Source organism: Bradyrhizobium sp. Ash2021, assembly GCF_031202265.1.
Taxonomy (GTDB): domain Bacteria; phylum Pseudomonadota; class Alphaproteobacteria; order Rhizobiales; family Xanthobacteraceae; genus Bradyrhizobium.
The window spans coordinates 6,538,029-6,595,699 of record NZ_CP100604.1 but is presented as its reverse complement, the minus strand read 5'-3'; the positions used below and the strand labels follow the sequence as shown (position 1 = coordinate 6,595,699).

The 57,671-nt window shown below is 59.7% G+C and carries 49 protein-coding genes and 3 pseudogenes (2 of these 52 cut by a window edge); 38 read left to right on the top strand and 14 right to left on the bottom strand.

Annotated features, from left to right (window positions below):
- Window positions 1–832, top strand: the 3' portion of a protein-coding gene (locus NL528_RS31890) for an IS701 family transposase (RefSeq protein ID WP_309176838.1). Its footprint begins 401 nt before the window's first position; 832 of the gene's 1,233 nt are visible here — the last part of the coding sequence; its start codon lies off the left edge, out of view; it ends in the stop codon at window positions 830–832.
- 115 nt (window positions 833–947) lie between these two features.
- Here NL528_RS31890 and NL528_RS31885 read toward each other — a convergent pair whose 3' ends face one another.
- Window positions 948–4,232 carry an autotransporter domain-containing protein gene (locus NL528_RS31885; RefSeq protein ID WP_309178346.1) on the bottom strand — a complete coding sequence of 1,095 codons (3,285 nt, stop codon included), beginning with the start codon at window positions 4,230–4,232 and terminating at the stop codon, window positions 948–950.
- Window positions 4,233–4,588: 356 nt separating this feature from the next.
- Here NL528_RS31885 and NL528_RS31880 point away from each other — a divergent pair, with 356 nt between their 5' ends.
- Complete coding sequence (locus NL528_RS31880) at window positions 4,589–5,284, top strand: hypothetical protein (protein WP_309178345.1); 696 nt, start codon at window positions 4,589–4,591, stop codon at window positions 5,282–5,284.
- Window positions 5,285–5,316: 32 nt separating this feature from the next.
- Here the strand turns inward: NL528_RS31880 and NL528_RS31875 are convergent, their stop codons facing one another.
- Both NL528_RS31875 and NL528_RS31870 read right to left on the bottom strand, forming a co-directional pair.
- Window positions 5,317–5,532, bottom strand: coding sequence for a DegT/DnrJ/EryC1/StrS family aminotransferase (locus NL528_RS31875; RefSeq protein ID WP_309185094.1), 216 nt, complete (start codon window positions 5,530–5,532; stop codon window positions 5,317–5,319).
- Between the two features lie 204 nt (window positions 5,533–5,736).
- Window positions 5,737–5,946 carry a hypothetical protein gene (locus NL528_RS31870; protein WP_309178344.1) on the bottom strand — a complete coding sequence of 70 codons (210 nt, stop codon included), beginning with the start codon at window positions 5,944–5,946 and terminating at the stop codon, window positions 5,737–5,739.
- A 163-nt stretch (window positions 5,947–6,109) separates the two neighbouring features.
- Between NL528_RS31870 and NL528_RS31865 the strand changes: the two genes are divergently transcribed.
- The 5 genes from NL528_RS31865 (at window position 6,110) to NL528_RS31845 (ending at window position 11,789) form a co-directional block, all read left to right on the top strand.
- Window positions 6,110–7,048: a right-handed parallel beta-helix repeat-containing protein gene (locus NL528_RS31865; protein WP_309178343.1), complete on the top strand. Its 939-nt coding sequence runs from the start codon at window positions 6,110–6,112 to the stop codon at window positions 7,046–7,048.
- 671 nt (window positions 7,049–7,719) lie between these two features.
- Window positions 7,720–10,101: an NF038122 family metalloprotease gene (locus tag NL528_RS31860; RefSeq protein ID WP_309178342.1), complete on the top strand. Its 2,382-nt coding sequence runs from the start codon at window positions 7,720–7,722 to the stop codon at window positions 10,099–10,101.
- Window positions 10,102–10,405: 304 nt separating this feature from the next.
- The gene (locus tag NL528_RS31855) at window positions 10,406–11,155 is read left to right on the top strand and encodes a glycosyltransferase family 2 protein (RefSeq protein WP_309185093.1); all 750 of its coding nucleotides are present in this window, start codon (window positions 10,406–10,408) and stop codon (window positions 11,153–11,155) included.
- The gene (locus NL528_RS31850) at window positions 11,152–11,430 is read left to right on the top strand and encodes a hypothetical protein (RefSeq protein WP_309178341.1); all 279 of its coding nucleotides are present in this window, start codon (window positions 11,152–11,154) and stop codon (window positions 11,428–11,430) included. The genes NL528_RS31855 and NL528_RS31850 overlap by 4 nt, the downstream gene beginning before the upstream one ends.
- The gene (locus NL528_RS31845; RefSeq protein WP_309178340.1) at window positions 11,427–11,789 is read left to right on the top strand and encodes a class I SAM-dependent methyltransferase; all 363 of its coding nucleotides are present in this window, start codon (window positions 11,427–11,429) and stop codon (window positions 11,787–11,789) included. Before NL528_RS31850 ends, NL528_RS31845 begins: the two co-directional genes overlap by 4 nt.
- Before the next feature lie 595 nt (window positions 11,790–12,384).
- On the opposite strand, the pseudogene NL528_RS31840 reads toward NL528_RS31845, so the two are convergent.
- Both NL528_RS31840 and NL528_RS31835 read right to left on the bottom strand, forming a co-directional pair.
- Window positions 12,385–12,607: pseudogene (locus NL528_RS31840) on the bottom strand (IS3 family transposase); the annotation flags it as partial.
- 111 nt (window positions 12,608–12,718) lie between these two features.
- Window positions 12,719–12,847 (bottom strand): annotated as a pseudogene (locus tag NL528_RS31835) (IS3 family transposase); the annotation flags it as partial.
- Window positions 12,848–13,441: 594 nt separating this feature from the next.
- On the opposite strand from NL528_RS31835, the gene NL528_RS31830 reads away from it, so the two are divergent.
- From NL528_RS31830 to NL528_RS31800, 7 genes are all read left to right on the top strand, one after another.
- Entirely contained in the window at window positions 13,442–15,004 is a 1,563-nt protein-coding gene (locus NL528_RS31830) for an oligosaccharide flippase family protein (RefSeq protein ID WP_309178339.1), read from the top strand.
- A gap of 2 nt (window positions 15,005–15,006) precedes the next feature.
- Window positions 15,007–16,845 (top strand): asparagine synthase (glutamine-hydrolyzing), encoded by a 1,839-nt coding sequence (gene asnB / locus NL528_RS31825; protein WP_309178338.1) that lies wholly within the window; start codon window positions 15,007–15,009, stop codon window positions 16,843–16,845.
- Between the two features lie 3 nt (window positions 16,846–16,848).
- On the top strand, window positions 16,849–17,937 hold the full coding sequence (locus NL528_RS31820) for a glycosyltransferase (protein WP_309178337.1): 1,089 nt from the start codon (window positions 16,849–16,851) through the stop codon (window positions 17,935–17,937).
- Window positions 17,938–18,074: 137 nt separating this feature from the next.
- On the top strand, window positions 18,075–18,629 hold the full coding sequence (locus NL528_RS31815; RefSeq protein WP_309178336.1) for a DapH/DapD/GlmU-related protein: 555 nt from the start codon (window positions 18,075–18,077) through the stop codon (window positions 18,627–18,629).
- Window positions 18,619–19,476: a methyltransferase domain-containing protein gene (locus tag NL528_RS31810; protein WP_309178335.1), complete on the top strand. Its 858-nt coding sequence runs from the start codon at window positions 18,619–18,621 to the stop codon at window positions 19,474–19,476. The genes NL528_RS31815 and NL528_RS31810 overlap by 11 nt, the downstream gene beginning before the upstream one ends.
- Before the next feature lie 50 nt (window positions 19,477–19,526).
- Window positions 19,527–20,402 (top strand): SDR family oxidoreductase, encoded by an 876-nt coding sequence (locus NL528_RS31805; RefSeq protein WP_309178334.1) that lies wholly within the window; start codon window positions 19,527–19,529, stop codon window positions 20,400–20,402.
- A complete protein-coding gene (locus NL528_RS31800; protein WP_309178332.1) occupies window positions 20,399–21,562 on the top strand; it encodes a glycosyltransferase family 1 protein in 1,164 nt (387 codons plus the stop codon). The genes NL528_RS31805 and NL528_RS31800 overlap by 4 nt, the downstream gene beginning before the upstream one ends.
- Window positions 21,563–21,595: 33 nt before the next feature.
- Here the strand turns inward: NL528_RS31800 and NL528_RS31795 are convergent, their stop codons facing one another.
- Window positions 21,596–22,918, bottom strand: coding sequence for a hypothetical protein (locus tag NL528_RS31795; protein ID WP_309178331.1), 1,323 nt, complete (start codon window positions 22,916–22,918; stop codon window positions 21,596–21,598).
- A gap of 1,001 nt (window positions 22,919–23,919) precedes the next feature.
- Between NL528_RS31795 and NL528_RS31790 the strand changes: the two genes are divergently transcribed.
- From NL528_RS31790 to NL528_RS31755, 8 genes are all read left to right on the top strand, one after another.
- Window positions 23,920–24,981 carry a Gfo/Idh/MocA family oxidoreductase gene (locus tag NL528_RS31790; RefSeq protein ID WP_309178330.1) on the top strand — a complete coding sequence of 354 codons (1,062 nt, stop codon included), beginning with the start codon at window positions 23,920–23,922 and terminating at the stop codon, window positions 24,979–24,981.
- Window positions 24,978–25,445 carry an acyltransferase gene (locus tag NL528_RS31785; RefSeq protein WP_309178329.1) on the top strand — a complete coding sequence of 156 codons (468 nt, stop codon included), beginning with the start codon at window positions 24,978–24,980 and terminating at the stop codon, window positions 25,443–25,445. Before NL528_RS31790 ends, NL528_RS31785 begins: the two co-directional genes overlap by 4 nt.
- Window positions 25,446–25,457: 12 nt before the next feature.
- Window positions 25,458–26,555: a DegT/DnrJ/EryC1/StrS family aminotransferase gene (locus NL528_RS31780; RefSeq protein WP_309178328.1), complete on the top strand. Its 1,098-nt coding sequence runs from the start codon at window positions 25,458–25,460 to the stop codon at window positions 26,553–26,555.
- Between the two features lie 208 nt (window positions 26,556–26,763).
- Window positions 26,764–27,762, top strand: coding sequence for an NAD-dependent 4,6-dehydratase LegB (locus NL528_RS31775; RefSeq protein ID WP_309178327.1), 999 nt, complete (start codon window positions 26,764–26,766; stop codon window positions 27,760–27,762).
- A gap of 5 nt (window positions 27,763–27,767) precedes the next feature.
- A complete protein-coding gene (locus NL528_RS31770) occupies window positions 27,768–28,994 on the top strand; it encodes a LegC family aminotransferase (protein ID WP_309178326.1) in 1,227 nt (408 codons plus the stop codon).
- Window positions 28,994–30,382, top strand: coding sequence for a hypothetical protein (locus NL528_RS31765; RefSeq protein WP_309178325.1), 1,389 nt, complete (start codon window positions 28,994–28,996; stop codon window positions 30,380–30,382). Before NL528_RS31770 ends, NL528_RS31765 begins: the two co-directional genes overlap by 1 nt.
- A gap of 63 nt (window positions 30,383–30,445) precedes the next feature.
- The gene (locus NL528_RS31760; protein ID WP_309178324.1) at window positions 30,446–31,771 is read left to right on the top strand and encodes an oligosaccharide flippase family protein; all 1,326 of its coding nucleotides are present in this window, start codon (window positions 30,446–30,448) and stop codon (window positions 31,769–31,771) included.
- Window positions 31,772–31,885: 114 nt separating this feature from the next.
- Window positions 31,886–33,430, top strand: a complete 1,545-nt coding sequence (locus NL528_RS31755; protein WP_309178323.1) for a hypothetical protein — start codon at window positions 31,886–31,888, stop codon at window positions 33,428–33,430.
- A 101-nt stretch (window positions 33,431–33,531) separates the two neighbouring features.
- Here NL528_RS31755 and NL528_RS31750 read toward each other — a convergent pair whose 3' ends face one another.
- A complete protein-coding gene (locus tag NL528_RS31750; protein ID WP_309178322.1) occupies window positions 33,532–34,491 on the bottom strand; it encodes an NAD(P)-dependent oxidoreductase in 960 nt (319 codons plus the stop codon).
- A gap of 153 nt (window positions 34,492–34,644) precedes the next feature.
- On the opposite strand from NL528_RS31750, the gene NL528_RS31745 reads away from it, so the two are divergent.
- Both NL528_RS31745 and NL528_RS31740 read left to right on the top strand, forming a co-directional pair.
- Window positions 34,645–35,445 carry an FkbM family methyltransferase gene (locus NL528_RS31745; RefSeq protein WP_309178321.1) on the top strand — a complete coding sequence of 267 codons (801 nt, stop codon included), beginning with the start codon at window positions 34,645–34,647 and terminating at the stop codon, window positions 35,443–35,445.
- A gap of 101 nt (window positions 35,446–35,546) precedes the next feature.
- Window positions 35,547–36,490: pseudogene (locus NL528_RS31740) on the top strand (IS630 family transposase).
- Window positions 36,491–36,553: 63 nt separating this feature from the next.
- Here the strand turns inward: NL528_RS31740 and NL528_RS31735 are convergent.
- From NL528_RS31735 to NL528_RS31725, 3 genes are all read right to left on the bottom strand, one after another.
- Window positions 36,554–37,708, bottom strand: a complete 1,155-nt coding sequence (locus NL528_RS31735) for a hypothetical protein (RefSeq protein ID WP_309178320.1) — start codon at window positions 37,706–37,708, stop codon at window positions 36,554–36,556.
- A gap of 103 nt (window positions 37,709–37,811) precedes the next feature.
- Complete coding sequence (gene neuC / locus NL528_RS31730) at window positions 37,812–38,990, bottom strand: UDP-N-acetylglucosamine 2-epimerase (protein ID WP_309178319.1); 1,179 nt, start codon at window positions 38,988–38,990, stop codon at window positions 37,812–37,814.
- On the bottom strand, window positions 38,987–39,733 hold the full coding sequence (locus tag NL528_RS31725) for an acylneuraminate cytidylyltransferase family protein (protein WP_309178318.1): 747 nt from the start codon (window positions 39,731–39,733) through the stop codon (window positions 38,987–38,989). Before NL528_RS31725 ends, neuC begins: the two co-directional genes overlap by 4 nt.
- Before the next feature lie 137 nt (window positions 39,734–39,870).
- Here NL528_RS31725 and neuB point away from each other — a divergent pair, with 137 nt between their 5' ends.
- The 8 genes from neuB to NL528_RS31685 are packed head-to-tail and all read left to right on the top strand — an operon-like array spanning window position 39,871 to window position 46,789.
- Entirely contained in the window at window positions 39,871–40,953 is a 1,083-nt protein-coding gene (neuB, locus tag NL528_RS31720) for an N-acetylneuraminate synthase (RefSeq protein ID WP_309178317.1), read from the top strand.
- Window positions 40,950–41,582: an acetyltransferase gene (locus NL528_RS31715; protein WP_309178315.1), complete on the top strand. Its 633-nt coding sequence runs from the start codon at window positions 40,950–40,952 to the stop codon at window positions 41,580–41,582. Before neuB ends, NL528_RS31715 begins: the two co-directional genes overlap by 4 nt.
- Before the next feature lie 6 nt (window positions 41,583–41,588).
- On the top strand, window positions 41,589–42,629 hold the full coding sequence (locus tag NL528_RS31710) for a nucleotidyltransferase family protein (RefSeq protein ID WP_309178314.1): 1,041 nt from the start codon (window positions 41,589–41,591) through the stop codon (window positions 42,627–42,629).
- Window positions 42,626–43,438 carry an SDR family oxidoreductase gene (locus NL528_RS31705; protein WP_309178313.1) on the top strand — a complete coding sequence of 271 codons (813 nt, stop codon included), beginning with the start codon at window positions 42,626–42,628 and terminating at the stop codon, window positions 43,436–43,438. The genes NL528_RS31710 and NL528_RS31705 overlap by 4 nt, the downstream gene beginning before the upstream one ends.
- A 36-nt stretch (window positions 43,439–43,474) precedes the next feature.
- Window positions 43,475–44,653 (top strand): N-acetyl sugar amidotransferase, encoded by a 1,179-nt coding sequence (locus tag NL528_RS31700; RefSeq protein ID WP_309178312.1) that lies wholly within the window; start codon window positions 43,475–43,477, stop codon window positions 44,651–44,653.
- Between the two features lie 48 nt (window positions 44,654–44,701).
- Window positions 44,702–45,340, top strand: a complete 639-nt coding sequence (gene hisH, locus NL528_RS31695) for an imidazole glycerol phosphate synthase subunit HisH (RefSeq protein WP_309178311.1) — start codon at window positions 44,702–44,704, stop codon at window positions 45,338–45,340.
- 8 nt (window positions 45,341–45,348) lie between these two features.
- Entirely contained in the window at window positions 45,349–46,125 is a 777-nt protein-coding gene (locus NL528_RS31690) for an imidazole glycerol phosphate synthase cyclase subunit (protein ID WP_309178310.1), read from the top strand.
- A 4-nt stretch (window positions 46,126–46,129) separates the two neighbouring features.
- Window positions 46,130–46,789: a hypothetical protein gene (locus tag NL528_RS31685; protein ID WP_309178309.1), complete on the top strand. Its 660-nt coding sequence runs from the start codon at window positions 46,130–46,132 to the stop codon at window positions 46,787–46,789.
- A gap of 3 nt (window positions 46,790–46,792) precedes the next feature.
- On the opposite strand, the gene NL528_RS31680 is transcribed toward NL528_RS31685, so the two are convergent.
- Both NL528_RS31680 and NL528_RS31675 read right to left on the bottom strand, forming a co-directional pair.
- The gene (locus NL528_RS31680; RefSeq protein WP_309178308.1) at window positions 46,793–48,106 is read right to left on the bottom strand and encodes an aminotransferase class III-fold pyridoxal phosphate-dependent enzyme; all 1,314 of its coding nucleotides are present in this window, start codon (window positions 48,104–48,106) and stop codon (window positions 46,793–46,795) included.
- A 31-nt stretch (window positions 48,107–48,137) separates the two neighbouring features.
- Window positions 48,138–48,458, bottom strand: a complete 321-nt coding sequence (locus NL528_RS31675) for a hypothetical protein (RefSeq protein WP_309185338.1) — start codon at window positions 48,456–48,458, stop codon at window positions 48,138–48,140.
- On the opposite strand from NL528_RS31675, the gene NL528_RS31670 reads away from it, so the two are divergent.
- The 4 genes from NL528_RS31670 to NL528_RS31655 all read left to right on the top strand — a co-directional run bounded on the left by NL528_RS31670 (window position 48,357) and on the right by NL528_RS31655 (window position 52,795).
- Window positions 48,357–49,625 (top strand): class I SAM-dependent methyltransferase, encoded by a 1,269-nt coding sequence (locus NL528_RS31670; protein WP_309178307.1) that lies wholly within the window; start codon window positions 48,357–48,359, stop codon window positions 49,623–49,625. The two genes, NL528_RS31675 and NL528_RS31670, sit on opposite strands and share 102 nt — an antisense overlap.
- 62 nt (window positions 49,626–49,687) lie before the next feature.
- The gene (rfbF, locus tag NL528_RS31665) at window positions 49,688–50,458 is read left to right on the top strand and encodes a glucose-1-phosphate cytidylyltransferase (protein WP_309178306.1); all 771 of its coding nucleotides are present in this window, start codon (window positions 49,688–49,690) and stop codon (window positions 50,456–50,458) included.
- Window positions 50,443–51,546: a CDP-glucose 4,6-dehydratase gene (rfbG, locus tag NL528_RS31660; protein ID WP_309178305.1), complete on the top strand. Its 1,104-nt coding sequence runs from the start codon at window positions 50,443–50,445 to the stop codon at window positions 51,544–51,546. The genes rfbF and rfbG overlap by 16 nt, the downstream gene beginning before the upstream one ends.
- Window positions 51,488–52,795 (top strand): Gfo/Idh/MocA family oxidoreductase, encoded by a 1,308-nt coding sequence (locus NL528_RS31655; RefSeq protein ID WP_309178304.1) that lies wholly within the window; start codon window positions 51,488–51,490, stop codon window positions 52,793–52,795. The genes rfbG and NL528_RS31655 overlap by 59 nt, the downstream gene beginning before the upstream one ends.
- Before the next feature lie 81 nt (window positions 52,796–52,876).
- Here the strand turns inward: NL528_RS31655 and NL528_RS31650 are convergent, their stop codons facing one another.
- Together NL528_RS31650 and NL528_RS31645 are read right to left on the bottom strand one after the other, a co-directional pair.
- Window positions 52,877–53,572: a class I SAM-dependent methyltransferase gene (locus NL528_RS31650; RefSeq protein ID WP_309178303.1), complete on the bottom strand. Its 696-nt coding sequence runs from the start codon at window positions 53,570–53,572 to the stop codon at window positions 52,877–52,879.
- Between the two features lie 2 nt (window positions 53,573–53,574).
- Entirely contained in the window at window positions 53,575–54,618 is a 1,044-nt protein-coding gene (locus NL528_RS31645; protein ID WP_309178302.1) for a glycosyltransferase family 2 protein, read from the bottom strand.
- Between the two features lie 197 nt (window positions 54,619–54,815).
- Here NL528_RS31645 and NL528_RS31640 point away from each other — a divergent pair, with 197 nt between their 5' ends.
- Window positions 54,816–57,191 carry a hypothetical protein gene (locus tag NL528_RS31640; protein WP_309178301.1) on the top strand — a complete coding sequence of 792 codons (2,376 nt, stop codon included), beginning with the start codon at window positions 54,816–54,818 and terminating at the stop codon, window positions 57,189–57,191.
- A protein-coding gene (locus NL528_RS31635) for a hypothetical protein (RefSeq protein WP_309178300.1) crosses the window boundary here: on the top strand, window positions 57,188–57,671 show its 5' portion. It continues 1,259 nt past the right edge of the window; only the first 484 of its 1,743 coding nucleotides appear in the window; it begins with the start codon at window positions 57,188–57,190; its stop codon lies beyond the right edge, outside the window. Before NL528_RS31640 ends, NL528_RS31635 begins: the two co-directional genes overlap by 4 nt.

Here is a 57,671-nt window from a genome sequence, read left to right as displayed (position 1 = left end):
GATCACGAACTGCCAGATCGGCGTCTTCGCGGCCTACGTTTCGTGCCACGGTCATGCTTTCATCGACCGCGCGCTGTATCTTCCGAAGGAATGGACCGACGATCCAGATCGACTGAAAGCCGCATACGTGCCCCCCGATACCGGCTTTGCGACCAAACCAAAGCTTGCGACGAGAATGATCGCACGCGCCATAGCCGCGCCTGTCCCGTTCAAGTGGGTTGCAGGCGATACGGTCTACGGTGTCGGTGACATTGAACAGCAACTGCGTCGCGCAGGCAAAGGCTATGTCCTGGGGGTCAGCAGCGCGCATGTATTTCGATCCTGGGGCAAGCGTCGATCGGTCGCCGGCACGGCTGCCGACATCGCCCTGACGCGGCGTGCGTCCGACTGGAAACGCCTGTCAGCAGGGGCCGGAACCAAAGGACCGCGGCTGCATGATTGGTGCTATCTCGAATTGGCCGACCTGGCCGGAGAACCAAACGACGAAAATCCGGGCCTTTGGACACGCGGTCTGCTGATCCGTCGTCGTATCGCCGATGGCGATCTCGCCTTCTTCACCACCTGGTGCCCAGCGGCAACATCGATCGAAACACTGGTGGGGGTCGAAGGCCATCGGTGGGCAATCGAGGACAGTTTCGAGACCGCCAAGAACGAGTTCGGGCTCGACCACAACGAGAGCAGATCCTGGCACGGCTGGCATCGCCACGTTTCCATGGCGATGCTCGCCTTCGCCATGATGGCGGTGATCCGCCATCGCGCCAATCCGCCGGCGCCAAAAAAAACCAAACGCCGAACCACGGCAAGGGTCAAACCACAGCCACGCCGTCGTTGATCCGATGGTCGATCCAGGAAGTCCGACGCATTGCCGTCAGGCTCGCGCGAAAGCGGATACAACCCGCACACATCATCGCATGGTCACTCTGGCGTAGAGCTCATCAGGCGGTCGCTCAGCGAGCCCACTTCAAAGCAAAACGGCAACTGTAATGATAGGCCGGAAGATTGAAGCTGATCACCTGGGCGGCGGCATAGGGCGTGAGGCCGACCACGGGGGTGGCAAACCGGTAGCCGCCTTCGAACCGGCCCGAGAACGTCTCGGCCCGGAAACGGCCCTGCAACTGGTCGAAGCCGGCCAGCGTCACGGTGCGGTTGGTGGTGACGTCGTGCCAGCCATAGGCCAGCGCCGCCGACAGATAGGCCGGGCCGAAATTCTGCCGGCCGAAGACACCGGCCTGCAACAGGTCCGCCGAGCCGCTGCCGAGGCTGTTGGCGAGCGAGAATCTGGTCCCGCCGCCCGCCACCGCGAATCCGATCAGGCTGTCCGGCGTGACCTTGTAGTCGGCGCCGGCGGCGATGCCCCAGACGCGGGCCGTGGTGTCCTGCGACCCGACGACGGCGTTGCCATTGATGGTCGCAGAGCCGCCATAGCCGGCGCCCCAGACGCTCCAGCGGTTGGCCGGCTGGGGAGCCAGCAGCGGCGCCTTGGTCACCATGGCGTAGGCCGCGCGCTCGCTCGGCGTCGCCAGACGTTTCTCGGCGAAGGCGGAGGCCTCGTCGTCGCCGGCATATTGCGAGGCGCTGCCGGGGGCGCTGAAGCCCGCGCCGCGGCCTGCAATGGTGGGATCGAGCAGCAGATTGAGGAAGAGGTCGTCGGCCTTGATCGAGGACTGGATCACGCCGGTGCCGAGTTCGCCGGAGGCGACTGTCAGCCCTGCGGCGTTGAGCGTCGCAAAGGCTGCGGGAATGCTGCCCGTGGTGTTGAAGAAATTGGTCAGCGCGTTGGCGACGTTCTGCTGATTGATGTTGAGCCCGGTCGGCGGAACGAATGAGAGCTTGATGTTCAGGAACGCATCGTGGGCGTCGTAGCTGAGCGTTGCCTGCAGGTTCGGGTTGTTGGAAACGACCGCCGGATTGAAGGTGGTGCCAGCGAGTCCGCCGGTCGCGGTGAGGATGGTGTACTTCTTGTCGACATAGCTGCCCGGCTGGAACACCGCGTTCACCGTGGCGCCGCCGAGGTTTGCGGTGCCCGTCACATTGGTGAGGCCGGCATTGGTCGGCGAGACCTGGATCATGTAGGTCGAGGCCGCCGTGAAGGAGAGGCTGCCCTGGACGGTGAGCGGGCCGAACGTGCTGCCGACGCTGCCGGGGGCGAGCGTGCCGCCGACAATTGCGGTGTTGCCGACCGTGCCGGAGCCGGCGAGCGTGCCGCCGGCATTCACGGTGGTCAGCACCGAGGTCGCGAGCGAGCCGCCGACCGCCAGCGTGCCGCCGTTGACGGTGGTGTTGCCGGTATAGCTGTTGATGCCGGAGAGAATCTCCATGCCGCCCGTCATCGTCACGCCGCCGATGCCTTGGATCGCACCGGAGAAGGCTCCGTTCGCGTTGCTGACCGTCAGCGTGTTGACGCCGAGATTGACCACGCCGGTGCCGGTGCCCGACAGTGACTTGATCGAGGTGCCCCCGGTGGTCAGCCCCGCAATATCGAACGCGCCATTGGTCGTCACGCCGCTGGAGGTCGCGATGCTGCCGCTGTTGCCGCCAAACGTAGTGAGGGCCAATAGGCCGCCAGCTGCGATCGTCGTCGCGCCGGTATAGGTATTCGTGCCGGTCAGGAGCTGCGCGGCGCCGATTGCGATAGTCAGATTGCCGCTGGTGCCGCCGCCAATGCCGCCGTCCTGGATCACGCCCGCGAAGATGCTGCCGGATGTGATGGTGAGGGTCCTCGATCCCAACGCGACGACGCCGACACCGGCAATGTCGAACAGGGCCTTGATCGATGCCCCCGAATTGGTCTGCGAAATATCAAAGGTTCCGACCTGGCTCGGTCCGCCGGGTGAAAATGTAACGAACGCCGAATTCGCGATCGAGCCGTTGCCCTTGAGCGCCAGCGTGGCGCCGGCATCGACCTGGGTTGCGTTGGTGTAGGTGTTGGTGCCGGACAGCGTTTGTGTCCCGGCGATGACCTCGAAGCCGCCGGTGCCCTGAATCGAACCGGCGAATTCGGTCGAGCCATTGCCGATCGCGAGTCCATTAGCGCCGAGATTCACGATGCCGCTGGCGTTTCCGGCGAGCGTCGTGACGAGGTTGAACGGAACAGTGGAGGCGGAGATGTCGAACGTGCCGTTGACGGTGACGCTGCTGGAACTGGAGATGCTGCCGGTGCCCGACAGCGCCAGCGTTCCCGCGGAGATCGTGGTAGCGCCGGTGTAGCTATTGCTGCCCGTGAGCGTCAGGGTCCCGGAGCCGACCTTGATCAGGCTGCCGCCCGTACCGGAAATCACGCCGTCCACCTGGGTGGAAAGATTGTTGCCGCCGGTCGTCAGCGTTTTTCCGCCTAGAACGTAATTACCCGCGCCCTCGATCGAACCGGCAGTCATGCCGGCCGCGCTCAGGCCCGACATGTCGAACGTGCCGCCCGCATTGGTGATGAAGCGGGCATTTCCGCCGGTGCTCGAGCCGGTGAAGCTGGTCGTGGCCCCGTTGTTCGTCGTGATCGTGGCGCTGCTGGCGGTGCTGGAACCGGTGAACTGCAGCGAATTGTTATTGATGATCGTCGCGGTGCCGGCGGACGACGACGTATTGAACGTCAGGAAACCTGTGGCGGCATTGGTGATGCTGGCGCTGCCCGCCGAGGAAGAATCCTGGAAGTTCATGACGATGTTGTTGGTAATCGCCGCGCTGCCAGCGGTACTGGTGTTGTTGAATTCCACGTCGCCGTTGTTGGTGATGATGGCTGTCCCGGCGGTGCTGCTGTTCGTGAAGGAGATTGCGCCGTTATTGTTGTAGGTGACGGCGTGGCTTCCGGCGCTGGCGCTGCTGGAATTCTGGAACACCATGCTGGAATTGACGTTGAAGGTCTGCGTATTGGTCGAATTGTTGAAGACGCCGGTGCCGTTCACCAGGAAGATGTCGTTGGTGTCGATCGTGTAAGCTTGGGCGTTGGGGAGGGGGGCGCCGGTGAACAGGACGGTGCCGATATTGACGAACCCGTTGCTCTGAACGGCGGCCGGGCCGGTGTTGGTAAACGTCGCCGTGCCATCGGGCACGCTCGGGGTCGAACTCCAGTTTGTGCCGTCGGTCCATTCGCTGCTCGATGCGCCGGCCCAGTTGCCGTCGACGGCGTGCGCCGAGACCACGCCAAGCGCTGATGTCGCGAGCAGGACTGCCAGCGAATGCCGAGTGACCGATTGCAGTGTGCGTCTGGTGTCCGGCAGAGACAATTTCAGATCGACCATGGAGTGTTTCTCAAATTCTTACGTAAATGCGTCCGAATCGCGTTGGAAATCAAAACGTTTCGACCCCGATTTTCGCCATATTCTCACGGCGTTGCGCCCGCGGGCAACGCGCCTCGAGCCGTTTTGCCCCGGCGTGGGCCAAGCCCGTTCGTATTTCCGGCGGCGTGGCTGTTTGGCAACATTCAGGGCGCGTGGCACCAGCAAGGTTCCCGGAAAACGCGCTGTCCCGCCGCACCCGGGGGGAGCCGAGGCGCTGCGGGCTCAGCTTCGATTCGCATTGCGTTGATGGGCGCCGTGGTTACAGGTAAGTTCACCGCGGATCTGGCGGCGGCGAGGCTAGCGGCGGGTTATAAGAGATGGTCGGGCGGCTCAAAATTCTGACGCTGGTGCTGCTATCGGGCGGCATGGTTGCGATCGGCCTTTCGCCGGAGCCGCGTGCGGCGACCTCTTCCACCGATATTCTGTCCGACGATCGGCCAGGGGGCGGCCCCGACAGCGTCGACGTCGGCGCCGTGAAACCGCTTGCCAAGCCGAGCCGGGAGCCCGCGAGGACGCCGACCGGAAATCCGCTGTGGTCGGTGCCGCTTTCGGCGCTGTCGGCCACCCAGGAGCGTCCGATCTTCTCCGCCTCAAGGCGGCCGCCGCAGCGTGCCGTGGTTGCGCCCGCGGCGCAGGCTGTCGCGCCGCCGCCGCCGCCGGCCGCACCGGACCGCCTGGCGCTGGCGCTGATTGGAGCCGTCGTCGGCGACGGCGACGCGATTGCGGTTTTCCTCGACCGGAGCAATCAGAAAATCTTCCGCTTGCGGCAGGGTGACAGCCATGCCGGGTGGCAGCTCAGCTCGGTCCAGGCCCGCGAGGTCACGCTCAAGAAGGCTGACCGGAGCGAAGTTCTCGCCCTGCAGCGTCAGGAAGGCGCCGCTGGCATACCCGGCATGCCGGCCGGTATACCCGGCATGCCGGTGCCGCAACCGGTTGCTGGCGCCACAGACGGGGCTTATGCGCCGTTCGCACCACGCTCAACGCCGAAGAACGGTGAGTCAGACGGCCTTTGAACCTGATCTGGGCGGGCCGACACTGTGGTCCGCTATTTTCCGAGAATCGCGCCCAATACGTCGCAGACCCGCTGCTGCTGGGCTTCCGCCAGGCCCAGCCACATCGGCAGCCTGATCAGGCGTTCCGACAGCGACGTCGTCAGCGACAGTTCGCCATGCGCCCGCCCGAAGCGCTGGCCCGCGGGCGACGAATGCAGCGGGACGTAATGAAATACCGATTGGATCGCATGGCCCTTGAGTTCGCGCAGTACCGCCTGACGATCGATATCGGGCGGCAGAATGACGTAAGAGATGTGGCCGTTGTGCTGACGGAATACGGCACGTCGGTAGGGTGGTTCGCACTTGGTATACCCGCGGTCGGAGGCTTGGCGGTCCCGCCTGCCGGTCGCCTTGATACCTCCTACGCGTCGTTTGTCCCGCGCTCGATGTCCAAGAATGGCGAGCCGGACGGGCTATGAAACGCGCTCGCTCTGGCCTCGGCATCGGCGCCGATACAGCAAAGAGCCGAGGTCGTTCAATAGCCGCGCGCCGGCCTCGGAATTGTGGCTTTTTTGATCAACGCCAATTGCTTGATCCGTCAGCATATTGTATTGGGTCACCAACTCTGACGGATTTTCGGCCACAACAACTGCCTTGCGGACGGTGGAAAAACGCAATTGCATCGAACGTTATCGATCTTGGGGAGACAAACACGATGAGGCGCCAGCGCTTGAGGGGCTAGGGGCCTTTAACTTTGGCGTGTCATCGCGTTCCTGCACTCTCGTCATCATTTAACTGTCCGGTTTTGGCCGGCCTTTTTTTTGTTGTTGAACATTGGAGGCTATCGTGAAGAAGCTGTTTGCCCTGTCGCTGGCTGTTCTCGCAACAATGCTTGCTCTATCCCTTACGGCCAATCCCGCTCAAGCGCAGGCGAGTCGCACTTGGGTGTCCGGCGTTGGTGACGACGCCAATCCGTGCAGCCGCACGGCGCCGTGCAAGACCTTCGCGGGCGCGATCTCGAAGACGGCCACGAACGGCGAGATCAACTGCCTCGATCCTGGGGGCTTCGGCGCGGTGACCATCACGAAATCGATCACCATCGACTGCCATGAGGTGTTCGCCTCGATCCTCAATGCAGGAACGAACGGCATCAATATCCCCTTCGACTCCTTTGCCGGAACGGACACGCGGAAGACGGTGAACCTACGCAACATCAACTTCCAAGGCTTTGACAGCGGCATCGTCGGCATCCAGATTCTCGGCGCGGGAGCCGGGAGTTTCGTCAATATCGAGGACTGTCTGGTCAATGGCAATTTCAGCGCCACGGCGACCGGCATCGCCGATCGGCGCACCACCGGGACGCTGAACGTCGTGAACACCACTCTGCGGGACATGGGGGGGAGCGGCATTACGGTAGCGAGCGCGGGCGCCGGCCCGATCAAGGCGACGCTCAGCAATCTCAGGGTCATCAATGCCGGCGTCGGTGTCGCGATCGGTGCCGGCGCGGCCGTTCATCTCAGCAATTCGCTCGTGTCAAGCAATACAGAGGGCATTGCGATCTCGGGCGGCGGAATCAACGTTGACGCCACCACGATTACCTTCAACGGGATCGGCATCGTGCAGGCGGGAGGATCGGTCAACCTGTCCAACAACGATGTCTCGTTCAACAATGTCGGCGTATCCGGTACCGTCAGTTCCAATACGAACAGCCGCTTCACCAACAACGGTGCAGGCGGAACGATCACGCCCATCGGCGGCGTGACCAATCCGACCGGGTTGCAATAGCCTGACGGCTTGGCGGCCCATCGGCCGCCAATCACGGAAATGCAAAAAGCCCCTCGGAAGATGGCCTACTGGGCGGCAGAGTTGAAACGGGGGAAAACTCGTCGCCGCCCTCGAAAAGGCCCGAGTTCAGTTCATCGCGGAAAATGGGGGAGGGGCGGGCGTGCGCTTGCGCAAATCGAAACGCTAGCCCTGCCAGCAATTAGAAGGCGAGTCGTCGGTGTTCATCGACAGCCGATGGATCAGGCCTGCCTGCATTAGTCGCGGATGCAAATTTGAGGTTGGCAGAACGAACTAAAACCTGGGATCAGCAGCGTTCGTCCGCAATGACCTTCCCGTCGTTCGGTAAAGACTGAGGCGCTACCGAGCCACGGTTCCCGCGAGTTTCGTAACGCTGCGAAGCGTGCGTTGACCGCTTCCCGCAGTGCCGTGTCCGGATTTGCAGCTTACGCCTTCGGCGCCGGCGGCGTCGGGCGCTCAGAGACAAAAAACTGCCTCGAACTCCGGTTAGAAACCCCAAATTAACGCGGGAGAAACATTGTATCCACAGATGTGGTTTTCGCGAACCAACCCGATCGCGCCCATCGTGCCTGCCTTCGGTGGCTATGGTACCGAAAAGGGCAATTGAGCCATTGATGTGGCCTGAATTCTCGTTGAGGATCAAAGACTAAGCGATGAAGTCGAGATTCATCACAGACCCGCAAGACCCCTCCGATAGCTTTCTCTACACGGCCGGGGCCGAGATCTATACGCGCTTCTCGTCTCCGGCCGGCCATGATGGCGGAAAACCACCCGCCAGCACCCCGGTGGAGATTCCGTCAACTCCGGCCCTTACCAGCGAAGCCGTCGAATCCCTGGGCGCCCAAAGCGGCGCCACGACCACCGTCTCCCTGACTGGCGGGGGCATTACCATCAACCTCTTGTACGACGCCGCGGCGATGGCCGCGCCCGCGAGTTTCCGGGCGGGCATCCAGCAGGCGGCGGCGATTTTGACGTCAACGATTTCCGACCAGATTACCGTCAACATCAAAATCGACTATAGCGGCACCGGCGGCGGTGCGGCTGCTGGTCCCGATAACGGCCTCTATGAAAGCTATTCGTCTGTCAGGGCCGATCTGGTCAACAACGCCACGCCGGGCGATACGACCTTCAACGCGTTACCGAGCGGGTCATCGATCCAGGGCCAATCTAACGTCGCCGTTTGGAATGCGCAGTTGAAGCTCTGGGGGTTATTGGGGGCCAATGACACCGCCACCGACGATGGCAGCGCCACCTTTGCGACCGACATCAATTCGAACTTGCTGGTTGGCGTCGCGCTGCATGAACTCACCCATGCGATGGGCCGCGTCCCCTACGGATCGCCCTACAGCACGTCACCCGATATCTTCGACCTGTTTCGCTTTACCAGCCCCGGCGTGCGGATGTTCAACGGCGCCAGCACCGCTTCGGCCGCCTATTTCTCCGTCGACGGCGGCAATACGAAACTGGCCGACTTCGGCCAGACCTCCGATCCCAGCGATTTTCTCAACAGTGGCGTGCAGGGCTACAACGATCCGTTCAATGAATTTTACAGCGGCGGTACACTCCAGAGTCTTACGGCCGCTGACAAACAACAGCTCGATGCGTTGGGCTTCCATGCGTTTTCACCCCGACAACCCGATCTCTCCGAGTATGTGAGCGTGAGCAACACCGCTGCGGCGCCGGGCGCCAGCGTCACGGTCGATGCTTATGCGATGAACGTTGGCAACGCCATATCGGGCGCGTCGACCGCCGGCATCTATCTGTCCACCGACTCCACCATCACCACATCCGACACGCTGCTCGCGACTGTAAACTCGGGGACGCTGGCGACGATCGGTCAGCCCGGCTATTACGATCATCAGACCTTGTCGGTGGCGTTGCCCGCCAATCTCGCGCCTGGTACCTATTACATCGGTGGCATCGCCGACTACAACAACCACGTCAGCGAGAGCAACGAGAGCAATAACACCTACAACGTTGTGCCGATCACGGTTGCGGCGCCGGATCTCTCCGAGTATGTGAGCGTGAGCAACACCACCGTGGCGCCGGGCGCCAGCGTGACGGTCGATGCTTATGCGATGAACGTTGGCAACGGCATATCGGGCGCGTCGACTGCCGGCATCTATCTGTCCACCGACTCCACCATCACCACATCCGACACGCTGCTCGCGACTGTAAATTCGGGGACGCTGGCGACGGTCGGTCAGCCCGGCTATTACGATCACCAGACCTTGTCGGTGGCGTTGCCCGCCAATCTTGCGCCTGGCACCTATTACATCGGTGGCATCGCCGACTACAACAACCACGTCAGCGAGAGCAACGAGATCAATAACACCTACAACGCCGTGCAGATCACGGTTGCGGCGCCGACGGTGGGACAACCGGATCTCTCCGAGTATGTGAGCGTGAGCAACACCACCGTGGCGCCGGGCGCCAGCGTCACGGTCGATGCTTATGCGATGAACCTTGGCAACGGCATATCGGGCGCGTCGACCGCCGGCATCTATCTGTCCACCGACTCCACCATCACCACATCCGACACGCTGCTCGCGACCGTAAACTCGGGGACTCTGGCGACGGTCAGCCAGCCCGGCTATTACGATCACCAGACTGTGTCGGTGGCGTTGCCCGCCAATCTCGCGCCTGGCACCTATTACATCGGTGGCATCGCCGACTACAACAACCACGTCAGCGAGAGCAACGAGATCAATAACACCTACAACGTCGTGCAGATGACGGTGTCAGCCCCGGCGGCAACAGCCCCACAGGCAATGACCAACGCGAGGACATCTGTCAACGAACTGTTCGGCGGCGGGTCGGCCAGCGATGCCTTCGTATTTGGCGACAATTTGGTCAAGGGAACGATCGCGAACAATCCGCAGGGCCTCGATCATATCCAGTTCGATCATACCGCCGTCACCACCGCCTCGGACTTGGGGCATGGCAATGCTCTCACGGGGGCAGATGTGAGTAACGCCCAGCCGCCCGCGGCTGACCTGCTGCAGCATCATCTCAACGATTTTCATATTGTATGATCAGCTCACGGCTGTGGGGTATTACACAGCGAGTTCCTCAGTTATCGCGAAGCGTTTCAAGCCTCGCGCTGAATCTCGCTAATATCCCGGCGCGGCTGGATAAATAGTTCCAGCGCCTGACCTGGTATCTTGTTTCCTGCACCGGCCAGTCATCGATTTCAGGCTTGAATTGCGGATGTGTCCGTGAGATCAAGATCCTTCTTGACTTGCGTTGAAGTCGGTGACTGTTCGCTGGCTTGGTGCCAACCCAGCGATCAGGAGTATGGGGCATTTCTGATATCTTGCCGCGGAAACAAACTTGAAAATGGAAGATACAACAGCAGCCACGCTCCGGAAAACCGTCTCGGTTGTTATTCCGGTTTTCAACGAAGAGGAGAACATCGAAGCGGCTTACCACGCAGTGTGCGAGGTTTTTGCTTCTGTTGCAGATCGTTATACTTTTGAGATCATATTCACCGACAATCATAGCGACGACAAATCCTTCGAGATCATTTCGCGTCTTGGGCAATCCGACAAACGCGTTCGTGGTATTCGCTTCACCCGGAACTTCGGCTTTCATCGCTCGGTGCTGACTGGCCTGCGCATGTCCAGCGGAGACGCGGCGATCCAGATAGACTGCGATCTGCAGGATCCTCCGGCGGTGATGCTGGAATTCCTGGATCGCTGGCGGGCTGGCCACGACCTTGTACTTGGCGTCAGGAGGACCCGAAGCGATGGGCAGGCGCACCAGATGGCCCGCCGCTATTTTTACCGGATACTGCGCGCCATTTCGCAGGATAACATACAGGTCGACAGCGGAGATTTCAGACTCCTCGATCGCTCGCTGCTTGATCAGTTACGCGAGATTCATGATGCCTCGCCCTATCTGCGAGGGCTCACTTCCCTACTCGCCACCAATCCGGGTTTGGTATTTACGATCGTAAGGAGCGGACGGCGGGGCAGAGCAAATTCCCGCTGCGGAAGCTCATTGCGCTCGCGGTCGATGCGCTGCTGGCTCATTCCATCGTGCCGCTTCGACTGGCGACCTACGCGGGTCTTATCGTCGCCTGTATGACGTTCCTGCTCAGTCTCTTCTACCTGTTCAGCCGGATCGGGTTCGGTTTGGACTGGCCCGAAGGTTTTGCCACCACGACCGTTCTCTTGTTGTTCGGTATCAGCCTGAATGCGATTTTTCTGGGAATTATTGGAGAATATGTTGGCCGTATTTATGCTCAGGTCCGGTTTCGGCCTACCACGGTTATAGAACAGAGCACTAACATCGATGCAATGGGGCAGGCGCTAAGACGGATCGAGACAATCGATCGGGGCATGAGTGGAAGAGTCCAGTGAGCGAATTCGACGAATACCGACACCGCTACGAAGATGAAATCAACAATGCCATCGCTTTCGGCGGCAAGACCCATGATTTTTACACGCAGGTGAAGGCCGACCTTCTTGTCGAATTGCTTGAAGCCAAGGTGAAAGAGCCACGCCCGCTCAATATTCTTGATATTGGCTGCGGCAACGGGGCGATCCATCCTTTCCTCAAATCGTCGGCGTTGCCGGTCAAGGTCACCGGCGTTGAGGTCGCGGCCCAGTTCCTGGACATGGCCCGACAAACAAATCCGGATGTCGACTATGATGTCTATGACGGTCACAGGCTTATGTTCGGGTCGCTGTTATCGCTCGTCGAAAAAATAAATCCGTGATGTTGCCAGTGAGAATATCGGCCCATACCGATGTCTCGAATGGAGGCGTGGTTGCTGTGACCGGGTCCGAGTGGAGTACTATCCTCGTACATTACGATAGGTGATCGGTTATTATCTTCTACGTTGTCCGCCAGTTCATCAAATTTGGGATCGGCGGAAATCACTGCGAAACCAGAGTTTGTCGGGCTGAATGGCGTGAATGGTCCCCTTAACAGCACGGCCTCCATACCTGGAGGAGGCGTCGGTGAGACGTAAGAGATTTTGAGATAATAAGCGCCGCAAAAGTATGCAACCCATGCACTCACGATGAGTGCCGATTTGATCCGGAAATTCCATTGTAAAGCCAATGAGCTACCCTTACGGACGGCGGCTGGCGCGATGGAAGCGCCGCTGGGAATCGCAAGCTCCAAGCGTCCCCATAACACAATTCGAACGAGCAAATCAACGCCACAGCCAACGCTCCCCCGGCGCGCTTCGGCTATCCCGCGATCCGTAGCAACTCCGCTTCGCCGGCCGGCGTGATCCGATATGCCAATACCCCGTGCTCTCCGCTAGAGGGGCTGATCTTCCCCCGAAAAAAATGGACAGGGTTAACTGCTTTTAGCTCCAACTCGATCGGGCTGAGATATCCAATGCCGAGTGGCGACGCGTTCGATTGTAAAAGCCCTCGATGTAAGCAAAGATATCGAGTCTGGCTTCCTCACGTGTTGCATAATGCTGGTGATGGACGAGTTCAGTTTTGAGCGTGTGGAAGAAGCTCTCCATCGGAGCGTTGTCATAGCAATCGGCCTTGGGCTCATCGAGGCCCGGAAGCCGGCGGTCGACCGGGTGACGACAATGGTGCCCGCCCACATTGATCTGAACGCCGCTTTCGAATGCTCATCGCAACCTCCTTCGTCAGGTGTTGCGACGACCACTTGAATCCGCCCGCCAGCGCCAGGCCGCTGTGTCGCAATGGCCATCGCTAAGGCCGCCAATGGAAGTTCGGCGCGCAAATGATCCGCCATCGCCCCGCCGACGATCTTGCGGCTGTAGAGGTCCATGACCGTGGCCAGATAGTGTGGGAAGGGCATTCAGAAGCTCCAATGTAGATCGATGGTAGGAACGAAAGACGATGACACCATCGCCGAAAGTTTGTTCCTTTGGGACCCCTTGGAATGGCCAGAACGCGCAAAAGGTCATCATCCTTGGGGCGTAGGCAAGCGTACATTGAAAGATTATGGATTTTCTGCGCGGCCGCGTCGTCGGTCATCCTATCTCGCCGCCTCTTCAGATTTCATGCCGTTCCAAATTTCGGCGCGGCTTTCTTCGTAAAGGTGGTGCGCATCTTGCTGGCGCTGCCGACTGACCTGATGTCTGGCTTGTACCGCGTGCGTATTATATGATCGTGTCGTATGCTACGAGTACCTTTCCGGTTAACCGTGACATTTCAATGTCTACGAAGAAAATATTGCGCGGTTTTGGTGGCTCCTATAAACAGGGGTTGGTGACGTCTGGCACTCAAGGACGACTCGCGCACTTTTCTCATTGTGTGCTTCAACCTCGCTAAGCGGCAGCGCACTGCTTTTCAGAACAAACGAGACGAAGATGTTCCTCAGGTCAGTGACGATCTGAGGAGATGCGCAATTTGACCTAGAGAGTGTGATGGCCTGATGGCTGATACGGAGTCGAGAAACAGTTCGATCGATTTGCTGGGAAATTCTGCCTGGAACGCAATCGCCTTTGCTTTGGCCGTGGCATTGAATCTGGTAATCCTTCCGTTCGTGGTCTTTCGCCTCGGCCTCGCCGCATTCGGCGTCGCGGGTCTGGTTACGGCATGTGTTGCGCCCGCGCTAGCATTCAGCAACGCGCTGGCGCTGTCGACGACACGGGAACTTGCCCAGCGATTGGCGCCGTCCGATTGTGAGGATGCGCGACGCTTCTTCGCCACGGCGGTGATGCTGGCCATAGGCACCGGCGGTTTGATCGTGATCGCTATCGGCTTGGCAGGGGCGCCGCTCGCACGTTTGGCGTTCCATCTGAGCGGCCCGTCCGCAGATGATCTCGGACTTGCCTTTTTGCTGGCTGGCGCCGGATGGCTGTGCCAGTGCCTTTCCGCCATCTTTCTGGCCCTGTTCGCGGCGCGCCAGGATTATCGACGGATCGCTTCGATCAGCATCGTCAGTACCGTGGTCGCGACGGCATCGACGCTGTTGCTGATCCCGCGCTGGCCGCAGGCCTCGACGTTTCTTGGCTGTCAGGCATTGGGCTTCGCGACGAACTTGCTTCTGGCTTTCGGCATGGCGCGTCGCGTGATCGGCGAATGGCTGGCGCGCCCCGCGCTTCATCGTGAGCCGCTCGGTGAATTGGTCAAGCTGGGTACCTGGCAACTAGCCGCGCAGGGTGGCGCGCTCATCGCGGGGCAAGCGGATCGATATTTGCTCGGGGCTTTACTGCAGCCGCAGTTCGTCGGCTTCTATACGATCGCGCAGCGGCTGGAGGAGGCGATGTATATCGGCGTCCTGAAAGTCGGCGAAATCCTGTTCCCGTTCTTCAGCACGCTGCAAAAAGAGGCCGATGATCGCAAGGCCGATCTGCTGTTTCGCTCTTCCTGGATCCTCAACGTGCTGGCTGCGAGCGCGCTTGGCGGGCTGATCCCCGTCGCCGGCCCGTTGCTTCATCTGTGGACCGGCGCGGAAGTCGCGGCCGAAGCCCAGCGGGTGTTGGTCGTGCTCTCGATCGCCGGGATGCTCGGATGCAGCGCCAATGTCTTCGCATTCTATCTTCTGGCGCACGGCCGATCCCGCTCCATTGCATTGATCTCGCTGGTGACGGCGGTTTTCACGGTGGCCACCAGCGCAATGGCGCTGCCCTATTTCGGATGGCGGGCTGCGGGCTGGAGCGCCTGCGCCGGCATGACCGCCCAAATCGTCACGACCATCCTGTTGCTGCGGCGAAGTTTCAGTGTCGACGGCATGTGGTCGCGCGTCGCCCATTTCGTATTGCTGCCGCTCGGCACCGGCATTGCGACCGCCCTTGCGTTGCGGTATGCGGTTCGCGACTCGCTATTCGACCACGCACCGCCCTGGTGGTATGTGGGGGGCCTTTATTGCCTCGCGGCCGGTATCATTTTCGTCGTCGTCGTCACCGCCTCGCGGGTTGGTCCGCACGGCACCGTCTGCTGGCGGGATTTGCGCGTCATCGCCAGTCGCTTCCTACCTATGAAGGCCACGTAACCATGTGCGGGATTGCAGGCATCGTTAATATTCGCGGCAACCCTGTCGACCCTGCGGAAATCTCGCGACTGACGAACCTGCTGGCGCATCGCGGCCCTTATGGCGAGGGAAGCTGGTTTAGCGCGAACCGAAACCTGGCTTTCGGCCACCGCAGGTTGGCGATCATCGATCCCGGCGAAGGTGGCTTTCAGCCCATGGTATCCGCCGACGGCCGCCATGTGATCGTGTTCAATGGCGAAATCTATAATTTCCTCGAGCTTCGGCGCGAGCTTGAGGCGCAAGGGGCGATCTTTCGTAGCCAGTCCGACACGGAGGTCATTCTCGCTTCATGGCGGGCGTGGCAGGAGGGGATGTTGTCCCGCTTCAACGGAATGTGGGCCCTGGCGATCTTTGATACCCAGACGGAGGATTTATTTCTTGCGCGCGACCGCTTCGGTATCAAGCCGCTGTTGTATTCGTGGTCGCCGGAGCGCTTTGTTTTTGCATCCGAGCAACGCGCGCTGGTGCGAAGCGGTCTGATCAACACCGCGCTGGATGTCGATGTCGCACGGCGGCTTTTGCTCGACGCCTTCGGAGTCGAAGCAAGCGAACGGACGCTTTGCCGGGAGGTGCGCCGCCTGCAGGGCGGCCACTGCATGTGGCTTCGTCAGGGGCGATTGGAGATCCGGCGCTGGTGGCGCACCGCGGATCATCTGCCGGAGGTGCCGGCTACCGAAGGCGCGCGCGTCGAACGCTTTGGCGAACTGTTCCAGGATGCGGTCGCACTGCGGATGCGCAGTGATGTGCCGATCGGAACATGTTTGTCAGGCGGGTTCGATTCGTCAGCTGTGATCTGCACCATGGCAGCGCACGAAAAAGCGGGGATGGGACCGCGCGACAATGCATCCTGGCGCCACGCCTTCGTTGCGACTTTTCCCGGCGCAATAAATGACGAGCGGCCGATGGCCGAGGAAGCGGCGGCCTGGGCGGACGTCGCTCCGACGTTCCTTGAAATCGGCCGGAACGACGCGCTGGCCGACATAGACCAGATCCTTGACGACAATGATGACGTCTATATCGGGCTACCAAGCGCGGCCTGGTTGATCTACCGGGAACTCAGCCGACAGAACGTGACAGTGTCGCTGGATGGCCATGGGGCGGACGAGTTGATGGGTGCGTATCTCCAGGAGGGACAATCGGCAGCGTTTCGGATACGAAATGCGCTCGCCGGAATCACTTCCGGTTCGGCATTGGCCAGGCGCGGGGTGGACCTGCTGCGGACGCTCATGATCAAGCGCCAGGGACATTATTTTTTGCGCGGTGGTCTGCGTGATGTTCCGGCTCGGTTCAGTCTGGTGGGCGACGACGACGTGCTGCCGCGGGACTGGGGGTCATTGAATCGGCGCCTCTATCAAATGTTTCACGGCACCGTTCTGCCGACGATCCTGCGAAACTTCGATCGCCTCTCGATGGCCCACGGCATCGAAGTCCGGATGCCATTCATGGACTGGCGTCTGGTGACCTATACGATGGCGTTGCCCGAAACCAGCAAGTCATCGAACGGCTATACCAAGGTCATTGCGCGGCAGGCGATGGCCAACCTGATGCCGGAATCCATTCGCATGGGGCGCAGGAAGGTCGGATTCAATTCGCCGATGCCGGAGTGGTTGAACGGGCCTCTCGCCGGCTGGACCGCCAGTCTGCTCGATCGGAAGGTGCCCGCGTTCGCAGAACTGGTGGACGAGGAAGGCTTGCGCCGGACCGTCAGCCGCCTGACTTCGTCGAAGCAATGGGACTGGGAGACGGTCGGCCGGATCTGGCCGTATCTGAATATGAAGTGGATGCTGGCAAGGTTTGCGTGAGCGATGCGCCTGTTTCAAAATAGCGGGCTTTACCCGTCCTATCTCGTGCGGCTGAACCAGCTCACGGCGGAAGCGTCGAGCTTCGAAGCACGGCGTCGCATCTTCCTGGACGACCGCTTTGGCGCGCTGCATTTTCTGAAGCCAGTGTTTGATGGAGCCCCCGAGGCGTTCTTCACCAATGGCGATGACGAAATCCTGCAGCGCCATTGGGCGCGCGAGCAGGGGATTGCGGGCAAGCCGACGCTCGAGGCCATCCTGCTTGCCCAGATCGAGCAGCACCGGACCGAAGTTTTCTACAATCTCGATCCCGTGCGCTATCCCAGTACGTTCGTTCGCAAACTGCCCGGCTGCGTCAGCAAGACGTTTTGCTGGCGTGCTGCGCCGTCAGGAAACGCCGATCTGACGGCCTATGGCGCGGTGCTCGGAAACTTTCCGTTAATCCTCGAATCCTGGCGCCGCATGGGCTGTCGTGCCGAGCTGTTCTTTCCTGCGCTGGACCCGATCATGGACGAGTATGGTCACGGCGATAGGCCGATCGACGTGCTCTTTGTTGGCGGCTATTCGCGACACCATACAGCGCGCGCGAGGGTGCTCGAACAGGTCGCAAGCCTGGCCGGCAGCCGCCGGATCGTGTATTGCCTCGACGCTTCGCGGCTGACGAAGCTTGCGGAAAGCGCAATCGGCGCCTGGCTGCCGTTGCAGAAGCATCGGCGTCCCGATGCGATCGCCAAGATCGCAAAGCCCCCGGTGTTTGGGAGACAGCTTTACGAGCTTATCGGTTCGTCAAAGATCGTGCTGAACGGGGCTATCGATATGGCCGGCACCGATCGGGGGAACATGCGCTGTTTCGAAGCCATGGGATGCGGCGCACTGCTGGTCTCCGACGCCGGCGGCTATCCCGATGGAATGCAGCCGGGCGTCACCATGGAAAGTTACGGCTCGCCGGAGCAGGCCACCGAAGTCATCTCAAATTGCCTGCAATACTGGCCGGAATCGGCCGAAATAGCCGGGCGGGGAAGGAGTCGGGTCTTTCAGGCCTATAGCAAGGCTTCTCAATGGAAGCATTTTGTCGGTCTCGTCGCGCGGATTTAGCCGTGCTAGAGCGTGGCTGGCGGTTGGATGAGGGCGTCGATGATGCGAACGGAAAATTTGGTTCCTGGGGTGAAGCGCCAGATCATCGCCACCGCTGTCGCAGCATGCCTTGAGTTGATCGCATGAACATCGATTACTTGATCAAGCGGTTGATTGGACACGCGACCTGTCGGCTCGAGCATGATGCCGTGCTCGGCTCCCGTGCAAGGATCAAGAACGCCCGTGGCGCTACCGACAAGATCGTTGTTGGCCGACACAGCCGCATCCTGGGCGAGCTTTTCACGTTCGCCCATGGTGGCGAGATCAAGATTGGCGAATGGTGCTACGTCGGCGAAGGGACCAGGATCTGGTCGGCTGCCTCCATCGTCATTGGAAATCGCGTCCTGATCTCGCACAATGCGAATATTCTTGACAGCCTTACCCATCCGCTGGGAGCGGCGGCGCGGCACCAGCAAATCAGGGAAATCTTCACCCGCGGCCATCCGCGCGAAATCTCGCTCGACGAGAGCCCGGTCACGATTGGGGACGACGCCTGGATTGGTGCCGGCGCAATGGTCTTGCGTGGGGTGACAGTGGGCGAGGGCGGCGTTGTGGCCGCCGGCGCGGTCGTCACCAAGGATGTCCCGGCCTTCTCCATCGTTGGGGGAAATCCGGCCGTGCTCATCAGGGAGATCCCACCCGATGAAAGATGAGCAAAACTTCACGACGTGGGAGGATGCAGTGATCTGGCTGCGCAACCAGTCGGACCGGCGCCAGCTGGTGCTTGACGCTTTCTATGACGACCCTCTGATCGCTGCTGCCGAGCGCTATTTTGCCAGCACTGAATGGCAGGCGGTTTCGAACATTCTGAAGAACCGCACCGGCAAGGCGCTTGATGTCGGTGCCGGGCGCGGAATTGCCAGCTACGCGCTGGCGCGGAGCGGATTTGAAGTCACCGCGCTCGAGCCTGACCCCAGTGCCGTGGTCGGTACGGCGGCAATTCGGGATCTCACCGCCGAGGCCCGTTTGCCGATCGAGGTGGTTGAGGAATTTTCCGAGCGGCTGCCGTTCGCTGACGGCACATTCGATGTCGTGTTCGCGCGGGCGGTGCTGCACCATATGCGCGATCTCGATGGCGCCTGCCGGGAAATGTTCCGCGTGCTTCGCCCCGGCGGAATGCTCATCGCCGCGCGCGAGCACGTGATCAGCAACGAGACCGACCTCAAGGCATTCCTCGATCAACATCCCCTGCATCACCTCTACGGCGGCGAGCATGCTTTTCTTCTCGATCGATATATCGGCGCGCTACGGGCTGCGGGATTTGCCGCGATCGAGGTGCTTGCGCCGCTGAAGAGTCCGATCAATCTGTTTCCCTATACGATCGAGACGTTACGAACGGCCGTCGTGGAAAGATTGACCAGCAAGATTCCGGTGAAGCCCCTCTGGCGCGCCGCGCTTGCTTCCAAGAGCGTTTTTATGTCGCTGCTTTCGATGGCAGAGCGCTTTGACCGCCGGCCCGGCCGGCTCTATTCGTTTGTCTGTCACAAGGCACGGGCATGAACATGTGGGTTACCGGCGCCAATGGCTTCATCGGCCGGCATCTCGTTAGGGTGCTGGCTGACCGGGGCAATCGCGTTCATGGCATTGGCCACGGCGCGATCGGAGACGCCGAAAAGCATCGCATCGGCCTGGAGCATTGGCTGAACGGCGAGATCGACGCGGCCAATCTCAACGCGCTTGCGGAGCTGGCGGGACTGCCGTCGACGATTTTCCATCTGGCCGGCGGCTCTTCGGTCGGATTGTCGATCGCGCAGCCGTTTGAGGACTTTTCGCGTACCGTTGCCAGCACGGCCAGATTACTCGAGTGGCTCCGCGGTTCCGCCAGAGAAAGTCGCTTGATCGTCGCGTCGAGCGCCGCGGTTTATGGCGCGGGTCACGAAGGGCCGATCGCCGCGGATGCGGCAACGCTTCCGATGTCGCCCTACGGTCAACACAAACTGATGATGGAGCAGCTGTGCCGCAGCTACGCCGTGACATTCGGCTTGCGTGGTACAGTATTGCGCTTGTTCTCGGTTTATGGGTCACTCTTGCGAAAACAGTTGGCCTGGGATATTTGCTCCCGATTGCAAGCGGGTGAGCGAAATCTGGTGCTGGGAGGGACCGGAGCGGAGGTCCGGGACTGGACGGATGTCCGCGACGTCGCGCGGCTATTGGCGGAGATCGCTGAAAAGCCTCAGCCGGAGACCTTTCGCGCGATTAATGCCGGATCTGGGCTTGGAACGACGGTAGCACGGGTTGCGGCGATGCTCTCGGAATCCTGGGGCGGAAGCATTTCCGTGACGTACTCTGGCGCCGTTCGGGCGGGTGATCCGCCGAGTCTGCTGGCAAACGATGAAACGCTGCGTGCTCTGCCCTTTGAGTGGAAGATCCCCGTTGAGCAAGGCTTTGCGGATTACGTTTCGTGGTTCAAGGAACAGGCCCGGTGATCCAACGTGTGCCGCTGCGGCTCGCATTCACGCATATCCCCCGGCAGGTTTGGGCCGGCGGCTATAATTACCAGAGCAATTTGTTTGCGGCGCTTAGCCAGTTTCGACCGGGCGAACTCACGCCGGTCTTGTTTGCTGGGAACGGTGATGACGATGCCGATCTCTCCGCACTAGCCGAGATACCAGGCGTGGAAGTTGTGCGATCGGCGGCTTTTGAAAGCCGCGCCGGTTTAGCTGCAGCCCTTGCGCTGGGATTGGACTGGAAGGCGGCGGTAGTATTCCGGGCGCAACGTATCGATGCGGTTTTCGAAACCGCACGCTTTTTTGGTTGGCGGCTGCCCTATCCGGCCGTGGCCTGGTTTCCCGATCTGCAACATCGAAAATTGCCCGAGCTCTTTCCGCGCTCCTCCCGATGGCGTCGCGAGCTCGGCTTTCGCCTCCAGATCGCCTCAAGGCGGACCATTATGCTCAGCAGCGAGAGCGCGCTTCGCGACTTCAGGAAATACTATCCTCGGGCACGGAACGACACTTCAATGGTTCGCTTCGCAACACAGCCGTCGACAGCTTATCTGAGCGCAAATCCAGCCGAGGTCATTGCGCAATACCAATTGCCCGAGCGGTATTTTTACCTGCCAAATCAGTTCTACAGGCACAAAAACCACCAAGTGGTGGTCGATGCGCTCACAATCCTGATGCAGCGTGGCTTCGATGTCGTCGTGTGCGCGTCGGGCAGCACCGAAGATAGGCGAGGCCGCGGGTACTTCGAGCATGTTATGTCACAGGTCCGCAACCGGGGTCTCGAAAAGCGCTTCCTTCATCTTGGGATGATCCCGGCGCCGCATGTGTATGCGTTGTTGCGCGCTTCCTTAGCCCTGATAAATCCATCTCGATTCGAGGGATGGAGCACCACCGTTGAAGAAGCGAAATCGTTCGGCGTGCCCATGATTTTGTCCGATCTCGATGTGCACCGCGAACAGACCGCCGGTGAAGCGCGCTATTTCGGGACCGACGATCCCTTCACATTGGCCGACCATCTCATGCGTACGTCGCGGGCGTGCGAAGTTTCAATCGTTCGTAGCCTTGTTCCACATCAGGAGCATCGCGTCGAGGCGTTTGCGACGGATTTTACCAACACCGTTCAGCGCGCCGTTCGATGCTGAAGCCGACTCATACCACTGATTTAGCGGTGTGCGTTATGGTGAAGCCATCGAAAGTGGCTTGCTTGCCTCTAGACCGAGTTCTCGCGGCGTAATGTACCAAAGAAGAAAGAGAAAGCTCGCGCCATGGGTGAGCAGCACCGTGCTTAACGGGACGTTGAGAAGCGCCTGGGCGAGAACCGCGCTCGAGATCAGGATAAATTGGGGCGGCAAACCCGCGGAGAGGCGATTTCCAAGTGCGATAACGAGCCCTGCTGCGAACGCTGTAATCGGCGCAAAGAGCACACCCACGGACGCGATGCCCTCGGTGGCAAACAGCGACGCATTGAATTGTCCGCCGATGCCGAAAGCATTGTAAATTACGTCGGCCAGCTGTTCCTGATAGGGGCAGGACACAAGCGACTTTAGTAGCCGTATCTGGCAGAAATGGGTTACGGGATGTGTGGCAAAGAAGCTATTGTAATACTCCATCGCAAGCGATGGAACTGCGATCATTCGGAAGTTCACGAGACCAAAAAAGGGAATAGTCAGCTCGTAAGGTAGAAGATTCCATTGGGACAGCATGACCAGAAAAATGCCGGCTGAAATAGGCAGCAGCAGAGTGAGGGTGACGGAAAGCTTGAAGTTCAAGAATCTGGAAAGCACAAATATCGCCGCAAGCCAAGATGGCGTGAACAAAGCCAATTTGCTAAGCGTGATGGGATAGAACAGCATGAGCAGGAACAGAACGGCTCCGGCACGCCAGATATCCCTACGCGCAACGAAGCAGGCAAACGCGAAAGGCAGCAGCGCGTTCGAGGTCACTCCTATCACGTAGTTCAGTATCGTCGGAAAGTTGAGGTCGGAGCGGTACTTATAGATGTCTTCAATGCTAATAACTCTGAAGCTATAGGTTGCGCCGATAAGGACAGTTGCAAGCCCTATCAGAAGGATCAGCGTGAGGAGAAGATTCAGCGCTGACGAAGATAGGGTGTAGACGCGACGCACTGGTGAACAGATGAATAAGGCAGGTAATGCGAAAGCTATCGCCGATGTTGTGGCGGAAAGCGCCGCTAGTCGATGATCATACACTAGTTCCGAAAAGTGATTCAGCCACAGATATCCGGCGATCATCAAATAGGAGTAGAAGCTGACGATGTAGCCGAAACTGTCGCTTGCGAATGCAAAAAACAACGACACCAAGGCAAATGATGTCAGCAGTGCGACTGCACCAAACAGGTGTGCCGGACGGAAGGATATGTAGTATTGCGAGTAAAACTGGGCAACAAAAACGAGAGAAACGCAACAAGCGGCGATGAGAAACCAATTTAGAATAATCAGCCTCTGACGTTCGCCAGACAGTCGGTTAGGTGCGATCATGTTTCTTGCTCAACGAGGTTATTCATCACTTCCTGACCCCAAGTTTGATGGTTCTGCTAGACTAGACGGTGGCAACCTGTAGAGCCGGTATACCACACAACGAATGCCGAGGCTGCTTGCTGCAAAGGTCGGAGTCGGGTTAATGACATCGAGAGTTGATTGGACCAAGGGCGAGCATGGTTTTGAAAGAAAGTTGGGACAGGCGGACCTGGCTAGTGACGGGAGTTGTCGCGACAGGCACTTATTTCCTGGTAGCGAAATGGCTGCAGTTTGCCTATCAGCCGCCTGGCGTCTCTCATGCACAACCAAGAGTCGCAGGCGAGAAGGTGCTCTTGCGAAGGCCGTTTGTAAGGTTCCTGAGCTCTGAGTTCGCGGTCATCGCACGCGACGATCGGTTTATGGATTTCGCAGACACAATCGATAATAGCGACCAGTCGCCGATCGAGGTATACGAGAACGAAAGGCGGTTAGGCCCGTCCCACAGCGTGCATGCGGATGTCGCGAGAATGGGCATGGGCCGGTATTCTCATTGGCGACTCAATGGATCCGTCTTCGTGTTTTCCTCGTCCGACAACAGCGATCCTCAGACCAATGGCCGGGCATATTGGGCGGTGAAGCCAGGTTGACCATCCCTCGAAAAATCAATTGGCTGGTCGATCGGCGGCTACGGGCCGGGCACGTTAAGCTGCCCCGACCCCTTTATCTGGTCGCTTTTGGGGCCCTCGCAGCCTTTTCGCTAGAGAGCGGGTTCATTAGCGTGCCAACATGACTAAAGGCGGGACATTGCGCGATCGGTCGCCGGGCCGATGACGACGTGTAGGTCCGGCAGCTTCCAGTTGACAAGGTCTGAAGGGCAGTGAGATTTATTGAATGCGAGCGAGTTATCCCTATCGGCAATCTCTCGTGAAAGAGCCAAATGACAGGGAAATCGTGATGCACGATGGTGTCTTGGTTGTTGTCAAGGCCGTTATGCAAGTAATTGGTCGATTTGAGGACCGACTATGATTAGATTTGGCCTGCTCGGATGCGGGCGCATCGCCAGGCGTCATTCCGACTTGCTCGGAGGCGGTCACATCGGTGGAGCAACCCTCATTGCGGTCTGCGATCCGGTGCGGGCAAGAGCCGACGCGATCGCGTCTAAATTTGGCATCCCCGCAGATTATGACTTTGGCGCATTTCTTGCTCGCAAGGACATCGATGCGGTCGCGGTTCTGACCCCGAGCGGAATGCATCCCGCCCATGTCATAGCGTGTGCGAAGGCCGGGAAGCACGCCATCGTCGAGAAGCCGATGGCGCTGCGGCTGGAGGACGCCGACGACATGATCCGCGCCTGCGACGAGGCCGGCGTCAAGCTTTTCGTCGTCAAGCAGAATCGTTTCAACGTTCCCGTGGTAAAGGCGCGCGAGGCGCTGGAGGCCGGCCGCTTCGGCCGACTCATTCTGGGAACGGTCCGCGTTCGCTGGTGCCGCGACCAGAGCTATTACGATCAGGACGCCTGGCGCGGCACCTGGGCCTATGACGGCGGCGTGCTCAGCAACCAGGCCAGCCATCACGTCGACATGCTGGAATGGTTCTTTGGCGATGTCGTCAGCGTTCATGCCCGTGCCGTCACGGCGCTCGCAAAGATCGAGGCCGAAGACACGGCCGTCGCAACGCTGAGGTTCCGCAACGGCGCGCTCGGGATCATCGAGGCGACAACGGCCGTGCGTCCAACCGACCTCGAAGGTTCGCTCTCGATCCTCGGAGAGAAGGGGACGGTCGAAATCGCAGGCTTTGCCGTCAACCAGATCCGGCACTGGCGCTTTGTCGATGAGCTTCCGTCCGACAAGGACGTGGTCGAGAAGTTTTCCGTCAACCCGCCGAACGTCTACGGCTTCGGTCATCAGGCCTATTACCAGCATGTGATCGACTGCCTGGTGAACCAGCGCTCGGCGCTGGTCGACGGTATCGAGGGACGCAAGAGTCTGGAACTGATTTCGGCGCTCTACGAATCGATAGAGACCGGCGACGAGGTGGCGCTCCATTTCGCGCCCCGGCTGGGCCGGCTTGGTGTCGTGTCGTGAATCGGCCGGATGTCCATCAGGCGGGCGTCCGCGATGTCGATTTCGGCGCCCGGGTCAGGATCGTCGAGCCGTGCAATCTCTACGGCTGCAAAATTGGCGACGACTGCTTTGTCGGGCCGTTCACCGAAATCCAGAAGGGCGTCGTGATCGGCGCCCGCACGCGGGTGCAGTCGCACGCGTTCATCTGCGAACTGGTCACGATCGGTGAGGACTGTTTCGTCGGCCATGGCGTGATGTTTGTCAATGATACCTTTTCGACCGGCGGCCCGGCTCGCGGACAAAGGGAGTTGTGGCGCGAGACCGTGGTTGGTAATCGGGTCTCGATCGGCTCCAACGCCACGATCATGCCGGTCAGGATCGCCGACGATGTGGTCATCGGTGCGGGTTCGGTGTTGACCAAGGATATTACGACGCCAGGGACATATGCAGGCAATCCGGCGCGCCGGCTGCTCACGGACAGGTAGGGAAGACGATCGATGCCGGTGCCTTTTGCCGATCTGCAGCTGCAGTATCAGACCATCAAGAGCGAGATCGACGGCGCGATATCGGCCGTCATCCGCGACAATGCCTTCATCCGCGGGTCATACGTCGACGCTTTCGAACGGGAGTTCGCGGCAGCCGTTGATGTCAAACATTGCGTCTCCTGCGCCAACGGCACCGACGCGCTGTATCTGGCTATGGCCGCGCTGAAGGTTAAGCCGGGCGACGAGGTGATCACCACGGCGCATTCGTGGATCAGCACCTCCGCGATGATTACTCGCGCCGGCGCTACCGTGGTGTTTTGCGATACCGACGGCGCTACATTCACCATCGATCCGGCCGCGATCGAGGCCGCGATCACGCCGCGCACCGTCGGCATCATTCCGGTGCATCTGTACGGACAGTCGGCGGATATGGACGCGATCATGGCGATCGCTCGCAAGCACAAGCTCTGGGTGGTGGAGGATTGCGCGCAGGCGCATCTGGCTCGCTATAAAGGCCAGCAGGTCGGGACGTTCGGCGCAGCCGCGACCTACTCGTTCTATCCGGGCAAGAATCTCGGAGCGATGGGCGACGCCGGGGCCGTCGTGACCAATGACGACGCGCTGGCCGAACACATGACCATGCTGGCGCGGCACGGCGGCCTGGTGAAGCACCAGCATCACATCGAAGGCATCAACAGCCGGCTGGACGGCATGCAGGCGGCAATCCTGTCGGCGAAACTGCCGCATCTCACCCAGTGGACAAAAGCGCGGCAGGACGCCGCCAAGGTTTACGATGCTGGCCTCAGCCAGATCGAGGACATCGTCGTGCCACAGGTCGCGCCGGACCGCAGCCACGTCTATCATCTCTACACGATCAAGCATCCGCGCCGTGATGCGCTGGCGTCGCACTTGAATGCCAACGGGGTGCAGACTGCAGTCAACTACCCGACCGCACTGCCGTTTCTCGCCGCCTATAGCCGCCTTGGCCACCGCCCGGAACAATTTCCCAACGTGCATCGCCAGCAGAGCACGATTCTGTCGCTGCCGATGTTCGCGGAGATCACGGCGGATCAGCAACGCACGGTAATCGATCTGGTTCGTAAATTCTGATCGACCCATCTTTCGGGTGCGGTAAAAATAGTAAATATTATCAATATGTTGTTAAAATTGAGAATGGCGTCGCCGCCGCGGAGGCGACCACAAAATCAGCGCAGCGTGTGTTTTTTTGCGCCATTCGATCTGGTCTCCAGCCGCAGTACTGTTTAGAAGCGGCATGCCACGCCGTGGGTGCATGGGTCTGGCAACGGGAACGGGAACCTTGCGAAAAATACTGCTGACAGGCGCGGGCGGATTCATCGGATCGCATCTTGCGGAAGAGCTGGTCCGCAGGAACTTCGAGGTGCGCGCCTTCGTGCACTACAACAGCATGAGTTCGCAGGGCTGGCTTGATACGTCGCCGCCCGAAATTCGAAAACATCTGGATGTGTTCGCCGGCGATATCCGCGATCCGAACGGCGTACGCACCGCGATGAAGGATTGCGATGCCGTCTTGCACCTCGCCGCCTTGATCGCGATCCCCTATTCGTACCATTCGCCCGATACCTACGTCGAAACCAACATCCGCGGCACGCTCAACGTGCTGCAGGCGGCGCGGGATTTCGAGGTCTCCCAGGTCCTGCATACCTCGACCAGCGAAGTGTACGGCACGGCGCAGGTCGTTCCCATTACCGAAGATCACAGGCTGCAGGGGCAGTCGCCTTATTCGGCCAGCAAGATCGGCGCCGATCAACTGGCGCTGTCGTTCGAGCGTTCGTTCGGCACGCCGGTGACGGTGGTGCGGCCGTTCAATACCTATGGCCCGCGGCAATCGGCGCGCGCGGTGATTCCGACCATCATTACGCAGATCGCGGCCGGCCAGCGCGCCATCAAGCTCGGCAGTATCCACCCGACGCGCGATTTCAATTTTGTCGCCGACACGGTCGGTGGTTTCCTTGCCGCGCTCGAGACCAAGGCCGGTATCGGCGAAGTCATCAATATCGGAAGCGGATTTGAGATTTCGATCGGCGATATCGCGCAGATGATCGCCGAACTCATGGGCGCCAAGATCGAAATCGAACAGGACGACATCAGGGTTCGCCCGGAGCGCAGCGAAGTCGACCGGCTGTGGGCCAGCAACGCCAAGGCGCAAGAACTGCTGGGCTGGTCACCGCGCTTCGCCGGCGTCGAGGGACTTCGCAAAGGGCTTGAGCAGACGATATCCTGGTTCGCCCGGAACGAGAATCTTTCGCGCTATCGCGCCAACGCCTACCAGTTGTGAGCCTGATGAGCAGTTCTTCCGCCATTGCTGACCGCCGTGCCCAGCTCGATGTCGGTGCCGTACTTGCAGCGGTCGATACCGTTCTCGGCTCCGCGTCCCGTCCGGTGGCGCTGCATGAACCCCGGCTGGGCGCGCGTGAGCGCGAATTTGTGCTCGATTGCATCGATACCAACTGGGTATCGAGCGCCGGCAAATATGTCTCCCGGTTCGAGCAGATGGTTGCCGCCGCCACCGGGGCCCGTCATGCCATCGCCATCGTCAACGGCACCGCGGCCCTTCATGCCGCGTTGCTGCTCGAGGGTGTGCAGGCGAACGATGAAGTCATTCTGCCGGCGATCACCTTCGTCGCGACCGCCAACGCCGTCAGCCATGCCGGAGCGATTCCGCACATCGTCGATTCCAGCTGGGATACGCTGGGCCTCGATCCCGCGGCGCTGGATGCGCATCTTGAGGAGATTTCGGTTCGCCGCAACGGTGACCTCTTCAACAAGCTGACCGGCCGGCGCATTCGCGCCGTCGTTCCGGTCCACATCTTCGGGCATCCCGTCGACATGACGCCGCTGCTGGCGGTCGCCGCGAAGTACGGCCTCGTGGTCGTTGAGGATGCGACGGAGTCGCTTGGCTCGACGTGGCAAGGGCAGGCGTGCGGCACGTTCGGCCATTCCGCCGTGCTCTCCTTCAACGGCAACAAGATCATCACGACCGGCGGCGGCGGCATGATCCTGACCGACGACGACGCACACGCCACACGCGCCCGCCACTTTACCACCACGGCCAAGAAGTCGCATGCCTGGTCGTTCGACCACGACGAAGTCGGCTACAATTACCGGCTCCCCAACATCAACGCGGCGCTCGGCTGCGGCCAGATGGAACGGCTGTCGGCGATGGTCGAGGCCAAGCGCGAACTGGCCGGGCGTTATCTGGCGGTGTTCGACGGTTTCGCCAATGCCAGCATCTACCGCGAGCCGAACGGCGCCCAGAGCAACTATTGGCTCAACACGCTCGTTCTCGACCGCGAATACGCCGGTGAGCGCGACCGGCTGCTATCGGCGCTCCATGCCAATGGCGTGCACGCCCGGCCGCTGTGGACGCCCATGCATGTGCTGCCGATGTATCGCAACTGTCCGCGTTCGCGGCTGCCGGTTGCGGAGGACATGTATGCGCGCTGCGTCAATCTTCCCAGCAGTCCGTTTCTGGCCGCCAGCGAGCAAACAACCACGATCAAAAATTGATGCCCCGCTTAATCTTCTTTACGATTCATAATACGACGCAATGGTGGAAGTACCTCGGTTCGCAAATCGATTTCGCGGACGTCACGGTACTGAGCGATCTGCGCGCGGACGGCGACAGGTCGCTGATCGACGACTTCTATCGCTTTATGCGGAAAGGTGATGCGGCTGAAACGGCGGTCGCGCGGTTTGGCGAGGAGGGATGTGCGGAGATTATCCTCCGCTGCCGGGTGCTGCGCAGCCTGGATCGGGGGCTTGCACTGAGGATGATCGGGGGCATGGCGCAAGCCATCGAGCGTGCTTTTGACGACCTCGACCCCGATCTCGTGGTGACATTCACTATGGATCGCTACGTCTTCGACGTGATGGAACGAATCGCGCGCGCTCGCGGTATTGATTTTCTGGAAATGACAACGTCGATCATTCCGGATGAAGTGATGCTCATGCGCCGGGGAAAACCGGTTCGGCTTCGAGAACCTTCGGAAAGCGAAGTCGAGGCCGCGGTACGCCTGCTTTGCGAGTCGGATTTTGTGCCGGCCTACGTTCGTAATGCCAGGAAATTCTCGATGTTGCGGTTCTGGCGCGTGTTCGGTTACTTTGCGCTGCGCGGTGCATACTTCAACGTGTTGCGGTTTCTCCAGAGAGACCGTTTCAACCTGCATTATTTGGACGCGTTGAAACGTTTGAAGCATAAGGTTCGGGTAAGCGACGTTGCCGCCCTCAGCCTGCTGGACCGGAAATGGGAAGCGCGGCTTGACGAGGTGCCCCGCCAGCGCCGTGCCTTCCTGGCGCTGCAGCTCTTTCCGGAAGCATCGATGGACTATTGGTTGAAGTCCCATGACATGCTTGCGCACGACGACGTGATTGTACGATACTGCGAGGTGCTCGGTGAAGCGGGCTACCGCACCTTCGTGAAGGATCATCCGCTGCAGTTCGGGTTCCGCCAGATCGAGTTGCTTGAGCGACTGGCGAAGCTGCCCTTCGTAACGTTGGTTCCGTACGAGGTGCCAGCCAACTTCATGCTCGATAAATGTGCGATCTCGATCTCGTTTACGGGAACGGTCGGCTTCCAGGCCGCTCTGTCCGGACTTTGTTCTGTCGTCACCGAGCCCTATTATGCGACAGAACGGCACTTCATCCACGTCCGCAGCTTCGACGAAATCGGAAGTCTCGTCGAGCGCCTCAAACAGTGGTGGCCGGCAGGCGAATTGGGGGAGGTACGGCGCGATATTGTCCGGCACATGGCGGCGATAAGCGTTGCAGGCAATTATTTCACCTGGCACAGATTTGATCCCGAAAAACCGGGAGCCCGCGAGGCCGCCGAATCGCTGGTGCGCTCGTTGAACCAATATTTGCCAAGGTTTCTGAAATCTCGCAAGACCGCTGCGTAGTCTCTTGGGTTGCGCTCGCAAGTTATCCCGATCCCGGGCGGTCAAGCCTACAGGAATGGTGCGATGCGAGTTCACATAGCTGGCTTCCTGAAACGACCGGCCGTCGTTGCGGCGATATCGATTTTGATCCTGCGCGGCCTCACGCTATCGAGCCGCTTTCTGTTGTCCGTGTTGCTTGCGCGAATGCTTTCGCCGGATGAAATGGGGCAGTATGGGCTGATAACCGCCGTGCTTGCCTTCGCGCTGCTCGCTCTTGGTCTGGAATTCTATTCGCATACGTTGCGTGAAATGGTGCCGGCGACGCCGGAGAAGCGAACGCAAATCATCGCGGACCAAATTACGCTCAGCGCGATAACGTTTCTGATCATCGGCGTCGCTGCATCGTTGGCCATATTCACGGGTCTTTTCCCTTCCAGGCTTGCGCCGTGGTTTCTGCTGATTCTAGCGACGGAACACCTCTCGCTTGAAGCAACGCGCATCTTGATCATCACGTCGCGCCCGGTTCGGGCCTATTTTGTGGTATTTCTCCGCGGCGGAATCTGGGTTTACGCTATCGCAACCCTCATGTTCGTCGTGCCATCGGAGCGTACGCTCGAAGCAGTTCTGATCTGGTGGGCTCTTGGAGGCGCTCTTTCGATTGCGTTTGCGGCGTTCTCCCTCTCCGACCTCCCGTGGCGCAACTTGAAGCGCTACCATCCCGACTGGGCCATGATGCTTGCGGGCCTACGCACGGCTCGTCCGTTCATTCTGACCGCGGCCGGCGCGCTCATTATTTCCTACGTCGACCGCTTTATCATCGACAAATTTATTGGGCGCGAAGCGTTGGGCATCTACACCTTTTATTCCACCATTTCGATCGGCCTGTTGTCGCTCGGCGCTTCGGCGTCCCACCAGTTCCTGCCTAAGGTCATCGCCGGTTATGCGTCCGGCCGAGACGCCTACCGGGCAAATCTTCAGTCGTTTTTCTGGTCGTTGTTCGTCATAACCTGCGGAATGACGATTGTTGCCGGCCTCACGATGTGGCCGATGCTGGCGTTGTTTGGCCTGTCGCAGTACGCCGCCAGCATCTGGGTTTTCTATTCGATGTTGCCTGGGGTTTTGCTGCGTATCCTTGCCGATGTTCCGTCATACGCTCTCTATGCGGCGCGAGCCGATGGCAGCCTGCTGCTCTGCAATGTCGGGTCTGCGATTATTTCCCTACTGCTCAATATTGTCCTCATCCCGATCCTCGGCATTTACGGGGCCGCAATAGCCAGTGGCGTTGCCAGCGGCGTTCTTCTTCTCGCCTTGACGTTTCTCACGGTGCGCAAAATGCGCGAAGTTCATGCGTCGCCCGGTGCGACGAGCCTGGCTGGTCTGCCAACGGATGCAGAGATGCTCTACCCGTAAAGCATCATCGGCGCGCAGCAGAGCGACGAGCCGCCCGTTGGTCCGGCCATTGCTAGGGGGGCCCTAGCTTGCTACATCAAGTACAACTTTTCTCCCCGATTTCGAACCTCGAAAATGCAGCAGTTTTTTAAACTAGCACGCAGCGTCTCGTCGCCCGCGATACTCGTCACCTCAATCTGGTGTGCGATCGTGATCGGCGTCGCAATCGGGCCCATTGATTATCCGCAGCAGCCGTCCGCGATCGTGCTGGCTGTGATTACGCTGGGCGTTTTGCTGTTTGTTTCGGGACACCAGGCAGGCATCTGGTGTTTCAGTGTCTGGTTGCGGCACCGGTCGAATTTTCCGGCGTCATCTGCGGGGGTTCTGCATATAGCCGTGGCCTCCGCTTCATTGGTCGGCGTGGCCGGGATCGCGCTGATAGCCGTCGATCGCGTCGCGCTGAGCGGCGTGATCAACGGCGGCTATTCGGAACTGCTGCGCTGCGCGCCTGACTTGGTTGATTCCATCGAAATCAAGCGAACGCCGCTGATCTATGTCGGGTACCTGACATTCTCCTTTGCCTATGCCGCGTTGGCGTTGTTCTTGCTGAAGGGAGAGGAGTTCCATGGCTGGGTCGCGTACGTTGCGCAGCTCTCCATCGTATCACCGGTCGGCTACGCGTTGCTCTATTCCGGACGGATGCCGATTCTCTTCATGATCATGCTGATCGTCTCGACGGGATTGGTTCGCATTCGGCAGGGACGTTCGATCCTGCCGCGAGGGCATTACCTGCTCGCCAAGATGGTCGTCTTTCTGCTGCTATTTGGCATCTACACCAACGCGATGTGGTCGAGCAGACGCAATTTCTGCATTCAGATGAGTGGGGTGATACAGGAACTGCAGCTGAAGGATCGGCAGAAGAAGTCTGAACAGATGCGTGACTACCAGCAGCATTTGGCCGAGGCCGGGAAGTCTCGCAGTGCGTTGATCGACGCCGCCGACTTGAGTTCGATGATTGAGCGCGCGAAACCGTCGCGCGACGCCATTCCGCCGACGCGGTCGGCGGCGGCGAGCGGATTGCTGAGCAGGATGGAGGAGCTATGGTACGCTAGGCCACGGGCTTATGTCCTGCAGGCGGTCGAATCCGGCCGCCTCTCGTCGGACGCTGCCATCGATATTTTGAGCACCTACTTTTATCTCACGCATGGCGTCCGCATCATCGATACTGTGTGGCATGCCCGCCAGCAATTGTCTCCGCATTGGGGGGCCTATGAAATCGGGGTTCTCTCGCCAATTCTCCGGGTCTTCGCTCCAAACAGCCAGTGGCTGACGACGATGACCATGCAGCTTAAGTCGACCCAAATTTATGGATTCTTCCCGACGGTTTGGGCGGCCGCTTTTATCGACTTCGGCGCGATCGGCTCGATCATCTATATTTTGATCTGGGGATTTGCCGCGGGCTGGAGTGACTTCCGGGCCAGGACTTCTGAGTTGGCGACGCCGCCGCTGCTGTTGACGTTTATTCTCGCGAGTATTTTTCTTAGCCCGATTCAAGGCCCTCTGGGTATCGCCAATTCTGCCTTGGTGTTGTGCTCGATGGTCGCCCTTGGAATGGCCGTCGACCTCGCGACCGTGCTCTCGCGGTCTCGCCGGCTCGAGCCCGGGATATCTAGCGCATGATTAAACTGAGTTGAAGCATCTCGTCGTCGATGTCTTGTTTGAGATTGATCTTTTCGGAAAGTCGATTGTCATTCTTCCGGATGATGCTTCAGCGGCAACGATCAGCGCGCCGGAATTCCGCGGAGCCACGCGGCGGTTTCGGCAACGCCTTGCTCCATCGTGTAGGGCAGAGGCCCGCAGACGGCTTCCGTCGGTCTGAGGTCGAATTGATATTGCGCAAGCACATTGTTGAGCCTGAACGAATTGAACGGGAACCGCTTCAGTCCGATCGCGTTCACAGCGTCGCCGCACCGCGCTAGCATTCGCGCGAGCGCAATCGGTACGTGCGGAATGGGGCGTGACTGCAGCGCGCGCTGGAAAGCGTCGCTCCAGGAGAGCAGGTCGATCGGTTCGTAGTCGGCCAGATAGAATGTTTTCCGGTGGATTAGATCCGCGGGCGCTTCAAGGAGACGCAAATACTGGAACGCAATGTTTTCGATGTAACTATAGGACTTCCTCAGCGGGCTGTTTCCGACATGAAAGTAGTGTCCGCGCTCAATCATGCGGAGAAACCGCTGGTAGTGCGGACTCATGCCGGGGCCCCAGACCGTGGTCGGGCGGACCAGGCACCATTCACGGACCGCACCGTCTTCTTCGCGAACGATCTGTTCGGTGCGGATCTTGCTGAGGCCGTATAGTGTGTCGGCCTTATAGTCGGTGTCATCGCGCGGGACGTAGCCGACGCGGCACACGAGCTGCGACGAAGTCCAGATCGCCCGCTTGATCGATGGCGTGAGGCGAATAGCGGCTATCAGGTTCTGCACGCCCTCGATATTGGTCGCGTAGCCTGCCAACTTGGCCGTTTCGTCCAGATCGGTGCGTGCCGCCAGGTGAACCAGCGCATCAGGCGCTAAACTCTGAACGATTTCGTTGAGCCGGGCCGCGTCAAGAATGTCGCACAAATATTCCGATGCCGCGCTGGATCCCTTGTCAAGACCGGCGACTTCCCATCCTGCAGCCCCAAGTCTCCGCACCAGAGCTTGACCAATGAAGCCAGAGCTGCCGGTCACAAGAACCTTCATGTTGACGTCGCTATCTCCATGGTGAACAAGGCTCGCTTGACCGGTATCGGTGGCTGATCTACCAAATCAAACTGTCAATTGCAAACTAGTGCACCAGATTTCGAGTCTAATCCTCTGAAATGTCAGTGCCTTGAGCGGTGCTTCGGGAGTTCTATGAAGAGGTTCGTCTCGACTGTGTATCGTGGCCTCAACCGCTTGATCGAACCCTTCGGGGTTAGACTTTTGCGGACCAATGCTCCGACACGTAGTTTTTCTCTATTCTTCAAGCACCTCAAAGCGCTTGGATTCGAGGCTCGCACGGTTGTCGACGTGGGGGTGGCGTTCGGAACGGCCGCTATTTACGATGCATTTCCCCGCGCACGGTATTTTCTGGTCGAACCGGTCGCCGAGTGCCGTCCGGTTCTGGAAAAGTTGAAACAACGGCTTAACGCAGAATACTTTCTCGTCGCTGCGGGTGCGGAGAATGGGGAAGTCACCTTCAACGTTCACGACGACATTTCAGGGTCTAGTCTTTTCCCGCAGGTCGAAGGCGAGGCGCTGGACGGCGAAGCTCGGCCGACGCCAATGAGAAGGCTGGATTCGCTGTTGCCGGCTACTCTGGAGCGCCCGGTGTTCCTCAAACTCGACACGCAGGGCGCCGAGATCGAAGCCCTTGAGGGTTTGGGCGACCGGATCGCGGAAATTGACCTGCTGATCGTTGAGACCACGATGATGCCGATGCGTCATGGTATACCGCAATTTGCGGATGTGGTGCGCTACTGCGACGAGGCGGGGTTCGCTGTGTATGACGTGCTGGAGGGCCACGTGCGGGCGCTAGATGGCGCGCTCGCGCAAATCGATCTCGCGTTCGTGCCGAAGGAGAGCGTGCTGCGGCGTCAGACGGCGTTTTTCAACCCTGATCAACTGGCAGACTATCTCAAGACGCCGAGCAAACTTCGCGGCACCGGAAGCTAGATCGGTTTCCGGCTGAAGTGAATCTATTTGTGCAAATAGGGATTCCCTAGCGGCTGCAAATCAGATTCGGTCGTCGCTACGAGCAGCGGCGAGGGGCTATCATGGCAAAGGGTTATTCGACGGATTTGAGAGATCGCGTGGTGGCCTTGGTCGAGGGCGGTGAGAGCCGCGGTGAAGTGGCGCGGCTGCTTGATCTTGCGGCCTCGACGACTATCCGCTGGATGGATCGCTGGCAGACAACCGGTAGCGTCGCGGCGAAGCCTGGCACTGGCCACTGCCCGCTCGCCGCTCAAGCCGCACGAGCAGTGGCTGCTCGACCTGGTGAGCGCGGAGCCCGATCCGACACTCGACGAGATCGGCATGCGGCTCGCATCGGCCAAAAGGCTGAAGGTCGGCAGAACCTCGATCTGGCGGTTTTACGAGCGGCACCGCATCACGTTCAAAAAAACACTGCACGCCGCCGAACAGGATCGACCTGATGTCGCCGCTGCACGCGCTGCGTTGAAAGCCGAGCAATCGTCGTTACGGAGGCGACGGCTCGTTTTTATTGATGAGACGTCGGTGACGACCAAAATGGTTCGCCATTCCGGTCGCTCTCCGCGTGGCAAACGACTCGTCGCGAGTGTACCGCACGGCCACTGGAAAACCCTGACGTTCATTGCGGCGCTACGCGTCAACGGCCTCACCGCACCTTATGTCATCGATGGAGCGATGGATGGAGCTACGTTCATGGCCTATGTCGAGCAAGTGCTCGTACCGACGCTGACGAAAGGCGACATCGCATTCATGGACAATCTGCGGACCCACAAAATCGACGGGGGTGCGCGAAGCAATCGCGGCTGCTGGCGCAACAATCCGCTATCTGCCCGCCTATTCGCCAGACCTCAACCCAATCGAGATGGCATTCTCGAAACTCAAAGCTGCGCTGCGCAAAGGCGCCAAGCGCACCGTGAAGGAACTCTGGCGGTTGATCGGTAAACTCGTAAAATCGTTTGCGCCCGACCAATGCGCCAACTATTTTCGCCAGGCCGGCTATCGACGCTGACCTACATCAAGTGGAATCTGCTCTAGTTCCGGCTGGTGCGTGGCGCTTGCAAAGCGCCGCTGGTCAGATTTCTGCGAGCAGGATGAAGATGCAACGCCGCTCGCCCTTGTTGACCATTCCGCCGCGATGCACACCGTTGCCGTCGAACAGCACGCAGTTGCCGTAGTTCGACGTGGCGCTGAAATGCCCTTCGCGCAGGCGCTGGACGTCGGTGGAATCGTCGCGCAGGTCGCCGCCGAAATCCGCCTTCTTCCTCAGGAACGCCGGAAGCGCCATGAACAGTTTGCGCGCTTCGGGCTTGCGGCCGGAGAAGCCGCCGAAGTCGTTGGTGCGGCGGACCATGCCTTCGAACCAGCCGATCTCGGCGTTCTGGCTGCCGCGGACGTAGCAGAACGGGCCGCCATCGGGACCGATGTCGTGGACATAGATCGCGCATTTCAGCATGCCGTAGGTGGCGTCGATGTGCAGGTAGCTGCCCCAGGGGTCGTTCAGCTGGGTGTCGGGGAATACGCCCTTCCAGAACGTATAGCCGTCATCGTTGATCTGCGCGTTGACGTGCTTCACGCCGACCGGGCGGCCGAGATAGGCGCTGGCGGCTTCGATGATGCCGTAGCGGTTGAAGATCTCCTCGACGGTCGCGAAGGCCTCCGGATCGGACGAGCGCGTACACCAGTAGACGTTGTCGTCGAACTTGCGCTTCTCGAGCGGAATGCCGGCGCGGCGTTCGTCGAGCCTGGCAAATCCACGATGGGTCACAGTGCGGACCTGCTCGATCTCGTCGGGCGAGAGCGTCAGGGGGACGATGCCGTCGGATTTGATCTGGTTGAGAAGCGCCGGGTTCGCCGGAGTTGCCGGACGACGCGCGCCGGTCAGCGTGCCGATCGTGCGGCTGGCGCGGATGCTTGTGTACATCGAGATGTAGCGCAACGCGGTTCTGAAATTGAGCCCGCTGAAGCCGGCCTCCTTGGTCAGCAGCGGCATGTTGTCGTAATCGACGATGCGCCGGATGGTGACGAAGGCAAACGTCCGCAGGAAAACGTTCAGCGCGTGTATGCGTTCGCGCAATGTCGCCTTGGGAAACAGTCCGCCATACGCCGGATGGGCGTCGTAATCGATCTTGGGCAGGGACGTGCCGCTATAGGGAGGAATTGGCAGCGCCTGCATCCGGGCTTCGCGTGCGCTGGGCGCCACATCGGACAGCGAGTCGATTGTCGTCATTGGAAGATTCTCCGGCAATGCGCGGTTCGTTCAGCCGCCCGATCTATACAACCTGCGGCATCGTGCAAGCAACAAAGAAGGCCCTTCACGAGGCCGGCCGAGGTTAATCCTGGGGCGTCGCTAAGTCGTGGAAATGCTTTGGAAAAGCATTCTTCAGGTCGATCTTTCGAAGGGTTCCAGCGATCTTCTCGGATGCGCCGCCCCGGCCGTAGGGCGGTTCGCCGGACACGTCAGGCTGGAACCGGCCCTCGAGGATGCTGCGAAGCGCTGCAAGAACAGTGGTCTGGTCGGCGGGGCAATCGATGATCGACGCCGCGCGCAAGCGGCCGAGCTGGCGGTCGCCGATATTGACGGAGGGAACTCCGATTGCCGGAGCCTCCAGAATGCCGCTCGACGAATTGCCGACCACGGCATCGGCAAGCCGCAGCGCCGCCCAGTAGCGTTCGCTGCCGAGTGAAGCAAACAGATGCGCCCGGCCGGGCCGCGCCGCCACGAAGGCCCTGACGGCATCGTCGATCATGCGGTATCCGGGATCGGCGTTGACACCGGTGAAGATAAAACTGCGATCCTCGATCTGCGCCAGCGCGCCCAGAAGTGCTGTGACATTCGTGGCATCGGCGTCGGGCCGCGCGGTGGTCGGATGCAATGTCACCAGCAGGAATCGTTCCGGACCGCTGATGCCGAGCGCCTTGAACAGAGCGGGCCGGTCCATCGCCGGTGCGGTCGCAGCCAGATCCAATCCGGGTGCGCCGACGTCAAAGACAAAATCCGGATTTTCTCCCATCTGGATGACGCGGCGCCGATACGGCTCGGCGGCCGTAAAATGCACGCAGGCCATCTTGGTGATGGCATGGCGAATGGCGTCGTCAAACGCGCCGGCCGTGACCTCGCCGCCGTGGATGTGGGCGATCGGGATATTCAACAGCGTCGCGGCCACTGCGGCCGATAGGATTTCGTAGCGATCCCCAAGCACCACCAGCAGATCCGGCGCGAGTCTTGGAAGCGCGTCGGCAAAGCCGGCCACGCCGATCCCGGTGCCGCGCGCCACCGTCTCGGCGCGGTCGTCGCTGAGCTCAAGGTCGATCCTGGCCGCAATCGGAAATCCGTCGGCCTCAACGATGCGCCACGTCTCGCCGAATTTTGGCAGCAGATGCATGCCACAGACGATGACCTGCAGATCGACGTCATCCAGCTTCTGCAGCCGCGTCAGAACACCTTTCAGCAATCCGTAATCGGCCCGCGACCCCGTCACCACGGCGATGCGGCGGGGCGCTGCTGTCATGGCTGTTTTCGCCAGGGAGACGCGTCGAGCATGCCGTGCTCGATGACGTAAGACGCGTAGGCGAGGTCGGCCGCGGTTTCGATTTCGATTGAATGCAGACGGTCCATCAGGATTCCGTAGCTCGCGGCCGGGTCGGCATAGACCTTCCGGTGCTTCCGCATGGCGTCCCAGCCGATCAGGTAGAGCGCGCCATTCATGGTTACCTCTAACGGCTGGTCCTGCCGCCGCTGCGCCGGTGTTTTCAGCATCTTGTCTACGATGCTGCCGATCGAACCGTCCTGGCCGAGCGGTCCGACGAAGATCGATGACACCTCCGTCTCGCGCATTCCGACCACGAGGCTGGCGTTGCGCGCCACGAACAGATCGATCGCCTCGTCAAAATGCTCGGGACGCGCGAACGGCGATGACGGCTCCAACAGCATGATGGCGTCGTAGCGGCGCTTTTCGTGGGCCTCGATCCAGTCCATGGCGTGGAGCACCACGTCGTTGGAAGAGGCGGTATCGGTGGCAAGCTCCGCGGGACGCTCAAACAGCAGCTCGGCGCCGTGCCTGACGGCCTCGCTGCGAATCTCGGGGCTGTCGCTGGAAACGATCAACCGGGAACAGTAGCGCGACTGCCGCGCCGATCTGGCCTTGTAGCCGATCAGGCTGAGCCCGCCGATTTCGCGAAGGTTCTTTCCCGGCAATCCCTTCGATCCGCCGCGTCCCACCAGCAGGAACAATATCTCCGCAGTGTCAGCCATGTGCTCTCGATAAATCCTGCCGCCGGCATCGAAGCGTCGCCCGCTCCGCGTTGCTTTTATCAGTGTACTCGACTAAGACAACCGCTTGATTTAGGGGGCGATTTCGATCGTCCAAACCGGTCAGCGACGAAAAGCGCATGCATCGCCGAACCATGATCATTGCCGAGGCCGGCGTTAACCACAACGGCGATTGTGCCAGGGCGCTGGCGCTGGTCGAGGCGGCGGCGCGCGCCGGTGCCGACGTGGTCAAGTTTCAGTCGTTTCGCGCCGACAAACTGGCGACGGCGGAGGCGGCCAAAGCCAGTTATCAGCGGGTCACGACCGGTGCTGCGCAATCCCAGCTCGAGATGCTGCGCGCGCTCGAACTCCGCGAAGGCGACGAGCAGCGCATTGCCGCTGCCTGTACGGCCGCCAACATCACCTACATGTCGACGCCGTTCGATGCCGACAGCGCGACGCATCTCGTGAAAAGCATCGGCGTCGCCACCTTGAAGGTCGGCTCGGGCGATCTGACCAATGCGCCGTTGCTGCTGCACCTCGCACGGTTTCGCCTGCCGATCATCCTGTCGACGGGAATGGCGACCTTGGCCGAGGTCGAGCAGGCGCTTGGCGTGATCGCGTTTGGCTATCTGCACGACGCAGCCGCGCCGCCGACGGCTGCGGATTTCTCTAACATTCTGCTCGACCGCAAAACCTGGACTGAATTGCGCGGCAAGGTGACGCTGCTGCATTGTACGACGGAATATCCGGCCGACCCGCATTCGATCAATCTGCGCGCGATGGCGACGCTATCCCATGCGTTCGGACTTCCCGTCGGTTTCTCCGACCACAGCCGAGGTATCCATGTCGCGACCGCGGCGGCTGCGCTTGGCGCCTCCGTGATTGAAAAGCATCTCACGCTGGATCGCAACCTGCCGGGACCCGACCACCGCGCCTCCATCGAGCCGGATGAGCTCGCCGCGATGATCGCAAACATCCGCGACGTCGAGCTCGCGCTCGGCGACGGGCGCAAAATTCCGGCGGCGGAGGAAATCGCCAATCGATCGGTGGCGCGCCGAAGCCTGGTAGCGACCAGCGCGATCCGTAGCGGCGACCTTTTCACGGAGCAAAATCTCGGTGTGAAGCGTCCGGGCAAGGGAATACCGCCTATTGAGTATTGGGCGTATCTCGGCAAGAAGGCCGATCGCGACTACGCGGCCAATGAGGCGCTGGAGCCATGAGCCTGATTGTGCTCTGTGCCGGCGGCCATGCCCGCGTTGTCATCGAGGCGTTGCTGAGCCGCGGTAAGCGTCCCAGTGCGGTGACCGACCGCGATTCCGCGCGCATAGGCACATTGCTCGGGGGAATTCCGATCACAGGCCCGGACGAAGACATTCTGAAGATGAAGATCGATCAGGTTCAGCTCGCCAATGGCCTCGGCAATCGCGCATCGCGGTCGGACTCCGGATTGTCGGGCCGGCGCGAGTTGTTCGGCCGGTTTGCTGCGTTAGGGTACGCATTCCCCGTGATATCCCATGCGTCGGCGGTGATCGCATCGGACGCTTCGCTTGGCGACGGCGCGCAGGTGATGGCGGGCGCGATCATCCAGCCGGCGGCGCTAGTCGGGCGAAATGCGCTGGTGAACACCCGCGCGGTGGTGGAACATGATTGCCAGATCGGCGATCACGCTCACATCGCGCCAGGTGCTGTGCTGTGCGGCGGTGTTGTGGTCGGCGAGGGCGCGCATATCGGCGCGGGGGCGGTGGTATTGGGCGGCGTCAGCGTCGGCGCCGGTTCCGTTATTGCGGCGGGTGCGGTAGTCGCAAAGAATGTCGAGGCCGGCGCGTTTGCCGGCGACGACCGGGAATAGCACGTTATGAATGGAGCATTCGTTGTCAGCGAAGAAACGCCGTTGATCGAGACGCTGCGGCGCATCGATCAGGGCAATCTGCAATTGGCGATCGTCGAACGCGACGGAAAGATCGTCGGCACTGTGACCGATGGCGACGTGCGGCGGGCGCTGCTCGGCGGCGTCGGCCTCGATGCGTCGGTTGATCTCGTGATGAACCGGACCCCGATCACGGCGCCGGCCGGGATCACCAATCCGGCCGCGCTCAATCTGATGCGCCGTCATTCGATCCATCAATTGCCGATCGTCGATGCCGAAGGAAAAGTCGTCGAGGTCAAGCTGATCGACGACCTCGCGCTGGCCCAGCAAAGCGATCACTGGGTGGTGCTGATGGCGGGCGGCCTCGGCTCGCGGCTGAAGCCGATCACCGATGACATTCCAAAGCCGCTCATCAAGGTCGGCGACAAGCCGATCCTCGAAACCGTGCTCGGCCGTTTCGTCAAGGCGGGCTTCGGCAGATTCTTCATCTCGGTCAACTACAAGTCGGAGATGATCCGCGACTATTTCGGCGACGGCTCGGCCTGGGGCGTCGATATCAGCTATCTCGAGGAGAACGAACGTCTCGGCACTGCCGGCGCGCTTTCGCTGTTGCCGGAGCGGCCGAAGCAGCCGTTCTTCGTGATGAACGGCGATCTGCTGACAACGGTGAATTTCGAGCAGATGCTGAAATACCATCGCGAGCATCAGGCGTTCTCGACCGTCTGCGTGCGCGAGCACTCCGTCACCGTGCCGTTCGGGGTGATCGATTTCGACGATCACCGCCTGCTCGGCATTCGCGAAAAACCGACGCAGAAATTCTTCGTCAATGCGGGCGTCTATCTGCTCGACCCTGGCGTGCTCGATCATATCGCCGAGAACGAAGTGGTCGATATGCCCACCCTGATCGAGCGGACCATCGCCGGCGGCAAGCAATCCGTGGTGTTCCCGCTGCGGGAATACTGGATCGACGTCGGCCGCCTCGACGACCTGCAGCGCGCTTCGGACGAATTCCAGAGGGTTTTCGGGTGAGTACCGACCGCACCTTGCGCGAATTGATGTCGCTGGACGGGCGCGTCGCGCTGGTCACGGGAGGCGCCGGCCACATCGGCAGGGCCATCGGCCATGCGCTGGCCGAGCTTGGGGCTAGCGTTGCCGTCGTCGACCTCTCGCAATCCGGCGCAGAGGCAGCCGCGGACGAACTGAGCCGGCGCTGGCCAGTCGCCGCCGCAGGCTTTGCCTGCGACCTCGAGCAGTCCGAGCAGGTGCGCGATCTGCCCCGCTTGGTCCGTGAGCGCTTCGGGCGAATCGATATTATCGTCAATTGCGCGGCATTCGTGGGAACCAGCGGCCTCGATGGCTGGGCGGTTCCATTCGAGCAGCAATCCGACAAGACCTGGAGGAGGGCGCTCGAGGTCAATCTCACCGCCCCCTTCATCCTGACCCAGGCCGCTGCGGCCGATCTCAAGGCCTCCGGCCACGGCAGCGTCATCAATATTTCCTCGATTTACGGCCTCTCGGGGCCCGATTGGCGGCTCTACGAGGGAACCAGCCTCGGCAACCCCGCCGCCTATGCCGCCAGCAAGGGGGGCCTGATCCAGGCCACCCGCTGGCTCTCTACGACCTTGGCGCCGCATGTCCGGGTTAATGCCATCGCACCGGGAGGCGTGTTTCGGGACACCCCTGAGCCATTCCTGGGCCGCTATACCGCCCGCACCCCCCTTGGCCGCATGGCACGCGAGGAAGACTTCAAGGGGGCGATGGCCTATTTGGCGACCGATTTATCTGCATACGTGACCGGCCAATGCCTAGCGGTCGACGGTGGATGGACCGTGTGGTAAGGCCACCGCAGATATGAAATTGTGAGAATCCAGGAAATGTTGAGCTGTAGCAAATGCCTGTTGCCGGAAACGGCAGAGGCGACATCGTTCGACACCGCCGGCTCCTGCAGCGTCTGCGCGCAGATCGAGGTGCGCGACACCCAGATCAATTGGGAGGAGCGCCATGCGCAGATGTTGGAGTTGGTCGCGCAATACCGCGACAAGGGACTTTACGACTGCATCGTGCCCTATTCCGGCGGCAAGGACAGCGTTTTCCAGCTCTGGTATGTGGTGAAAAAGCTGGGGTTGAAGCCGCTGGTGGTGCGTTTCGATCACTGGTTCTATCGCCCGCTGATCGAAGAGAACAATACCAGCGTGTTCAAGCAACTCGGCGTCGATGTCCTGAATTTCACGCCGAACTGGCATGTTGTCCGCGAGCTGATGTTGGAATCGCTCAAGCGCCGCGGCGATTTTTGCTGGCACTGCCACACCGGTATCTATGCCCACACCATGCAGATCGCGATCCGCTACGAGACGCCGCTGTTGTTCTGGGGCGAGAGTCTCGCCGAATACCAGTCGTTCTATTCCTACGACGAGATGGAAGAAGTCGACGAGAAGCGCTTCAACCGCGCGATGAATCTGGGCATCACCGCCGACGATATGTACGAATTTTTGGGCGGCCGCGTCGCCAAGCGCGATCTGTATCCGTTCGTCTATCCGCCGCGGAAGGAATTGATGCGGATCAAGTGCCGTTCGATCTGCCTCGGCAGCTACATTAAATGGGACACCAAGAGGCACGTCGAGATCATCAAGCGCGAACTCGGCTGGAAGGGGCAGGAAGTCGAGGGGATTCCGCCGGAATACGACTATGAGAAGGTCGAGTGCTTCTTCCAGGGCGTGCGCGACTATTTGAAATTCATCAAGCGCGGCATGGGCCGGACCAATCATCTCGCCAACATCGACATCCGCAACAAGCGAATGACGCGCGAGGAAGGCGAAAAGCTCGTTCGTCAATATGACGGAAAGCGGCCGCCGAGCCTCGATCTGTTCCTCGATTATCTGCAACTCACCGAAGAGCAATTCCTCGGCATCGCGATCAAGCACGAGGTCAGTCCGTGGCAGTTCTCACCAAACGATGTCGAGCCGGGCAGGCGGATGCCCGATATGGACAAATGGGACCGGACCGAGGTGCCATGGCCGAACCATCCGGGTGTTGAGATCGGCGGCAAGGGTTGAACAAGGGTAAATCGAGCAGCGCCTGATCGGTGCGTCGGAGCTTGAGTGATGTCAGACGTTGCGATCGTCGACTACGGCATCAACAATGTGCGGTCGGTCCGCAATGCCGTCGAGTATTGCGGCTACAATCCCGTCGTAACCCACGAGGCGTCAGCGATCGCTGACGCCTCGCACGTCATCTTGCCGGGGGTCGGTGCCTTCGGCGATGCCATGAACAACATCCGCGCCCGCGACATCGATGAAATCCTCAATCGCCAGGTCCGCGAAAAGGGCAAACCGTTTTTGGCCGTTTGCCTCGGGATGCAGTTGCTCGCAAAGACCTCGGAAGAGCACGCCGACGACGGCGTCCTGCATAAGGGCCTCGGCTGGTTTGATGCCGACATCCAGCGTCTGCGGCCCAACGATCCCAAGCTGAAGATCCCGCATATGGGCTGGAACATGGTGGCCAAGGAGCGCAACCATCCCATCCTTGCCAATATCAGCGAAAAGAACCTGGCGTTCTATTTCGTGCACAGCTTTGCGATGAGCTGCAACAACGCCGAAGACATCGTCGGCCTCGCGCAATACGGCCAGCCGGTCACCGCGATCATCGCCAAAGACAATATTGCCGCGACCCAGTTTCATCCCGAGAAGAGCCAGGACAGCGGGATCGAACTGGTCAGTAATTTTCTCCGCTGGAATCCATAAAGCGCGAAATGCTCAAAAAGAGACTGATTCCGAAATTTCTGCTGCGCGACGGCAGGCTGGTGAAATATGTCAGGTTTTTCCAGAACGAACGGATTGCCGGCAATCCGGTGACGACGGCCAAGGTGTACAACGACTACGGCGTCGATGAATTGATCGTACTCGACATCGTTCCCAGCGAAGCCTCGCGCAGCCGCGTCGTCGATATCATCGAGCGGATGTCGGAGGAGATCTTCATGCCGTTCACCGTTGGCGGCGGCGTCAAGTCGCTGGACGACATCAACATGCTGCTGCGCGCTGGCGCCGACAAGGTCTCGGTCAATTCGGAAGCGGTACGGCGGCCGGAATTCGTCCGCGACGCCGCGCGGATATTCGGCGATCAGTGCATCACGGTGTCGATCGACTACAAGAGGATCGGTGCGCACCATGCCACCGTATTCATCGACGGGGGCCGTGAGCATGCAGCGCTTGATCCGGTCGAATGGGCGCTGCGTTGCGAGGACCTGCACTGCGGTGAAGTGCTGCTGGGATCGATCGACCGCGACGGCACAATGTCCGGCTACGATTTGGACATGATCCATAAAGCCGCCAGCGCGCTCAGCGTTCCCTTGATCGTCTCGGGCGGTTGCGGTTCACTGCAGCATGCAATTGATGCGCTCGAAGCCGGCGCTTCGGCGGTGGCGATTTCATCAATGTTCCTGTTTACCGATCACAGCCCGATCAAGCTGCGCAGCCATCTGGCGTCGCGAGGTCTTGACGTTCGCACCAGCGCCGGCAGCAGGAATTAGGATCGTGCAAGTTTCGCTCAGTCGAACCGAACTTGCGCAGTACGTGCGAAAGCAGTTTGAGAACCTCTTTCCCGATGGAACGGATCTCTCGGATTTGCCGAAATTCATCGATTTGGCGCTTGGCCGGGTCGAGCATTGCTTCTCCCGCGTTAGGCTGAAGGGCTATTTCGCAAACGGCCAGCCGCGCTTTTCGCACCGGCATTCCGATCAATACGCGATCTTCCTGTATTATCTCGCCAACAGGGCGTTCCATGAAAAGCCCGGCCACCCGATCGCGGACAAGGCCTATGCACTCAACAAGGCGCTCCACGCGCTGGACGCCTATTATGAAGTGCAACTGCCCGATGTGTTCGCGGTCCAGCATCCCGTCGGAACCGTGCTGGGCCGCGCCAGCTATTCCGATTATTTCATCTGTTACCACAACTGCACAGTGGGCGCGAACCTCGACAACGACTATCCGTCGTTCGGCCGTGGCGTCGTGATGTATGGCGGCAGCCGCGTGATCGGGAAGACCTCGGTCGGCGACAACAGCTTCGTATCGACAGGCGCGATCATCATCGACGGCGGCAAGCTGGAAGGCAGCAGCGTGATGCACGGTATTTATCCGAATGCCGGCCGCTCGCGCACGGACCGCAACGTGATCAGCGATATCTTCGGCGTCTAGAGGTCAAGTCAGCCGCTTGAAGCCGGAATGGGCGACCGGACCGCGCAGCAACTGGCGCACGGCGTTCTGGTCGATGGCGATCTTCAAATCGCGAAACACCTGATTGACCGCTTCGAGATAGCGATCCACATGCGCGTCGGTATGCGCCCACATCGCATAGAACGAACCGGTCCCCAATATGCCGCGGTCCAGCATCATCTGCGTGAACAGGGTGCGGACTTCCTGGGCCTCAGGCACGTCGAAAGCGAAGTGACCGAGCGGCGAAATGCCGGAAATATTAAGTGGAAGGTTGGTCGCCCGTGCAGCTTCTGCCCAGCCTTTCTGAACGCGGGTACCGATCCGCATCAGGTGCCGGGCGACATTTTGTTCGCGGTGCTTGCGTAGCGTCGCTAATGCCGCGACCGGTCCGACACGCTCGGTCCAGGCCGTCGAACTGATAAAGGTCTCTTGCGCCGCGTCCATCACGGAGTGGCGGCCGACAATCGCTGCCATAGGAAACCCGTTGGCGATCGCTTTGGCGAACACGGCGATATCGGGATCCACGCCGTAAGCGAGATGCGCGCCGCCGCTGTTGATCCGGAAGCCGGACGTTACTTCGTCGAAAATCAAAGCCGCGCCAGAGCGGTCGGCGAGCGCGCGACTTCCCTTGATGAATTCCGGCGTGGGTTCGCTACTGCGCACCGGCTCCATTATAATGGCCGCAAGCCGGTCGCCGTGCTCGGCGACGATGGCTTCGATTTCGTCGAGCCTGTTAAAGTGGAATGGGTGCATCAGTCCGGCAAGACCGCGCGGAACGCCCTTGGTGTCGAGGCCCGGAAGCAGATGGCCATCGAGCGTGGTAGTTTTGCCGAGATTGGCGCTCAGATACCAATCATGCCAGCCATGATAGCCGCAGAACGCCACCATGTCGCGGCCGGTCGCGGCACGCGCGATGCGGACGGCGATCGCCATGGCTTCGCCACCGGCGCGGCCGAAGCGCACCATATCGGCCCACGGGTGCAGCTCGACCAGCAGTTCCGCGAGTTCGACGTCCTCTGCGCAATTCAGCGTCGACATCGAGCCCATGTCGATCGCGGTTTTTACCGCGGTGTCGACGTCCGGGTCGGCGAAGCCCAAAATGGTTGCACCGATGCCGCAATAGCTCATGTCGAGATAGGTCTTGCCGTCGAGGTCGACGACCTCGGCGCCCTTGGCCGACTTGAAATAGGTCGGCCATTGTTCTGGCAGGAACATTTCCGGGCGCTTCGACAGCAATTGGGTGCCGCCGGGCATGACTTTCCGCGCGCGTCGGTAAAGCGTTTGGCCAGTGCTTGACATGCTCACTGTTTCTTTCAATGAATTGAATCTTTCAGTATCCAATAGCTCGTTTCGAGGCAAGCTGCGCCCCCCGTCCACGAAATCGTTTACCTGGCTGCGCATCCGGCTTGCCCAGCGAGCGCCAGATCTCGCTCGCATCGCACGGACATCCGTCACGGCCTTTGTTAGAGACGGCATTACGCAGCTTTCCATTTGCTTTTTCATGGGTTAATGAACGTCCGAGTTTAACCCGAAATTGGCAGTATTCGCAATGTCCAGCAAAAGGCCGCAGCACGACACCTCCTACGGCCCGATTTTTCGATGTCAGGTTTGCGGGTCCGAACGCCTTGATCTGGTGATGGATCTCGGCCATCAGCCGCTCTGCGATTCGCTGCCTTCGCTCCATCAACTGAATGGACCTGAACGAACGTTTCCGTTGCGTCAGATGTGGTGCCGCGATTGCACGCTGTCGCAAATCGATTACGCCGTTGCCGGCGAAGAGGTCTACCACTCCGAGTATCCGTACAAGTCCGGCGTCACGAAAGAGCTGGTCGTCTATCAGCTCGCGCTTGCCCAAGAGATTGTTACCGAACTCGGGCTGGCGAAAGACTCGCTCGTGGTGGATATCGGTTCGAACGACGGCACGCTGCTCTCGGGATTCAAGCTGCTGGGCATGCGCACGGTTGGTGTGGAGCCCACGAACATCGCCAAATTGGCCAACGACGCCGGAATTGAAACGGTCCAATCGTTCTTCGACGAGGAATCCGCGCGACGCATCGTGGAGTCTCGTGGTCGCGCCAAGGTGGTCACGGCGACCAACGTCTTTGCGCATATGGCAACGCTCGGTCAGTTCATCAGGGCTCTCGAAATCCTGCTGGATGATGATGGCGTGTTCGTGCTTGAAAATCATTATCTCGTCGAGATCATGCGCACCGGACAGTTCGATACCATCTATCATGAGCATCTGCGGTCCTACTCGGCGAAATCGATCCTGACCCTCTTCGGCTTCTACGATTTTACGGTGATGGATGTGCGGCAGGTGGCGAGGTACGGCGGCAACATCCGTGCCTATGTCGGCAAGGGGCGCAATCGCCGGGTTAAATCTTCCGTTGGACAAATCCTGCAGCTCGAAAAGGATTTCGGTCTTGATGACCCGGCTTGCTACGCGGCCTTTCGGACCCGTGCGGACAAGGGCAAATTCGATCTCCTGCGGCTTGCTCTAAAATGCCATGACGAGGGCAAGAGCTTTGTTGGCAATTCCTGTCCGGGGCGCGCCAGCACGCTGCTGAACTATTGCGGCATAGATCGTTCGCTGATGCCCTACATTTGCGAGCAGCCAACCTCATTGAAGCTCGGCCTGCATTTGCCGGGCAAGCACATTCCGGTCGTTAACAATCAACGTCTTATTGATGAGCAGCCTGACTATGTCGTGTTGCTGGCCTGGCATTACGGCGAAGCGATCGCAGCCCAGTTGCGCGCGCGAGGGCTGCGCTCCCGTCTCGTCATGCCGCTTCCAGAGCTTCAGATTATCGACGCGTGACGGGTAGGTCACGCGGAGCGCGGCGGCGTGGTTGTTCGATCACGCAAAGAGGAAAATAGCCGATGAAGGCAGTGATTCTTGCCGGCGGGTATGGAAGCAGGCTGAGCGAAGAGACGACAGTCCGTCCGAAACCCATGGTCGAGATCGGCGGACAGCCGATCCTGTGGCACATCATGAAATTGTACACCGCCTACGGCATTACGGATTTCGTCATTTGCCTCGGCTACAAAGGCTACGTCATCAAGGAATTTTTTGCACAATACGCGCTGCACACGTCCGATGTGACGTTCGATATGCGTACGAAGCAAATGCATGTGCACGAACAACGTTCCGAGCCGTGGCGCGTGACGTTGGTCGATACCGGCCTTGACACGCAGACAGGCGGTCGCTTGAAGAGAATTCTGCCGTACGTGAAAGATGAGTCCGCGTTCTGCCTGACATACGGCGACGCCGTGGCGGACGTGGACCTTGCCGGCCTGATCGAATTTCACCGTACACATGGCAAGAAAGCGACTGTACTGGGCGTGCGTCCGCCTGGCCGGTTCGGCAATCTGCGCATTGAGGGCGACCTGGTCACAAGCTTCGTCGAGAAACCGGAAGGCGACGGAGGATGGATCAATGGCGGTTTCTTTGTCCTCTCGCCTGAGGTCGCCGACTTGATCGAAGGCGATGATATGATCTGGGAGCGGCAACCGCTGGAAAGTCTTGCGGCGGCGCATCAGTTGAAGGTCTACCAGCACAGCGGTTTCTGGCAGCCAATGGATACGTTGCGGGACCGGCAGGTGCTTGAGACCCTTTGGGCCAAGGGGGATGCGCCGTGGCTGGTTTGGTAGCCGACCCCGGATTCTGGAAAGCGCGTCGCGTTTTTTTAACCGGCCATACCGGCTTCAAGGGGAGCTGGCTTAGCCTCTGGCTTCAGGATATGGGCGCCGAGGTCTTCGGGTATGCGCTGCCGCCTGATAACGGCCTTAATCTCTTCGAAGCAGCCGACGTTTCCCAAGGGATGACCAGCACGGTCGGCGATCTTCGTTCCCTGGACGATCTCTCCAGCGCCATGCAGTTCGCTCATCCGGAGATCGTGTTTCATCTCGGAGCGCAGTCTCTCGTTCGTGAATCCTACGTCGATCCGGTTGGAACTTTCGCGACAAATGTCATGGGCACTGTGCATTTGATCGAGGCGGCGCGAAGGCTGAACCTTTCATGTCCTGACGGCCCTCCGGTCCGTGCCGTTCTAATTGTGACCAGTGATAAATCATACCGCAACAACGAGTGGATTTGGCCTTATCGTGAAAGCGAGCCGCTTGGAGGACACGATCCCTACAGCAGCAGCAAGGCGTGCGCGGAGCTCGTTACGGCGGCCTATCGCTCGAGCCTGATCGAAACCGAGATGCCCACCCTGAAGATTGCGTCGGCGCGTGCTGGCAACGTGATTGGAGGAGGAGATTGGGCGAAGGATCGGATTGTTCCAGACGCGGTACAGGCGTTTGCGCAGAATCGGCCCTTGGTGCTGAGAAACCCCGACGCGATCCGGCCATGGCAACACGTGCTGGAACCTTTGGCAGGCTATCTCGCGTTGGCTGAGCAGCTTTACCGAGGTTTGCCGAGAGCGGCTGACGCATGGAATTTCGGCCCCGATGCCTCGAGCGAGCAATCTGTCAGCCATCTGATTTCTCTTGTATCAAAATATTGGGGTGAGGGCGCGCGCTGGAACGTGTCGACCGATTCACATCCACATGAAGCACGCCTTCTCAGGCTGGATTCGTCGAAGGCGCGATTCGAACTGGGGTGGCACCCCCGATTGCCTCTGGAGCGCGCGGTGAAAATGACGGTGGACTGGTATCGGCTCGATTTGAAGCAGAAAGATGCGGTCCGCGAATTCACGGTTGCACAAATCCGAGCTTACGCCGCAACCACAGACTGACCCGGTGGGCTGTCCAATGGATAGAGCTTCGAGCCCCTTCACCGCCAAGCGGGTGCTGCTAGTTGGCGGCGGCCGATGGGGAAGGGTTCATGCGGACATCCTGCGACGTGTCCTGCCGGCTAACGGCGAAGTGACGTGGGTATCCACCCACAATCGCCTGGCGCTTGCGCAATTAGCATCGGCGTGGGCCGATACGGGTCCCCGGTTCCGAATGCTGAACGAACTCGACGAGGCTCTTGCTGTTGGGCAGGACGCAGCGATTATCGTTTCGGCGCCCCATATGCACGCCGCCGATGCGCGAACCGTGCTTCAAGCGAAAATGCCCGTGCTCGTCGAGAAGCCGTTCGTGACGCGGTCTTTTGACGCTGCCGAACTGGTCCGCATTGCGGAACAGCGGGGTCTTCTTTTGGGGGTTGGGCTTCATCTGCTTTTCACAAGCTATCTGCATCAGTTTCAGCAGATACTGTCAGATAGAGAGGTCCGCACAGTTGCCGTTGAATGGTATGATCCAGAGAGCGAGATCAGATATGGCGAGCTGAAGCGCCTGAATGTCTCAGTGCAAAAAATACACGATGCATTTTCTCATATCTGGTCGATTATCCATGTGCTTTTCCGAAATCGGCCGATGGTTGTTTCGGGCGCTTCTGTCGGAGGAGGCGCATCGACCGAAATCAGGCTCGACGTGGCGGGCATCGAAATCGTCACGCGGATTGACCGGCGCGCGCAGTATCGAAGGCGGCGGGTCGCGGTGGTCTTCGCCGGCGGCGGCAGCGCGGAGCTTGATTTCACCACGGAGCCAGGTGTTGTCGCAGTGGACGGAACGGAGTTTCCCGCTGCTTCGGACTGGAGCAGTCAACCAAGTCCGCTGACATTGGAAACGGTGAGCTTCCTGTCCGCGCTGGACAGCCCCGCCGATGCGGCCAATTGGCCCGGGCGCGCGCAGTTCGTCGTGTCTGGAGTTAGCGTGGCAGAGGACATTGCCGAACGGGTTTCGGAGATCGAGGCGGCGATCCTTGCGGAGGCCTTCCTACGCGACAATCTCGTCGAGGCCGATGCTCGCGCGATAATCTCGGACAATATCGGTCCGGAACTCATGGAACAGGGCGTGCGGGGCCCGGAGGCTGAATCGGAGCTTGAGACGATTTTTTCTGCTTTCGTGAAACGCGAGACGAACGAGATTTTTGGCTACGAGCGGTCTTTGCGTCGTCAATCCAGGTTCCTGCAGCGGGTCAAGGCGAGGATTGCCTGAAGCGCGTGTCCCGCGCGGCCCGAATGATCGCGGCAAAAATCTGGAACGGCGTCGCGATATAGCATTTTCGCAACCATTAGGTCAGCGTGGCACGCGGCCGACCGTCATATACTGCGCACCAAGCGGAAGGCTGCCAAGCGCTCGGTCGAAACTTCGGAAGAATGCATTGTCGAAAGGCGTGAACAAAATAAACTGCACGGAGACATTCTGAAGTCCCGTATCCGACAGCATGGCCTTCAATTGTCCGCTGCGAAGAAGCACGGCATTTTTGTCGAGAGGGCAATTATTGACGATTCGGCGGGTGAGCGGATTCATCGGATTGTGCTCAATGACGACCGCGATTCCGCCGGGCCGAACAACCCTGCGCATCTCCGACAAAAAAAACGGCCATTCTGGCGGGGGCACGTGATGCATGACGCAGATCGTAAATGCAGCGTCGAAATTCGCATCGGGATAGGGTAGCAGCTTGCCCTCGTAGACGTCGTAAGCGACGTTCGGGTGAGCTGTTTTCGCCTCCGCAATCACTTCGCCGGCCACGTCAATTCCCGAAAGGCGCAATGACGGATTATGTCCCATCAGGAATGGATGGATGCTGCCGTTGCCGCAACCGATATCCAGCACCTTTGCCCCGGCCGTGTCTTGAAAATGTCTGGCGAAAAGACCTGCCAGATTGTCGGCTTTGACTTTCGTGAAAAAGTCGTGAGATTTTCCAGAAAATCGCAGCGCCTTGTCGATTTCCGATTCATAGATATCCCTGTATCCGTCGAACTCGGTCATGATCAGCTGCCCTCGATCTGCGCTGGGATTGTCGGGCGATCGCCTGGGTAGCTGCGCAACTCCCCAGCACGCCGCAATGCTGGTGCTGACGACAGGTTGATGTTGATGCTCTGTTCAATGACTGTCATCGGCCGCGCTCGAATCTGGTTGTAGATACGCCCGACATACTCGCCGATAATTCCTAAAAATAGTGCGTTCAGGGTGATCCCGAGCAGCAACAGCGCGGTCGTGGTTGCAAAGCCCGCAGGCATCGGTACGTGGAATACGAGGCGTCCGACGATATAGGCCAGGGTCGACAGGAACGTGACCAGTGCTACCGCCAGTCCCGTATACGTTGCCACCCGCAAAGGCACGATCGAATGTGCCAACATGCCGTTAACAGCCAGACCAATGAGACTACGAAGCGGAAATTTGCTTTCACCATGGAGCCGGGGCTTGCGGTCGTAGGGTACGGTGGATTGCTTGGCAGCAAGCATGGACGTCAGTCCACGCATGAAAGGTGCGGCATCATCGATGGATTGGAGCTGGTCGAGAATGGTGCGATCCAGTAGTCGGAAGTCTCCACTGTCGATAACGATGTCGTCGTCCGACATTTTCGCGAGCAGACGGTAGAATAGCTTTCGAGCCCAGAGGAAGGTCTGGCCATCAGCGCGCTCGCGGCGGACGCCGACGACGAGATCGTCGCCTTTCTCCCATCGTTCCAGAAATTCCGGGATGACTTCAGGCGGGTCTTGCAAGTCGCAGTCTATCTGGATGGCAGCGTCACCGGCCGCCAGGCGGTAGCCGGTCAAGACCGATCGGTGAAAGCCAAAATTGCGTGCGAACCTGACGCCGCGGACGCGACCATCCTCGCGCGCGAGCGCCTGAACAAGAGCGAAGGAGGAGTCTGTACTGTGATTGTCCGGGAAAATAATCTCGAAAGCATATCGATCATGCAGCGGGTCGAAGACCGTTCGGATTGCCTCATAGGCCGTCCTGACATTTGCTTCCTCATTGAAGATCGGAATGATGATCGAAACGAGTTTGCACTCAGTCTTGGATGTCATGGGGTGATCGATTATCATGATGTAGCGGACGAATTCTACACTATTCCATAAGGAGTTGACGTCCAAATGGTATCAGATAACAGCGTTTTTGACTAACAACTTGTGTTCCACTAGAAGGTACGATACTTCGCCCCAAGTGCACCTTCAAGCGATTTGGTCGACGGGAAGACGGGCAACCGGAACATACAGAGTGTTGGATGGAGGGGAGCGAACAGCGCGACAAGGGGACAGTGTTTTTTGGTCGAAACGCCCATCCGGTTCGCGGCGAGGGCAGGCCCGATGTTGCAGGGCAGCTGGCAATGGCAGTTGTCCTGTTATGTATGGGTTTGCTGTATGTCATTTTCATTGGAGCCTGCATCAATCCCAGCCGAAAAGTGCTGGAAATTTCAGTGGCTGGTTTCCAGTTGGTTTTTGTCTCGGCGATGGTCGGCAAGCTTCTCCTGGCTGGCCAGTCTTCCCCCTGGAGGAAAGACTGGTTCGGGCCTGTTATGGTGTGGACCGCGACCTGTTCCGGCCTTTCGGCGTCGCTGTTTATCGCGCTGACACTTTTTATTCACCGGAGCGGACGGTCACTTGAGTCCTGGCAAATCTGGGCATGGCGGATCTTGCTTGTCAGCCTCGTGGTCCATGCGTTCGGAGTGCTGGCATTGGCACGATCCGGTTATCTCCGATCCCGGCTCGCGCATTTCGATTTGGAGAAATCCGTTTCCGCTGCCCTAATACTCATACTTGGTTCGCTGGTCCTCAATTTCCATGTCGAGCCGGCAAATCCCTGGTTCAATCCCCTGTTACAGTTTGTCTTTGCCCCGAGCTTCAATCCGATGCCGGCCCTTGGGGTCATTTCGGCAATCGTGACGGTTGCAGTGGTTCTCGTCGTCGCTCACTACGAACAAGCGCCTTCGTTAGCCTTGCATCCGGCGGCTGCGTATTTCCGCAAAGCCGGATTGCCCGTGGTCGTAGCCGCGATGGCGATCTTCTATTTTGATTTTCGTCTCCCGACGGATCCCATGCATTATCTGACCAATGCCAGTCCGGCGATGCGGCTGTTGCACGGAGGCATCCCGCTGGTGGACACATTTTCCCAGTATGGGCCGGGGCCGATGATCGCAACCTGGGCTGCATTTGCGGCATTGCCCCCAACGTTGGGGACGGCGAACATACTTGTTCAGTGCTTCAATCTTTTGTTCTTCGTGGCTCTGCTCGTCAGTCTGTCACGACTTACGAGCGCACGCGTCGCATCGGCAGTTCTGGGATCTGCGATCATCAGCGTGCTGCTTGGCTGCTGGGGGAGCGGCTACAGCAATCTGGCCGCCGCACCTTCCAATATGGGTTTTCGTTATCTTTGGCCTGCAACGATGGTGTTGGCGATCAGCTTGCTTCCATCGTCGCGAACCTGGTCCGGCTGGACTGTCGCTGCATCCGCGATCTCGGCATGGTGGAGTATCGAGGCACTCGCGGCGTCAGTTCTGATCCATCTCAGCTTTGTGGTAGCGGTGCGGATAGTTCAACGGAAGCCGCGCGTCCTGCTGGCGGAGGTGCCCATCGCGTTGCTGCCGCCGATTGTCGCGCTCTTGGCATTCTCCGTCCTGATCGCCTTTTGGTCCGGGCGCCTACCGGATTTCGGGACCTATCTGCGGTTTCTCGGTGTCTACAACGCCTTTTCGGATTATTGGGGCATTATTGCAGTCAACACATTCTGGGGCTGGATCCCCGTTCTGATCGTCCTGTCGCTGATCGGATCGCTGGTATGGAAGCTACTGCTGGCGCGAGCCACGGGCTTCGGAGACAAGGCCGATCGTGACATTCTCTACGGCTATTTGCCGATGACGATGCTCGCCGCTTTCATCACGCTGTATTATCTCGGCCGCTCGGTGGATAATGTTCTGCTGCTCGCCCTTCTGCCGTTAAGCTGCCTCGTCGTCGCGCCCTATCTGAGTGCGACGGCCAACTGGAGCAGTTGGGGACCTTCAGCCTGGACGGGCTTCGGGTTGATCACCGTCTCGATCTTCTGGGGATTGAGCTGTGGATATGTGTACCTCTACAGGGCAAATTCGCCATATCACATGGCGTTTCACGAGTGCCGTTACAGCGGACATTGCTCGGTCTCCGATCTGACTTCGACGCTGGAGCGTGCCGTCGAAAAAAGTGAACCTCCGATCGGGACGATCTCATACATTGCGCCCGAGGGAGAAAAGATGATCGATGAAGCGGTCTCCCTCATCCGTGCCAATTTCAAGGATGAGCAAGCCTCCGTCTTTCTGGGAACGTTTCAAGGACGAAGTCTCGCCACCGATCTTGCGTTGCTTCGGGCCGGAAAGTCGCATCGCTGGCCCGTTTCCTACACCTTCACCGACGAGCTGATTCCCCGGCTCGCAGAAGGCATCGCCGCCGCGCCGATCGAACTGAAGGATGGTGAACTCGTGATTGTCCGGCGCGACGAAAACACGCTGGGGCCTCTGGAGCGTGAAATATTGCGACGATTGCGGGATCGTGTGCGGCTTTGTGTGCGCGACGTCGGCATTTTCGCTACTGTATACACCGTTAGCCGAAATCTGGGATGTGAGCGCAATTGACCCTGCAGGCGAACGAGATTGACCGGTCGACCAGGGCCACACCACTGCAAGACATCCGGTGGGATATCGCAACGCTAATTGCTGTCGTCGCGGCATGGCTGGTCTGGACCGGCTTCGCCGTCACCACCCAAGGGACCTGGCTCGACGAAACGAACTACATCGTGAGAGCCTGGTGGTACATTTCCGGCCTTGAAGTGCCCTATGGCGAAACGGATGCGACCCGTTATGTGCCGCTGCACTTCTTCGCACTGGGCTTCTGGCAATCGTTGTTTGGCCATGACGTCATCATGTCGCGGCTCTGGTCGGTGTTCCTGACTGGCATCAACATTTGCCTGCTTGCCGCCTTGATCCGCCGCCTTCGGGGCACGTGGTGGGCTGTGGCTTTTGCAATTCTGATATTTGCTTTCAGCGAGGAAAGCATCTTTTACTTTTCGAGCGCGACGCCATACGCGCTCGTTGTCTTCCTTCAACTTTGTGCCT

Bases quoted from the DNA above. Each gene is read 5' to 3' on its own strand.
- NL528_RS31735 (WP_309178320.1), bottom strand. From the start codon at position 37,708: ATGACGACAATCGACTCGCTGTCCGATGTGGCGCCCAGCGCACGCGAA.
- NL528_RS31655 (WP_309178304.1), top strand. From the start codon at position 51,488: ATGCGGTCCGCGAATTCACGGTTGCACAAATCCGAGCTTACGCCGCAA.
- NL528_RS31770 (WP_309178326.1), top strand. From the start codon at position 27,768: ATGAGCAGTTCTTCCGCCATTGCTGACCGCCGTGCCCAGCTCGATGTC.
- NL528_RS31855 (WP_309185093.1), top strand. From the start codon at position 10,406: ATGGAAGATACAACAGCAGCCACGCTCCGGAAAACCGTCTCGGTTGTT.
- NL528_RS31640 (WP_309178301.1), top strand. From the start codon at position 54,816: ATGGAGGGGAGCGAACAGCGCGACAAGGGGACAGTGTTTTTTGGTCGA.
- NL528_RS31650 (WP_309178303.1), bottom strand. From the start codon at position 53,572: ATGACCGAGTTCGACGGATACAGGGATATCTATGAATCGGAAATCGAC.
- NL528_RS31820 (WP_309178337.1), top strand. From the start codon at position 16,849: ATGCGCCTGTTTCAAAATAGCGGGCTTTACCCGTCCTATCTCGTGCGG.
- NL528_RS31675 (WP_309185338.1), bottom strand. From the start codon at position 48,458: ATGGCCGAGATCCATCACCAGATCAAGGCGTTCGGACCCGCAAACCTG.
- NL528_RS31780 (WP_309178328.1), top strand. From the start codon at position 25,458: ATGCCGGTGCCTTTTGCCGATCTGCAGCTGCAGTATCAGACCATCAAG.
- NL528_RS31690 (WP_309178310.1), top strand. From the start codon at position 45,349: ATGCTCAAAAAGAGACTGATTCCGAAATTTCTGCTGCGCGACGGCAGG.
- NL528_RS31715 (WP_309178315.1), top strand. From the start codon at position 40,950: ATGAGCCTGATTGTGCTCTGTGCCGGCGGCCATGCCCGCGTTGTCATC.
- neuC (WP_309178319.1), bottom strand. From the start codon at position 38,990: ATGACAGCAGCGCCCCGCCGCATCGCCGTGGTGACGGGGTCGCGGGCC.
- NL528_RS31880 (WP_309178345.1), top strand. From the start codon at position 4,589: ATGGTCGGGCGGCTCAAAATTCTGACGCTGGTGCTGCTATCGGGCGGC.
- rfbF (WP_309178306.1), top strand. From the start codon at position 49,688: ATGAAGGCAGTGATTCTTGCCGGCGGGTATGGAAGCAGGCTGAGCGAA.
- NL528_RS31745 (WP_309178321.1), top strand. From the start codon at position 34,645: ATGAAGAGGTTCGTCTCGACTGTGTATCGTGGCCTCAACCGCTTGATC.
- NL528_RS31670 (WP_309178307.1), top strand. From the start codon at position 48,357: ATGTCCAGCAAAAGGCCGCAGCACGACACCTCCTACGGCCCGATTTTT.
- NL528_RS31755 (WP_309178323.1), top strand. From the start codon at position 31,886: ATGCAGCAGTTTTTTAAACTAGCACGCAGCGTCTCGTCGCCCGCGATA.
- NL528_RS31760 (WP_309178324.1), top strand. From the start codon at position 30,446: ATGCGAGTTCACATAGCTGGCTTCCTGAAACGACCGGCCGTCGTTGCG.
- NL528_RS31750 (WP_309178322.1), bottom strand. From the start codon at position 34,491: ATGAAGGTTCTTGTGACCGGCAGCTCTGGCTTCATTGGTCAAGCTCTG.
- asnB (WP_309178338.1), top strand. From the start codon at position 15,007: ATGTGCGGGATTGCAGGCATCGTTAATATTCGCGGCAACCCTGTCGAC.
- NL528_RS31725 (WP_309178318.1), bottom strand. From the start codon at position 39,733: ATGGCTGACACTGCGGAGATATTGTTCCTGCTGGTGGGACGCGGCGGA.
- NL528_RS31810 (WP_309178335.1), top strand. From the start codon at position 18,619: ATGAAAGATGAGCAAAACTTCACGACGTGGGAGGATGCAGTGATCTGG.
- NL528_RS31870 (WP_309178344.1), bottom strand. From the start codon at position 5,946: ATGCAATTGCGTTTTTCCACCGTCCGCAAGGCAGTTGTTGTGGCCGAA.
- NL528_RS31850 (WP_309178341.1), top strand. From the start codon at position 11,152: ATGACGTTCCTGCTCAGTCTCTTCTACCTGTTCAGCCGGATCGGGTTC.
- NL528_RS31860 (WP_309178342.1), top strand. From the start codon at position 7,720: ATGAAGTCGAGATTCATCACAGACCCGCAAGACCCCTCCGATAGCTTT.
- NL528_RS31645 (WP_309178302.1), bottom strand. From the start codon at position 54,618: ATGACATCCAAGACTGAGTGCAAACTCGTTTCGATCATCATTCCGATC.
- NL528_RS31710 (WP_309178314.1), top strand. From the start codon at position 41,589: ATGAATGGAGCATTCGTTGTCAGCGAAGAAACGCCGTTGATCGAGACG.
- NL528_RS31790 (WP_309178330.1), top strand. From the start codon at position 23,920: ATGATTAGATTTGGCCTGCTCGGATGCGGGCGCATCGCCAGGCGTCAT.
- NL528_RS31795 (WP_309178331.1), bottom strand. From the start codon at position 22,918: ATGATCGCACCTAACCGACTGTCTGGCGAACGTCAGAGGCTGATTATT.
- hisH (WP_309178311.1), top strand. From the start codon at position 44,702: ATGTCAGACGTTGCGATCGTCGACTACGGCATCAACAATGTGCGGTCG.
- neuB (WP_309178317.1), top strand. From the start codon at position 39,871: ATGCATCGCCGAACCATGATCATTGCCGAGGCCGGCGTTAACCACAAC.
- NL528_RS31680 (WP_309178308.1), bottom strand. From the start codon at position 48,106: ATGTCAAGCACTGGCCAAACGCTTTACCGACGCGCGCGGAAAGTCATG.
- NL528_RS31830 (WP_309178339.1), top strand. From the start codon at position 13,442: ATGGCTGATACGGAGTCGAGAAACAGTTCGATCGATTTGCTGGGAAAT.
- NL528_RS31765 (WP_309178325.1), top strand. From the start codon at position 28,994: ATGCCCCGCTTAATCTTCTTTACGATTCATAATACGACGCAATGGTGG.
- NL528_RS31885 (WP_309178346.1), bottom strand. From the start codon at position 4,232: ATGGTCGATCTGAAATTGTCTCTGCCGGACACCAGACGCACACTGCAA.
- NL528_RS31700 (WP_309178312.1), top strand. From the start codon at position 43,475: ATGTTGAGCTGTAGCAAATGCCTGTTGCCGGAAACGGCAGAGGCGACA.